A 57671-nucleotide genomic window follows, 5' to 3' on the forward strand; every position below is an offset into this window, starting at 1 on the left:
CTCCCGTTGCTCCCGTTACTCCGGACGTCCCGGTTGTTCCGGTTACGCCTGTTGCACCTGTAACCCCTGTGACTCCGGTCGCTCCCGTTACTCCGGACGTCCCGGTTGTTCCGGTTACGCCTGTTGCACCTGTAACCCCTGTGACTCCGGTCGCTCCCGTTGCTCCCGTTACTCCGGACGTCCCGGTTGTTCCGGTTACGCCTGTTGCACCTGTAACCCCTGTGACTCCGGTCGCTCCCGTTGCTCCCGTTACTCCGGACGTCCCGGTTGTTCCGGTTACGCCTGTTGCACCTGTAGCCCCAGTGACTCCGGTCGTTCCCGTTGCTCCCGTTACTCCGGCTGTCCCGGTTGTTCCGGTTACGCCTGTCGCACCTGTAATACCAGTGACTCCGGTCGTCCCCGTTACGCCTGTCGCACCTGTAATACCAGTGACTCCGGTCGTCCCTGTTACTCCCGTTGCGCCTGTATCTCCAGTGACTCCTGTTGCTCCCGTCAATCCGGTTGCACCTGTAACACCAGTATCTCCAGTCGCCCCTGTTACGCCTGTCGCACCTGTAATACCAGTGACTCCGGTCGTCCCTGTTACTCCCGTTGCGCCTGTATCTCCAGTGACTCCTGTTGCTCCCGTCAATCCGGTTGCACCTGTAACACCAGTATCTCCAGTCGCCCCTGTTACGCCTGTTGCACCTGTAGCCCCAGTAACTCCGGTCGTCCCCGTTACGCCTGTTGCGCCTGTAACACCAGTGACTCCGGTCGTCCCCGTCAGTCCTGTCGCTCCCGTATCTCCAGTAACTCCGGTCGTCCCCGTTACGCCTGTTGCGCCTGTAACACCAGTAACTCCGGTTGTCCCCGTTACGCCTGTCGCACCTGTAGCCCCAGTGACCCCAGTCGTTCCTGTTATTCCCGTACTACCGGTGACACCTGTGGCTCCAGTAGACCCTGTCTCTCCTGTGGTCCCCGTACTTCCAGTAGCGCCCGTGCCTCCTGTCACTCCGGTAGATCCTGTCTCCCCCGTGGTCCCAGTGACACCGGTCTCTCCCGTCGATCCCGTAGTTCCTCCAGGAGGACCAGTAACTCCTGTCAGTCCTGTAACACCTGTAGCCCCTGTAGGACCAGTTGTTCCCGCAACCCCTGCTGTCCCTGTAGCTCCAGTCGCACCCGTTACCCCGACTAGACCGGGGTTCGCTCCTAACAATTCCTCAGACACCAAACGATGTGCCGTTACCAGTTGACCGTTCTCGTTTTTCCCCCATACGGAAATCTGAACTTCATCCTCCGTATCATCACCTGTGATAAATATAAACTCAAATGCATCCAAATCTGCATAAAAGTCTTTTGTTATAACCTGGTTAGGCAAAACATTAAACAATTCCTCAACGTATAGTGTGCGAACACCATTCAAATAATAGCCTTGAACCAGAACGGTAGAGAAACTAGTGAGACTCCAATTGTCTAATTTCACTGTAATTCTCTGTGTAGGACGCTCACCGCTTCCCACCACTATATTATTTTCAATTGGCCCTGTTGATAAAACAGCCATCCAGCGATGCCCCCTTCTCCTGCCTCCATCACCAATCAAGATTGTCTTCTATAGTTATGCATATTGAACTGTAAACGTGAAGTTGCCCTCTTGCCTTTTTGGAATGGACTGAAAGGAGATCGAATAGATATCCACCACACCAAAAGGAGAATATACAAAAAAAGCTGCCGCTTCGTTTCTGCGGCAACCTTATTATTATTCTTTAGCTCATCTAGATGGATTGGGAAGGGTCAGTTCTTCCGCCCAAGCTTGCAGCTTTGCCTTTGTCCATCCTTCGTTTTCACCCATGATGGAGTACCGCAAGCCATTCTCACTCCATGATATGTTCCGAATGCTCTTCATATATGAACCCTCGGTGTTACGAACCTTAATCTTGGCTTCATCCGGCATTAGTGTATCGTCCACATTTTCTTCCGGCATCTTGAATACCGTCAGGCTGACTTCTACCTTGTCGTTACTTACATAATACAAGGTTACTTCATCTCTGCTCAGCTCACCGCGCGATGTAGACATTTCGATCCGTGATAGTTCGAATTCTCCACTCATGTCCTGTAGGAACGGCTGTTCCAACGCTTTTTCCGCTTCATCTAGGGTCACTTCGGAATTCTGCATCATATCGTTCAAGTCCTTCACATCGACCTCCTTAGGGATGTCAATTACGAAAGTATCCTTTGTGAATTCAGGGTCATACTGAATCGGATCATAGACCATTTCTGATTTTCCATCCCCATACGCGCTGTTTACTTTGACAATCATCCACGTTTTGGGATCTACCCAATACTCTGAAGATATGGAGAATGCGCCTTCTTCTTTTGGTGTCAATTCAATATGAATGACGTCCTGTCCATGAAGTTTCTCCTGTCCCATCATATTCACATCATGCGTAGTACGTAACCGCTCTAGTTGATCGAGCAATATTTGCTTCTGGGTTTGATTAGGTTGTTGTGACACGGATGATGCATCCATGGAATATGCTGCCCCTGTTTCTTTTTCATATATGATGATCTTCTTTCCATCATTAACTGCGTAACTGACATTGCCATTCTCTGATGTTTCCGTGCGCTTTCGTCCGGTTTCACCATCTACCCATTCCTTAATTTGCATCGTGTTAGTCAGCTTGTCATCCGCCCATATCTTCATCACACCTTCCGCATAATACGAGGCGGGTTCTGTTTCTGCTGAGACAACCTTCTCAATCATCTCATCTCCTGACATAGACAGCATATCCTTCTCCGCGCAACCTCCAAGCAGGGCGCCTGCCAACACAGCAGTACCCAGCATCATCCATCCTTTTTTCATCATCTTATCCACCCTCTCTGCGTTTACATTCTCCATGTTCAGGCAATCGGCATACTGCCAGCGTTCCATATCCTTCGTATGACCACATGCGCATATCCCCTCCGTGCTTTATTGCAACCCGTTTGGCTATACTCAATCCCAATCCCGAACCACCTGCATATGTCTTCTCCTCCTGATTCTGGTGTTGAACATAGGGTTCGAAGATACGAATGAGCTGTTCTTCAGGAATAGCAGGACCTTCGTTTTGTACTATGATCAATGTTGCTCCCGCCCTGTAGTTATCCAATTCAGCTCCAAGCGAAGGAATAATCCATTCAGGAAGCTCCCAATCTGAAGCAATAACCCCTAGTCCCATTACACCGTTCGTCCTTGTGTGGCGTAGTGCATTATTTATCAGATTATCTGTCAGGCGCATCAGTTGTTCGGGATGAACCCGGTACAGTTGATCTGTGCGGACATCCATCTTCACGTCAATCTGACCACGCTCGGCAAGTCCCTCATAGCTCCCAAGCAGCATATCAAAAAACTCTTCACCTTCCACCTTAACCATGGCCATCTCCGATTCACTGGAACCCAACGCCGTATACATCTCAAGTTCACTAATCATCTGTTTCATCCGCTCCACATTTCCGAGCAGCACATCCTGATATTCCTGCCTTTCAAGGCGTTTCAGTTGACGATCACCGTTAAGTACTTCCGTATAGGCACTAATGGACATCAACGGTGTTTTCAGATCATGGGATAACGAGGCGATCATGAGCTCTTTTTCTTTTTGCTCCCTCTCCACATCGGCCTGAGTATGTCTGATCTTGTCTTGCATTGCATCAAACTGTTGGAGCAAGATGCCCATTTCATCATGACGAACAGGTACCACATCCGTAGCAGCCTCTCCCCGTGCAAAAGCATCCATTCGTTCTATGAGATATTTCATCGGCCGAAAGAGCTTTCGGGATAGCAACCACAGCACTGTTCCGTATAACAGGATAAAGAAAGTAGCAGCGAGACCCATGACCCAGGTAGTCCGCAAGGATATGCCTTCCAGCCAATCTCCACGCAGCATGACGATTTCGTAAATGCCGACCAACTCACCCTTTTCCCATACGGGTTTCTTCAACGAGAATGTACGATGACGAATCTGTAAGTTGTACAAATTACGATACAGCTCCGCCCCCCCAACGGTGTAAGCTCCAGCAGACCATGTACTCCCCTCTGATGTGTACACCCGAATCCCTGTTGGTAAATACAGAGCAAAGTTCACCCGACCATTCTCCAATTCAGAGAGTGCAGCGAAAGCATCAGGCGAGTGCAGCTGGTACAGTCCCGGGTCAGATAAAGCCAGTTCAATAGGAGCCAATTGTCCGGACAACTCCACATATTCCGTTACGGCACGCTGATCATTGTAATAGTTATACAGGGAGTACAGCGCCCAGGCAGCAGCATTACAATGAGGAAGGCAAGCATTAACCAGTACTTCAACTTCATTCCTCAGGCTCCCCCACGAACCGGTAACCACTGCCCCACACCGTCTGAATCCAGCGTGGATGATGGGGCTCGTCACCAAGCTTGGCCCGAAGGCTCTTCACATGAACTGTGACTGTACTCGAGTTCCCCGCCTCTGGCTGACTCCAGACATGTTCATACAGTTCCGCCTTGGTAAACACCCGGCCAGGATGAGAAGCAAGCAGTATGAGCAAAGCCCATTCCTTGTTGGTTAGTGCCACATGTTCTCCATGAACCTGTGCGCGCTGATTCAAATAATCAATCGATAACCCATCGTTATACTGTCTATCTGTCGAATCCGGCTCTACGCCCTGATATCTGCGGTACCTATTCAGATGAGATTTAATGCGAGCTGTAAGTTCCGTTAGACTGAAGGGCTTCGTAATATAATCGTCAGCTCCCAGCCCAAGCCCCCTGACTTTGCTCTCTTCCTCGATTCGAGCACTCATCATGAGCAGCGGAACATCGCTGATCAGTCTAATGTTTTTGCATACCGTGAACCCATCCATTTCCGGTAGCATCAGATCCAACAAGACTAATTGATAGGTTCCCTCCCTAAAGTCTTCCCAGCTCTCCAAACCGCTTGATGCCCAAGTTACACCATAACCCTCATGACGTAGATGGTCTCTCAAAATACGGGCAATCTCCGGATCATCCTCCACCAGCAATATATTCTCGCTGTCTCTCATCGCTGCTTCATCCTCCCATGACTATATTGTAGCTAAGAAAAGTTGACTCTCCTCAGAGTTTATACTTTCTTCATAAATGTCCATTACGATCGCTATCTAATGCATGCAAAAAGAGCACCCCGATTGTTCAGGACGCCCAGGTAATATTCACAATCTTAATCCTAAGTTATAGCTCCTAGAAAAGGAAACACCTCATAACTCATAGAAAATACGCTCATTTTGCACATAAGGTCGGCAATACTTGCTGCATAGCTTCGGCATGCGATCTTTCATCCATTCGTGCCTCGACTCATTCGCCATCTGAAAGGCATAATAACCCAGTGTAAAGATCAACATAAACCCTTCCATTAATCGGATATCACGATCCGTCAGTGGTGCGATCTGTTGGGTATAACCGGATAAGAATATGTCACGTTCCTCCCGATTGAACATAAGCGCTGCCCCTCCGGCATCAAAAAGATAATAACCATAACCGTGTAGACAAAAATCAATCATGGAAATTCCCTGCTCCGTTATCAGCAGATTGTTACGAGTAATATCCCCATGAATGATCCCCCATGTCCCTGCGTGCTGCGGGTATGTTTCTAACTGCTCATTAATGTTCTCAAACGTCTCACGAAGCAGATCGAAGTCTTCCGTTGTAAAAATCCCCAGTCGGACACCTTCCTCTAGCTGCCCTAGCATGACCAAGTTCTCATGGCTATTGCCATATGCCGGCCGTACCTTTGTTCGATCTGTCTGATTCTGCTCACGCCCATATTGATGAAGCATCTGCAGTTGTGCCCCAAGATCATAGATCTGCTCTGTTGTCAGGCGTTCTCCCTGCTGGATGTCCCTGCCCTCAATCCACTCCAGTACTGTACAGCAGATTTCTTTACCCGCTTCACTTTTCCATACCGTGACCCAGTCTCCCGATACATTCCGTACCGGATGCTGCACGCGCAATGCTGTCGTTGCGTTTAACTCATGAAGCAGGTTCATCTCTGCCTCCAGCGCAGGAAGCGTATGCTGAATGCCGGTCATACTTGCATAGGCGGCTTGATGGATACGTAGCAGATACTTCTGCCCGCTTGCTTCATCAACGACATGATATGTCAGATTCTCATTATGACGAATATATGAAACGACAGGTTTCTCAATAGTGTAGTTCTGTATAATCTGAGCTGCCATATGGTCGTAAGACATCTGATCCGTAGTGATTATTAACATCTCCTTCGAAGTCATGTAAACGTTCTCTTCACACTAAATATCGTAGCATAATGTTTATCACGCATACAGAAAATCCCACTAAAATATAAATTAAAAAAGCACAACCCCCGAACAACCGTCCAGGCATTGTGCTTTCTTTTGTCTCTATTTATGATCCAATTAACCGAAACGACCCATAATGTATTCTTGCGTCAGACGATTGTCCGGGTTCGTGAAAATATGCTCTGTATCCCCGTGTTCAATCATGTTCCCCAGGTAGAAATAAGCCGTATAATCCGAGATGCGTGCCGCCTGCTGCATATTATGGGTAACAATGACGATCCGCAGCTCCTTCTTGAGTTCGGTGATCAATTCCTCAACCTTACCCGAAGATACCGGGTCAAGTGCAGATGCCGGCTCATCGAGCAGCAGAATCTGTGGTTCAACAGACAAAGCGCGAGCGATACATAGACGCTGCTGTTGTCCGCCAGAGAGAGACAGAGCTGACTCATGCAGTCTGTCTTTCACTTCGTCCCAGAGCGCAGCACGGCGCAAGCTTTTTTCCACAATTTCATCCAGTGCCTTCTTACTCTTCGTACCGCGGTAGCGGGGGCCAAACGCGATATTGTTGTAGATGGACTTATGAAAAGGATTTGGCTTCTGCCACACCATGCCAATCTTCTGGCGAAGCTTGATTACATCGGTTCCAGGCTCATTCAGGTCGTTACCGTCCATCCAGATATGTCCCTCTGTACGGGAACCGGCAATCTCGTCGTTCATCCGGTTCAGCGACCGGAGGAACGTGGATTTACCGCAACCAGACGGCCCAATAAGAGCCGTTACGCTTGCTTCAGGAAACGTCAGGCTAATCTGCTTGACCGCCTGGAAATGTCCATAATATATGCTTAACTGTTCCGTACCAAAAGGTATGGCCATGTTGGTTCCTCCTTATTTCGAAGCTGTCATGCGGCGGAATACAACCCGACCGATCCAGCGTGCACTTAGATTGAACGCCAGCACGAGAATGACAAGCACGGCGGATGCCCCTGCTGCCACTTCTTTGGAATCTGGCCCAATACCTTCACTATTCACTTTCCAGATATGGACAGCAAGTGTCTCTGCCGGACGGAAAGGATTAAGCGGTGATCTTGGACTCGTCGGATTCCAATCGGTAAAGTCCAATGGTGGACTACTCATACCTGCAGTGAACATCAGCGCGGCTGCTTCACCGAAGATCCGGCCCGATGCCAGGATCGTACCCGTAATCAAACTCGGCAATGCCACAGGCAGTAGAATGGAAGTGATAATCTTCCACTTGGACAGTCCAAGCGCCAGACCTGCTTCCTTCTGTTCCTTCGGAACAGCCCGGAAGGCCTGCTCCGTAGTACGCACCATCAATGGCAAGTTAAAGATCGCCAGAGCCAAGGCACCCGAGATCAGGGAGAAACCAAGACCAAATTGATTTACTAGCAGCAAGAGACCAAACAAACCGATAACGATGGATGGGAATGATGACAATACTTCAACGACCAGACGAATGAAGCTGGTAATCTTGCCTGGTTTGGCATACTCCGCCATGTAAATTCCGCCGCCCCACCCGAGTGGAATGGTAACAATCAAAGTCAGGACAAGCAAGAATACGGAGTTGAAGAGCTGTGGACCAATTCCGCCCCCACCCTTAAGCAACTGTGGTGCGCTCGTCAGGAAGTTCCAGCTAATATGCCCAATGCCTCTATACATGATGAAGCCAAGTAGACCGAGCAATAGAATAACAATGAACAGGGCCAGTACAACGATAACGGATGTTGCAATTTTATCTACCGTCTTTGCCTTCATTTTCATACCCGGTTTCTCCTTTCAAGCAGGCGAACCAGAATGACGAAGACAAAGGTCATCACCAACAGGACAAGCGCCATACTCCACAGTGCATTGTTATGAACAGAACCCATCGTGGTGTTACCCATGCTGAGTGTAATTACACTTGTTAATGTTGAGGCCGATTCAAGCAAGGATGTTGGAACATGCGGTGCATTACCGATAACCATCTGCACAGCAAGTGCCTCACCAAAAGCACGGGCCATACCCAAAACGACACCTGTCAACAAAGCTGGCAAAGTTGTTGGGATAATGACACGGTAGATGGTTTGCCAGCGAGTGGCACCCAGTGCGTAGGAGGATTCACGCAATCCTTTTGGCAACGCGGACAATGCATCTGCCATAATACTTGTTACCGTAGGAAGAATCATTACCGCGAGAACAAGACATCCGGCTGCAATCCCGACGCCTGTTCCACCAAAGATACTGCGAAGCAAAGGTACGATGACACTCAGACCGATAAATCCGTATACAACGGATGGAATTCCGGACAAGAGCTCAATCGCAGGCTGCAAGATCTTTTTGCCTTTACCCGGGACAATCTCTGTCATGAAGAGCGCTGCACACAGGCCAAGCGGACTTGCGATCAATGCTGCAAGCAAGGTTGTAATGAAAGAACCTGTGATGAACGGTAATGCCCCGTAGAACGCAGGTTCTCCGGTCGGATTCCACGTCTTTCCACCAAGGAATTCGCTGATGCTTATTCCATTTTGGAAAAATGTGGATAGTCCCTTAGACGCTACAAAATAAACAATGGAAAACATGACAACGATCAGGAAAACGACACAAATCGACGTATAGATCCGTCCCGTCCACTCTTCCCAATAATGTTTCTCTTTTAAGGGCCGGCGCGGTTTCAACTTGTTATTCATTACCGTTCCCCCTTCGGTCTGTTCCATAACAACCATCCTTCTATAGTAGAATTAATGCAAAATATGGGATTATTTTAGAGCAAACCGCGTAAAGAGGCGGGACCTTAGTCCGCCTCTTTCGCTGTATGCGCAAGTTCAAAGATTACTCAACCACATTACCTGCTGCATCGCGTTTTACTTTCATACCTGACATTGGAATGTATCCAAGTTCTGTCACGTCGTTTTGTTGAATTTCGTCACTCAAGATGTAATCCAAGAATGCTTTTGTTGCTGCATCAGGCTCACCTTTTGTGTACATGTGCTCGTAAGCCCACACTGGATAAGTTCCTGCTTCTACGTTCTCAACTGTTGCTTCTACACCTTCGTATTTCAACACTTGCAAGCTGTCATCCAAGTAAGACAAGGCGAGGTAACCAATAGCACCTGGCGTTTCAGATACCAATTTTTTTACGTTACCAGAAGAATCTTCTTGAATCGAACCTTGGATATCACCCATTTTTGCACCCAATGCATACTTCTCAAAAGTTGCACGAGTACCGGAACTGCTCGGACGGTTTACAATAACAATTGCTTTATCCGCGCCGCCAACGTCTTTCCAGTTTGTTACTTTACCGGAGAAGATGTCGATCAGTTGTTGCTTCGTCAAATCTTCTACACCTGCATCTTTGTTGCTAACTGGTGCCATAGCTACTACTGCTACTTGATGGTCAACCAGTTCTTTTACTTTGGCTTCGTCCTCCAGTTTCTCTTCTGCAAATACATCAGAGTTACCGATTGTAGCTTGTCCGTCAGATACTTGTGTCAAACCAGTACCACTACCGCCACCTTGAACTTGAACCGTTACGTTCTTATATTCATCAACTGCCATAAATTTCTGTCCAGCTTGTTCTACCAGAGGTAGCAATGCTGTCGATCCGACTGCCAGAATGTTACCGCTAAGCTCAGTAGCAGCTTCTCCTGATCCATTGCTTGCGGCACCCTCTGTACCAGCGTCATTTTTCGATCCGCATGCTGCGAGTACCAGTACGAACGTTAAGGTCATCAAAATAAACGGCAACTTTTTAAACATGTTTTGTTTTCCTCCCCCAATGTAGTGATGGCGTTTTGTGAATTTGTTTGTTCACCATCAACTCTTTACTCATTGTAGTTTCGGTATGTCATCTTAAAATCAGTGTTTTGTAAACGCAATGTTAAAAATATCGGCTGTATATTGAAAATCATCTGAGACAAGTTGCGCTGAAGTGGCCGCTTCGGGAACGGACGTTGTTTCAATCGCTGTTATCCCCGGATTTATATGATTTACTTTTTTCAAGGAATACATCCGGGGATAAAGGCGAACGCTTCGCTTTTCCACAATCGTTCCGTTCCCTGCGCTGTGTCAGCGCTCGTTGGATCTCAGGCATTTCAATCTTCTGCCTGGAAGTATGCAAAGAAGGCCAGCCCTATAAAAGGCTGGCCTTGTGTAAATACTTAATGTAGATATTGAATCAATCCGTTATATAGAACAATCAACTGCCTCACAGCCAGTGCATGGCACCAGGTGGTTAGAGAATTTATGCAGATTTCATAGTTGTTAAGGCTTTTTTATCTGACGGGTCGCTTGAATTACTTTTTGGTTGATATACAGGTTTCTTTAACAATCCAATCATACAAGCTGTAATGATGGAACCAACTAAAATACAGACAATATACAATAATGGATTACTTGCCGCAATGGGAATAACAAAGATTCCACCGTGAGGAGCTTGTAACGAAATACCTAGAGCCATGCTCATTCCTCCACCAATCGCTGCACCTACAATATTGGATGGAATAACTCTCAAGGGATCATTTGCGGCAAACGGAATCGCGGCTTCTGTAATAAACGACGCACCCATAATATAAGCGGCTTTACCTGCATTACGTTCTTCGATTGAAAATTTATTCTTAAATAATGTTGTAGCTAATGCAATACCCAGTGGCGGAACCATACCTCCAACCATCAGAGCAGCAGAAGGTTCAAAGATTTGATTGGCGAACATCGCCAGTCCAAATGCAGATGCTGTTTTGTTAATCGGCCCTCCCATATCAGATGCCATCATTCCTGCCAGAAGTGCTCCTAATAAAATAGCATTAGAACCTGTTAAACCATTTAGCCAACCTTGTAACGACTCATTGATCCAAGCCATCGGACTGTTGATGACAAAATACATAATCAAGGCGGTTATAAATGAACCTACTAATGGCAAGATCAGCACAGGTGACAGGCTTTGCAGTGAGTCAGGAATGCCTTTGACTAATTTTTTCAGAGCTATGATCGTATAACCGGCGATAAATCCAGCCAGCATACCTCCCAAAAAGCCGGAACCTCCAATAGTCGCCAGCATACCTCCAATCATACCAGGTGCCAATCCTGGACGGTCAGCAATACTATATGCAATATACCCTGCTAATACAGGAACCATCAATGCAAAAGCAGCACTACCCCCTGCTGTACTTAAAAAAGCGGCGAAAGCATTATAGTCCGGGCTATTTGGGTCAGCCGCATGAATACCAAACATAAACGAAAGCGCAATCAATATACCGCCTGCCACTACAAAAGGAATCATAAAGGATACACCATTCATAATATGGCTGTATATTTTAGGCTGCTTTAAACGTGTTTTTTCTTTTGCTTCTTTAAGATTACTGTTGCCTTGATTCAAAACGACACCTTTTCCAGCAATCGCATCTTCAATTAACTCTTGTGCATGATGGACTCCATTTTTGACAGAGGTTTTGATCACTGGACGATCGCCAAACACATCCATATCGACTTTGACATCTGCCGCCACAATAATACCATCAGCTTCAGCAATATCTTCAGGAGTCAATTGATTTCCAACACCTGTTGATCCATTGGTTTGCACTTTAATGTGTACACCGAGTTCCTTGGCCGCATTTTTCAATGCTTCTGCGGCCATAAACGTATGGGCAATTCCTGTAGGACAGCCTGTAACTCCAACCACTTTTTTGCCAGCATACTTTTTAGGACGTTGAAGTGCCTGCGCATCTTGCTCTTCTGCCTGTTCAAATAAACGGACAATCTCTTCTTGATCTCGAGCAAGGATAAGTTTCGCTCTAAATAGTTCATCCATCAAAAAGGTCGAAATTTTGGATAATGTTTGCAAATGCTCTGATGAAGAGCTTTGATCGACTGCAATCATAAAAAATAAATTACATGATTCGGTACTATATTCAATACCGCTTAATGATCTGCCCATAATAATGGCAGGGGACTGTACTCCAGTAGACTTGGCATGTGGAATGGCGATTCCGAATCCCACTTCTGTAGGAACCTGTTCTTCACGTGCCCAGATATCTTTTTTAAATTGCTCAATATCGCTTAAATAGCCGTTATCGTTTAACTTTTGCGACAATTCATCTATTAATTCGGCTTTGGTCGTAGCGGTGACATCTAATATGATATTTTCTGGTTTTAAGACATTAGAAATCTTCATGATGGATCTCTCCTCTTAAATTTCTCCCAGTTTATAAAGGGATGCTTTACCTGTAGAACCGAACAGATCCATTTTTTTCTTCACCAGTTCTGTTGCCGCTTTGGTCGCCTCAGGCATCAGTTGATCCGGTTCATATGCATTCGGATTTGCATCGAGTGTCGCTCTTAATTGGTTGTAGAATGCTCGCTTCATATCGGTTGATAAATTGATCTTCGCTATCCCATGCTTTACTGCTTCTCTAATCTCTTCATCAGGATTATCTGATCCACCATGCAGCACTAACGGAATTTTTACTTTTTCATGAATTTGTTTCAAACGATCGATTTTGATCGAATGATCTTTGGATTGAGGATAAATACCATGTGAAGTACCTACAGCGACAGCAAGTGTATCGATACCTGTTTGTTCTACAAAAATCGCCGCTTCTTCTGGATTCGTATACAAAATCTCGTCAGCCCCACCTTCCGAGCTGCCTTCATTACTCCCAATCGTGCCTAGTTCACCTTCTACAGATACATCGACCAGATGAGCCAGTTCAACCGCTTCCTTGGTTGCCGCAATATTCTCCTCAAAAGGTAAATGAGATGCATCCATCATGACTGATGTATACCCATTGCGAATCGAACGCGTAATATCTTTGATCGTCGCTCCATGATCCAGATGAATAACAAACGGTACTTTGGACTTGGATGCCGCTTCTCGCACATAAGCTATAAACCCATCAGTGACTAGATCAATTTCATTCGGGTGAATCTGCATAATTGCAGGCGAATTCTGCTCCTCTGCGGCTGTAATGACCACTTTGACGAACTCGCTATTGGCTACATTAAATGATCCGACTGCAAATTTATTTTCATACGCTACTTTAAGTAAATCTTTCATATTAATTAACATTTGAATTCCTCCTAGATTTATTTGGAAGACCAGACTTCCAAAAATTCATCGTAATTGGTGATATGGAGTAGTTTTTCTGTCATATTGGTCTGTTTAAACACATCGTAAATTTCTTCAAAAAATTTGGTGTTATTCACCTTCTGATTTTTCGGCGGAATAAACAGAAAAATAATCTGCGCCATCTGATCACCCCATAGCATTTTCTGCTTATTAATCGCTACCAGTACACGTAGTTTTTTGTTATCTCCACAATCAAATGGATGAGGCATCGCGACCAAATTCCCAATATTGGTACTCGACATTTTTTCTCTTTCCACAATACTGGTATATAAATGCTGAATATCGCCTAGTTCTGTAAGTTTTTTTAACAAATCAATTGGATTGTCTTCATTTAGGAAAAAAACATCATCTGGTGATAAATAATATTTGAGTAGTCCACGATTTAACTGAATCGAAATATTCTTCATATCATCACTTGTAATCATTTCACTTACCAGAATGATATTTTGTACATTTAACTGCTGTTGTTCCGCAATCTCGCTCGTTGTGATAATCGTTTCAATTCCTTCGGGAAGAAGATGTATTTCATGATTAGCTAATAGACTATCGATTCTAATATTCGGAAAATAGAGATTAATCTTACGCTCCAATAACTTGCCGACTAATAGATTTTTGCCATAAATAATTGCAATCCGTTTTCTGTTATCTTGAGAGTTCTCAATAATGCCCATAATGTGTAACGTCAAGTAACCGATTTCATTTTCGGGTATTTTGATATTTAAGCAAAATTGCAATTCTTTTGCCAACACAACTGCGACATTATAAGCATTGGTATATTCTGATTTTATTTGAGCAATAAAAGGATTTTCGACAGGGAAATAATACTTTAATGGGTATAATGATTTGGTAATATGAGCTAATAATCGATCAAGTAACTCTTGGTTTTTGTAGCTGATGAATCCATATTGCTCTCCAACTTTTTGGATCACTGATTTGATTTTTTGTTCCATTTCATTCACGTGTTCATGCCCGATTTCTTCATTTTTTTTAGGTAAGATCTGCAATGCGATCAGCAGGTAACCTAAATACTGATACTCATATTCATCAAAAGGGATATCCATTTCTGGAGCCAGACGGATCAGAATAGATTGGGCTATTTTTAATTCTTCAAAGCTTGTATGATCCAACCTCATATCCTGTTCAGTTATTTTTTGTGCAAGACTTACTCGTTTAAGACTGATCAAAACATTCACACAGATCGAGAATAATTCTTGAAAACTTAGCAATAAATGATACTTGGCAACCTCTTCTTCAATACAAGCGTAGATAAAATGAATAGAAGATTCGTTGAACCAATCGCCAAAATAGTATTGCAGTGCTTCGTCTATCGGCATGTGTTTGAGACAATCGGTAGTGACTAGTTTTTTGAGCAAAATCCGTTTCTCAACTTCGCTTCCTTTAAGCCGGATACCTTGGAAAATAATCGCTTCAATTTCGATGTTCTGCTTTTCTGCTTGAATCGTTTGCACTAATTTTTGCACGTCTTTACGGATCGTTTGAGTCGAAAAATAAAGCGTTCTAGCCAGATCCTCATACGTAATAAAATCAGTCTGCGATAACAGTGCTTTGATAATATGAAACGCTCTTTCTTCGTCATCATCTTCATTTTTATACAGGCTGGATAAATCCCCGACTAACTTGTATCCTTTGCGAGTATTGCCAATAATCATTGCTTTATCTAAATAATTTTCATTCATTTCTTTGATGTCATTGCGAATCGTTCTAGTCGTTACATCAAATAGATTAGCTAATTCGCTTCCACTCACAAAATCATGCTCAGATTGTTTTAAATGCTCTAATAGCTTAATGTAACGTTTTCTCATTTGGCTTTCCTCCTTACACACATACTAATGCAAGCGCTTTATATCCACCAAGCCTATACTCTTTCCTAATAGTTAGGAAGTGATCGTGTATTCGTTTATGATACCCACTTTTTTAAAATTCTAAGTTAGTATTCTATTTAAGAATCGTTTGGGAAGGAAAACAGAACACAAAAAAACCAACCTTCTAAAAAGGTTGGTTTGTGTGTATAGTACCACTACATCCATGACAATAAACGCGATCCCTACAAACACTACCTACACTAGGCCCTTAACGGTTTGTTCTGGTTCCAAATGTAATTACGATTGTACTAACCTAAAATCCAGAGCCACAGCGCCAATCCGGCCAACGTAATTAACAATGTCGGGATCGTCAGGATGATGCCTGCTTTGAAATAATACCCCCATGTGATCTTCACACCTTTGCGGGACAACACATGCAGCCACAGCAATGTGGCAAGTGATCCAATCGGGGTCATTTTGGGACCCAGGTCGGAACCAATGACATTGGCATAGATCAATGCTTCCTGAATAATACCTTCAGTATGTGCACCCTGGATGGCTAGCAGGTTAATCAACACGGTCGGCAGGTTGTTCATCACCGATGATAATACAGCAGCGATGATGCCCATCCCGAGCGAAGCAGCCAGCAGACCATGCTCTGCTATGGCATCCAGCCAGCGGCTCAGATGATCCGTTAACCCCGCATTACGCAGTCCATATACGACGATATACATGCCCACCGAGAACACCACAATCGACCATGGCGCTTCCTTGATTACCCGTTTCAGATCAACAGCCTCGCTCTTGCGTGCCAACAAAGCGAACAGCAACGCAACAGAGCCAACGATAACCGACACGGGAATCGGCAGAAACTCACTGGATGCATAGGCAACCAATAACAGCCCAAGCATGAACCAAGCGATTCGGAACATCCGTGGATCACGTATTGCTTCCTTCGGGTCACGTGCCGCGGAGATGTCGTAGCGAAGGGGTATGCTTTTGCGATAAAACAAAAACAACATCCCCGTACTCGCTACGATTGAGAACAGATTGGGCACAACCATTCGTACCGCATACTCCACAAATGTAATGCCAAAGAAATCGGCCGAAACAATGTTAACCAGATTGCTGACGACCAGCGGTAACGACGTGGTATCGGCGATAAACCCACTCGCCATCACAAAAGCCAACACCATGCGCTCATCAAACTTCAATGCACGCACCATTGCCAGCACAATTGGCGTCAGAATGAGCGCGGCACCGTCATTCGCGAACAAGGCAGACACCGCGGCTCCCAGCAGAATGGAGTAGAAGAACAGTCTGCGACCGTCTCCTCCAGCCAGCCTTGCCATATGAAGGGCAGCCCATTCGAAGAAACCCGTCTCGTCGAGAATGAGAGAAATCATAATAATGCCAACAAAGGCCAGCGTTGCATTCCATACAATGGATGCTACATCCGAGGCATCGTTTAAGCTGACAACTCCACATAGCAGAGCAAGCAATGCCCCACCAGAGGCAGTCCAACCGATACCCAATCCACGAGGTTGCCAGATCACCAAGGTGATCGTTACTACAAAAATCAGTATTGCTACGTATACCATAGAGCCTCCTGCTGTACCCTGTATCAATATATTATTTCGTTAATTCGATCTTATACTGTAAGATTACACCGCTCTATGCGCGGAATGACCAGACGATATATTTATACAGGGCAACAAGAATATTGTCTATCTTTATTTTCTTTTAATATAAAATGTGTGGTAAGTTATGGTGTTCCAATGTTAGGATTTATCGTTACCCTTATCCTTCGGTGTATCCTCCACCATCTTGAACATGCCAAGCAGTCCTTGTAATTGTTCCGCCATGCTATTCAGATGTGCCGAGGAGGATGCAATCTCTTCTACCGATGCCAGTTGTTCTTGCGAAGATGCCGACACGGATTCTGTATTCGCAGCCGATTCCTGGGTCACATTCGAAATATCACTCATCGCCTTGGCAACGTGGGATGCACCGCTCTCCAGTTGCTTCGTTGTTGCGGACAAGTCATCCAATGTATGAACAGCATCTTCCACCGCCTCCCGAATCTGAGCAAAGGATTGTCCTGACGTATTCACGGCCTGAATTCCTTCTCCTACCCGAGTCTGAGCCGCATTCATAGCGATTAGAGCGGCATCCATGTCCTGACGGATATTATGAACCACCTCACCAATCTGCGCTGCCGAACTTCCGGATTCTTCTGCCAGTTTACGAACCTCACCAGCTACAACTGCAAACCCACGACCCGCATCCCCCGCTCTTGCCGCTTCAATAGAAGCATTTAATGCGAGCAAGTTTGTTTGTTTGGAGATGGATGCAATGACATCAACCATGCTACCAATCTCAACGGAACGTGCATTCAGAGATTGAACCACCGTCCCAAGCTGCTCCACCGTTTCCTGGATACTGTTCATCTGCTCCACAGCCTGTCCTGCTGCCTCATTCCCAGACGAAGCCGCTCCGGACGTATGCCGCATATTCGCCGTAATCGACTGTACACGCTCCGACATCATTCGAACATCTTCTGCCATTCGGCTCATCTGTCCCGATCCGTCTTTCACGCTGTTTACCTGCTGTTCTGCACCTTCAGCCAGTTCCTGAATGGCCAGTGTTGAATGTTCAATCGCTTTGGTAGTTTGTTCTGCACTGGCAGACAACTCTTGAGAAGAAGCAGATACCTGCTCTGTCGTTTCCTGTACGCCCAGAATCATCATCCGCAGGTTATCGACCATACGTTCAAAATACTTCGCCAGTTCTCCGACTTCATCTTTACGCCCTGTTTCCATTTTCACGGTCAAGTCACCTTTACTCACGGCTCTGGCAGATTCCTGCAGTCGTTTAATTGGACGCAGCATGGAGCGTGTAAACCAGATAATAAAGAGGAGTGTAAGGAACGTAGCCGCCAGAATAACAATAAATGTGGCCATGCGAATATCCTTACTTGCATTAGTTACTTCACTCTTGAGCATCGTGCCTGCAATTTTCCAGCCTGTTGCTTCATTTGTTGAAAAAATCATCATCTTCGGCTGATCGTTGAACACGTAATCGAATTGACCTTCTGGACCTTCATACATCTCATCCAGCAAGCCACTCGTTTCCGGCGTACCTGCATCTGCTACAGGGGATACAACATAGTTTTTGTTTGCATCCATAATAATGACGTAGCCTTCTTTACCCACCTTAATGGATGCCTGCTCTTGCAGGTCTGTCAGGTCCAGAGATAACCCGATGACACCGGATTGATCCTTTAATGTTTTGGAGATAAACACAACGGCAACACCATCGGTATTAACAGACACCGCTGATACAACAGCTGTACCTGGTTTTTCCATCGCTAGTTTGTACCATTCCCGCTCCCTAGGATCATAAGCATCTCCCCGTGTGCTGCTCGCTGTTGGTTTACCTCGAACCATAACTCCGTCTGTTGTTCCTACAAAAATATTCATGGCATCGGGATGCAAGCCCAGATATTGCTCCAGCTTCAACTGAAGCTCGGGACTATCGTTCTCCCCTTTGATCAGGCTCGGATCAAGAGCATCCGCGAAATAGTTAATGTCATGAATCTTGTAATTCACTTGGCTTTCTACAATGGTATTGGCAGTGCTCACACTTTGCATGGCACTATCCACTAATTGTCCTTGTACGCCATCTTCAGCCATCGTTAGTGTGATTAAGCCGACTGCCAAGCTTGGCAGGAGTAGAACGGCCAGGAAGGAGACCAATAGTTTGTTCCTTATATTCCAGACGAAACCTTTCTTTTTCTTCTTTTTATTTTGACTATGTTTTGGTTTGGCAGTTTTCGCTGCTTTCATTGGTTTATTATCCTGAGTTTCACTCATGTATTTCTCCCCCTCAAAATGTAAAAATGCCCTCTTTCTTTGTATGTATGGATCAATCTAAAGGCTTATCTTATATATCGGCTAAATGAGGGTATTTATTTGAGAGAAAAATGTGCAGGCACGCCAAACAAGCCACCTCTGATCAGAAGCGACTTGTACAAGGTACAGGTTACTAATTATTCCATGAAATAGATGAAGTATTAGAGTACGGACCGCCTGGGGGTTGTGCCGAGGGTTTACCAAAATAGTAGCCCTGTGCAAGCTCAATACCTATGGAACGACAGAATTCAAACTCTTCCATCCGTTCGATCCCCTCGGCAAGGACTTGCCCTCCAAATCGACTCGACATCTCAACAATGTGAAGAATTTTCTCTTGTTTGGTCGAATCCTGATCACAACGGTCAATAAGACTTCGATCTATTTTGACAAAATCCGGTTCTAACCGATTCATCAGCTCTATTGTCGAATATCCGGCACCCACATCATCCAGCGCAACCGACATTCCACGGGAACGATATACCTCAAATATTTGCTGCAAGATGGGCATATGATGAATCTGCTCTGTTTCCACGACTTCAAACACAAAATCTTTGGGGTCCAGCGAAAGGCGTTCAATCGCTTCAAACGTATGTGTCAGACAATATTCGGGATTGTATATGGAGGAAGGCAGGAAATTTACGAAGCGTTTGACACCATGCGGTAGAAAAAGAGCACTGGTCTCAATAGCAGTAATACGCGCCAATCGATCCAGAAAAGAATGTAGTCCGGTCTCACGCGCAACTTCAAATAATTCATAGGAACTGAAAGATTTTCCATTCTCAGCAGGACGAAGCAAAAACTCATATCCGATAATCTGCTCCGATGCATCAACGATGGGTTGCATATGACTGCTGAATTGATGCTCCAGAATAATGGAAACAAGCTCCGCATGTTTGAAACGGGACTCCTGCATCGTTAGACTAATCCAGCTTTCTTCATTAACCTGTTCGTAAATAGGCATAATCTGCACGGTTAGGGAATCACGTAATGTCGGATCAATTTCGCCGATCTCTTTTATTAAATTCTGAACCGTCTCAAGATTCGAAAAATCCATCCACATCATGTCATCCGACGTCTCGATAAGTCTTCCCGGCGTTTGTAGCGCTTCCAGCAAAGCGGGGGAAATGGGACGCAAGTACAAGGTACCTTGGCCCTCTATAGCATAGATTGGACTGCAGCCACTGCAATTCATGTAGGACCCCCCTTGCCAATTTAGATTCCATGTCCATTAATGTTCACTTGTATATACCCAAAGTTTGTAAATATTATATCATGGGTCTTAAAATTAATCTCTACTGTTTTGATGACTTCCTGTATGACGGTTCTTGGAACAAATATATTCAAATTTGCAGAAAAAAAGACCGACAGTCTGATGACTGTCGGTCTCCTCCTCAGCTTATTAAACTTTAAGAAGCGGGAATCACAATTTTCTGTCCAACTTTCAAGTTATGCACATTTGAGATTTGGTTAGCTGTCGCAAGCTTGCGCCAGTCCACACCATATTTTAAGCCGATACGGTACAAGTTATCGCCTTTTTTCACTACATATACCACTTTGCCGCCCGCTGGTTTCTCAGGCTGTGGTTTGGTTGGAGTAGTCGGCTCCGTAGGTTTAGTTGGCTTTGTAGGCGTAGGAGCAGGCTCCGTACCTGGTTTCGGAGTTGTTGTTGCTTCTCCAGTTAATTTCATACCGTATTCAGCAAAACCATCATCATTTGTACCAATGAAAGACATCGCCGGGTTTGCTTCAACCAGATCTTTTGCATCCGGGGAAGAAGCAAACACAACTTCAAGATCGTTCAGCGCTGCTGCGGTTAACCCAGCAGATGGCTTAATTGGTGCCAGGGACCAGTTGCCGTCCGCTGCCGGATTAATCGTTTTATTCTCACGGATGTAGTCGATGATCACTTGACGGTTCTCATCCGGTGCAGCCAGAACGATACGTTTACCGTCCGGGTTAGCCAGCTTGGATGAAGAAGCACGGTAGTTATTCGTCGCTACGATGAATTTTTGCGCTGGGTCAATCGGTTTACCGTTAAAACTCAGATCCTTGATCCGGCTTGCCGATGCATTTACAACGGTTGCTTTGCCGTCATACTTGGCTGGTTGTGTCACATCAATCTGATACGTTACACCATCGATAACATCGAAGTTGTACGTTGGGAAGTCATTGTTGATCAGTTGTTGCTGTCCACCTTTAGCCGGGTCGATCTGGTTGAACTGGCCTGCAGACCATTCCAGCCATTCTTTCAGTTCTGCGCCGTTAACCATTACAGCATGTACCGTATTTGGATACACGTACAGGTCAGCAACGTTTTTGATGGCAATGGTGCCTTTAGGAATATTCGTGTAATACGAAGCGCCTGAACGTCCACCGGCTTTGAACGGTGCACCTGCGGACAATACAGGGATTTTCTCATATTCCGTACCTTGCATATGTTTTTCGACATACCATTTCTGTGCATTCGTTACGATCTGAATGGATGGATCATCCTGAACCAGAGCGAAGAAGCTGTTGATGGGTGCAGTCGTTTCGCCCACCGGACCACGAACATACTCCAATGTACCTTCATGCTCTTCATGAACCGCATCAATGATGTCCTGATCAGCCTCTACCAGTGGTTTTTTGTTGGCTGTGTCATAGATTGGGCGTGCTTCCGTTTTGGAATCGACCACTTTCCATTTGCCATCCACTTGTTCTAGATCCAGATCAATAATCCCCAGGTGATCCCCCCAGAATCCTGGCTCTACAGCAGGAACGCCGTTAATGGTGCCCTTCTCCAGGTCTACCCCTTTTTTGCCGGCAAAATCAGCACTTGGGAACACTTTGTGGGCATGTCCAAACAGAATGGCATTAATGCCTTCTACCTGGCTCAGGTACAGTACGGAGTTCTCCATCAGATCTGTTTGAGGAATTTCCTCAAATCCGGAGTGAGGGATAGCTACAATAATGTCGGCACCTTTGGCTTTCATTTCAGGAATGAATTTTTTCGCGGTAGCAATAATATCCTTGGCGATTACTTTGCCTTCAAGGTTAGCGCTATCCCATTGCATGATTTGTGGCGGTACAAATCCGATCACACCTACTTTGATCGTATGTTCTTTGCCAGTCTCATCCGTTACTTTTTTATCCAAAATCTCATATGGTGTGAAATAGTTCTTGTCATTTGTCTCATCATCATCACCATCGTCTACATAGACATTGGCATTAATGTAAGGGAAGTTTGCTCCCTCCAGCGTCATGTCCAAGAAGTCCAGACCATAGTTGAATTCATGGTTACCGATGTTACCTGCATCATAATCGAGCAGATTCATCGCTTTATATACAGGGTGAGTCTCACCCTTTTTCAGTGGATCAATTTTCGCAGAGTAGTCTCCCAGCGGATTCCCCTGAATCAGATCCCCATTATCAAACAGCAGGCTGTTCTTCGCCTCGTCACGGGCTTTCTTAATCAGTGTAGCTGTTTTGGCGAGTCCATACTGGTCTGTCTCTTTGTCGGAATAGTAGTCATAGTTAACCAGGTTGGTATGAATGTCTGTGGTTTCCATGATCCGCAGTTTAACTTTGGCAGCATCTGCAGCCGATACAGGTACCGGAAACACCGCAAGCACGTTTAATGCAACCAAAGCGGCAGTCAGGCTTGATAATACTTTTTTACTCGTTTTCAAAATAACCCCTCCCGGTTATGTACATTGAATCATGCATTAATGGGCAAACGAAGAGCGCAGAAAAAAGATAGATTTCATGGGTTGTGCGTACTGACGCTCTGATGACATGCATCGGAATTTCAGGTAAGTTTATCTCACATGAACATCTATTTATGTCTGTGCTTGTCGTTTACATTCCAAATCATAACGCAATGTTCAGTCATTGAAAAGCATTATTTTTTACATTACCCGCACATACCTAGGTAAGTTTACATTATCATGCGTGATTTCGACAATTTTTTCAACATTTTAGTAGGTATTTAGTGCTTATTATCTTTAAAATACGTATATTACATGTGTCTTACATGTATATCCAATTCAGCGTTATTCATCCATACCAAAAACCGTGAAACCTTAATGGCTTTCACGGTTGGATTAAACTCTGCGCGTATTTTCGCATAAGGACGCTACTTTGCAGAGGTTATGTTCATATTCGGATTATTGTTCCCACACATGATGTTCATGATCTTTCCCCGTGTATTCAATACGAGTCGGGGTAATGTCCAGAATGACGTAGTTAGGATCATTAGGTCCATCGAACCACGCCTTCAGTTCGTCGTTCCACACTTGCTCACGCAAGCCTTCGTTCTTCGTTACTTCACAGGTTCCTTCGATCTCAACTACTTCCTTGGAACCACCAGCTTCATAACCAAGTAGCAGGCTAACATTCGGATTATTCTCCAGTTCCTCTACTTTGTGTGTACGGCGGTTCGTTGCCAGATGAATGTTCAGTCCATCGTTGAAAAGCGCCATATAGCGGGATTTTGGTTTACCATTCTCCACAGTGGAGAAGCTGCAAAAAGGGTTGTTTTCCAATGCTTTTACAATGTTTTGTTCCAATTCAGTCTGGTTCATGGGAAGTGCTCCTTTCGGTTTTGGGGGTATTTGAAGAACGTTGTAGGCGGCCGTTGCGGGTACGGATCGTTCTTTGGATCGCTGTTATCCCCGGATTTTTTTGATTCCCTTTTCTCAAAGGGAAAATCCGTTGATAAAGGCGAACGCTTTGCTTCCTCAGAATCGATTCCGTCCCCTACACTACGTCTACCGTTCTTCCAATTAAGGGTGAATAATAAAAAGTACAAGAGAAGTGTAGTTGTTACTATCTCTTTGTGTTTAATGACAGTTCATTAATCCCTTATTACTAGAGACAGCTTAATGCAAATGCTTTTGTAATAAGCCTGTACTTATAGTGTACCCACCTCACCTATGGTGAATCCATGAACCGATACGCTAACGTGACAAAATTGGAAAAGTTCTTTATAAAAATGTTTACATAAAGGGGTTAGCACGATATTTCTTCATGGCTAATTTAATTCAGATCTCCAAGATAGATTGAAGAAGAGCCTGATTTAAGAAGCAATTCGCCAATTGTTTTTGGATATAAACGAATGTTGGACAGGTCTTCAAGTGCAATCCATTCCACAGCGACTTGGTGGTCGTCTGGATTGGAGCCTTCAAAAATAGTTGCAGCGGGATCTATCAGGCTGCACGCAAAATAAAATTCAACCTGGTGGATGTCTGCATCCCACTCGGCGAATTCATGATTTTTTCCGATATACTCCCGGATATGTAACAGCTCTCCCACGTTCACGGCCTGACCAATCTCCTCCAAACATTCACGCGCGACCGCATCCTTGAGTTCTTCACCTTTCTCCTGTCCTCCACCTGGGAACACATAAGCGGTACCATATTGGTCTTCCAGCCGGATGACCAGCAATCGTCCATCCTGCACAATGACAGCTTTTGCCGAGTTGCGTATGGGTTTCATTCTGTTGATCCACTCCTTGTCATTCTAAAATTTCAAAGTTCAATCCGAACAACCTGATACTACTATTGTTCTGCTGAACATTCGTATCATCCCGTGGTATGAGCGGATAACTTAATGCCTTCCGATTCCAACACACGACGAATCTCTTGAGCAAATGCGAGAGCATATGCTCCGTCACCATGGATACAGACCGTCTCTGCCTTAATGGGAACCAACGTACCATCCGTGGATACAACCACGCCGTCTTTCACCATCCGAAGCACTTGAGCAATCGCTTGTCCCGATTCTTCAATGAGGGCTCCAGCTTGGCTGCGAGGAGTTAACTTTCCGTCCGTCCCATAGGTTCGATCCGCAAACACTTCGCTCACACTACGCAGACCGATGCGATCCGCGGCATGAATCAGCTCACTGCCCGCCAGACCATACAGATACAGTTCAGGCTGTACTTGATAGATCGCCTTGGTGATGGCTTCAGCAAGCTTCGCATCTTCTGCGGCCATATTGTATAAGGCACCATGTGGTTTTACGTGATGCATTCGCCCTCCGCTTGCCCGGACAAAGGCATCCAGCGCACCAATCTGATACACCACCATGTCATATGCTTCCCGTAGCGTAATGTCCATACGTCTTCTGCCAAACCCTTGCAAATCCGGCAACCCGGGGTGGGCTCCAATTGCCACCTGATGCTCCAATGCCCTCTCTACCGTCAGCCGCATTGTAGCCGGGTCTCCTGCATGAAACCCGCAGGCAATATTGGCTGATGTAATCAAGGGTAGAATGGACTCATCGGATAGCGTGCGATATATACCATAACTTTCGCCCAAATCACAATTGATATCCAAGGTTTTCGAGGTATTCATTAAGTGCCCCCCATTCCTGCCATTCTTCTGCGTATCAACTTATCCATGAACTGCATACTGATTTCCTGTTCCATATACAACTGTCCGGCTTGATCATGCGTAATCTTTTTAAAAGAAATTCGGGTTCCTGGCCTAGCCTGAGCCAGGATTGGCATATCCACCCGAGCTACCTGTGCAATGACAGGATAACCTCCAATCGTCTGATGATCTGCCATCAAGATGATGGGCTGACCATCCGGTGGCACCTGCACCGTGCCATAGGTAACGGCTTCAGACAGCCGATCCAGAGGCTGATCCAGCTCCAGTCTGGAGCCTTGCAAGCGATAGCCCATCCGATCGGATTGCGAAGAAATCACGTATTTTTCGGCATAGAATTGTCCCAGACTCCTCTCGCTGAACAGCGAACTATCTTTGCTCTCCATCACACGAATAACAGGTTGCCCATAATAGTCAGGTCTTTCACGTTCAGATAAAAGCCACGCAGGCGCCAATATTCGGTGGTCCCGCTCACTCTCCTTTACCTGCTGCTCCATACGCTGCATCCAACCTTGCGCTTCGACAGAAAGTTCACCATTGGACAACAGATCCCCCACGCGCAAGGCTCGCCCATCCATACCGCCAAGACCTGTCTTGAGGTCTGTACTTCGACTGCCCATCACTTCAGGCACAGCTATTCCACCCGCAATCGCCAGATATCCACGCAAACCATGACGACATGGGCCAAATTTCAGTACACTTCCAGCCCGCACCAGCACAGGACGCCACAAAGGTACAGGCAGATGATCCACCGTTGCCGTCAGATCGGCTCCACATAATGAGACTAGCTGGCTCTCCTGAAATCGAAGCTCCGGCCCCGTCATCGTCATCTCCAGCACTGCCGCATGACGGGAGTTGCCCACAAGCATATTGGCTGCTCTGGCTGCAAAGGTGTCCATGACCCCGCCAGGATGAATACCATACCGGCGATAACTGGTTCTGCCTTCATCCTGAACGGTAGATAACAGGCCAGGGCGAATCACTTCAATACTCATCGTTCGCCCTCCTTCTGCTTCAACGCCAGATACTCCTGCATCGTAATCTGTTCAAATCGAACCCGATCACCTGCTGCCAGCAAACTTGGTACGTTCTCTTCCGGCCGAAACAACCGGAGTGGCGTTTGTCCAATACATTGCCATCCCCCGGGTGTGTCCACTGGATAGATTCCTGTCTGTTTGCCACCGATACCTACTGTGCCCGCCTCAACCCGAAGCCTTGGCGTCACCCGTCTGGGGGTAGCAATCTGTTCAGACAACCCGCCGAGATACGGAAAACCCGGTGCAAATCCAATCATATGTACGAGATAATCCCCGGATGTATGAATCGCGATAACGTCCTCTGCGGTCAGTCCATGTTCACTGGCAACGTAGTCCAGATCAGGGCCCCACTCGCCACCATAACATACGGGAATCGTGACCGTTCTGGGTTTGTATTGTACGGATTCCTTCATTTGATTCAACTGCTGAAGCAGAATCCGGCATAACTCTGGGTAAGAGGAGATGAACGGATTATAAAATACTGTAACGGACGTATATGTAGGCACCCATTCGATCATGGCTGGCAAAGTGCTTTTTTCCAGCAAAGCACATACAGACATCACTCTGCGCTGCACAGCGTCAGACAATTGATCCCCGCACTGGATGATAACCGCTGTCTCACCCAGCGGAGATAAAATCTCCTCCGTCCATGAATACGTCAATTCGGTCATGCGCCATTTCCCCTTTTGTCCACAAAATTTGCTAGCGTTTTAACGTCAGAGCATCCATCTATTAAGACTCCCTGGACGAATCCAAATGTACGCTGCAATTGTACAGTTCGCATTGCCACACATTCTCATTCTTGGCGATCCGGGTAATGGATGTGTTGGACAGCTTCACACTGATATCCAGTTCAGGCACCAGACCTCGCAGTGTATTCCGCAGAACGGCTCCGTGACTGACAACGATCACTCTTCCATCGGGGTGCTGCTGTACAATATCTTCAAGCACCGCACTGCCTCGAACAGTCCCTGCATCTGCAAGCTCCCGTCCAAGATCCAGGGTACTCCAGTCCGCTCCCCACTTGGCTAACCGTTCCTCTTCCGTTGTTCCTTCGACCTGTCCTCCGCCCATCTCGCGAAGTCTATGGTCCAGATGAATCTCCTGAATACCCAAGCGATCACCAATGATGCGAGCCGTCTCACTTGCACGTTCCAAGTCACTTGCATAGATGGCATCCCAGGATTCTTCGGCCAGTCTCGCGGCAAGTAATACCGCCTGTTCCCTTCCTTCCTGATCCAGCGGATTATCCGTCTGTCCCTGTGAACGTTTTTCCTTATTCCACGCTGTGCTTCCATGGCGAATCAATGCAATTTGAGTCATTGTTGCTTTCACCTTTTTCTATATGAAGTTCATCTTCTGTAAAATGTTTGCGTGCCTTCGGCTTGGCAAATTTGCCGCCGTTATATTGATCTGACCCGTTTCTCGGAATCGAGAGACTGTCCCAAGCTGTTTCTTTGAGCATTTTTGCGGCAAATACAATCTGCCCGACATGATACGGATAATGTGCTAATTGCCGAATAATGGCCTCCATCACGGTATGACCTTCATTCCGAATATATATGATATGAGACAATTGTTCCGGGGTAAACGAACGAATGGCTTCGAGTAGACAATTCCAGCCTTCCTCCCATTTGGCGAGCAACTCTTCCCGGGACGAAATATCATTCACGAACTCGGCGTCCCGTTCACGCCACGGTTTCTCACCATCTGTTGTCAGTACATCCGTCCAGCGGGACAGCATATTGCCCCATAGATGTTTTACGATTACCGCAATGCTGTTCGCGTCTTCATTCCAGGATTGAAACAATTGCTCGGAATCCAGTTGTGCCATGGCTTTTTCCCCGAGCTGCTTGTAATACAAGAATTGCTTCTCGGCTGTCTCCAGAAAAACCTGATTCATATCCATCCGTTAACCACCCTTCGAAAAAGTATAATGCCCCAGATCACGTCCAAATAGAAGCGTCACATGTTATTTATTCAGGAAATGAAAACGTACCGTCTGCATTCGGTTCAAATGGAATGACTTTGCGAACCGCATCCAAATTGAGCTCTCCATAGATATGTGGATATAGTTCATTTAATTCGTAGAGATCCTCATACACCAGTTCTGGCTCTAACGCCTTCTCATCAATACTAAGTAATAATAGATCCGTGCGGCCTGCATAATATTGCCCGGCTACCCATGGAATCTGTTCCTTGGTGGAACAATGAATGAATCCGTCCGTCTCCAGGCTATCTGGTGCATACACACTCCCCTTTGACACTTGCTCCCACAACGAACGGGAAATAATACTATAGATCATGGTTCTGCCTCCTTCAATTTCTGCGATGTACCCTATGAGTCATTGGAAGTATTATAGATCATCCCGGATACGGGAGTACAATTTTTGATCCGTAAATACACCTTTGATCTTCAACTGTTTGCGTAACAAACCTTCGTACGACATGCCCAGCTTCTCCATTACACGTGCAGAGCCTATGTTGCCTGCATTACATTTCCCATCCAACCGATTGCAGTTCAATTCCTGAAAGCAATAATCCACGATGGGTTGCATCGCTTCTGCTGCGAGACCCTTACCCCATTGACTGCTGGCTATCGCATACCCTAGTTCAGCACTCTGCATGGGTTCGTTGAGATGAAAAATGCCACCCCTCCCGATCAAGATCCCTGTTTCCTTCAAAATAAAAGCCCAGATATGTATCGTTTTCCGTTCATAATTATCCAGCACCCGCTGAATATATTGAATTGAATCCTCCACCGTCTCATGGCAGTTCCACAAGCTTTGCTGACTCACTCGCGGATCAGAGGCAAACGCATAATATTCATCGAGATCATCCATCGCAAGCCGCCTCAGCTTTAACCGCTGTGTTTCGAATTCGGGCGATTCGGCAAAAAGTTTTTCTACATTCATACAGCACCCCTCCATGATTCACTTGAGTTCATGATCCAGCCATCTTATTTCTCAGGAAATAACGATCTATCATAACCATGCACAGAATACCGACCGTATATCGAATCAGATCAATCACCAGAAAACCATGTCCCAAAATAAGAGCACCTAATACGGTAGAGCGTATCTCAATCAGCCAAGGCGTCTGGATCAACTGCGAGAACTCAATCATCCAGCTGAATACGCAGCTCAAACACATCGCCCATACCAAGCTGCGATGAGGCCACACCATGCGTACTCCGAAATAAATCATGCCCGCCCAACATGCATCTCCGAAATGTTCATGCACCCAATCAGGCAATCGATCACCAAAGTGTCTGGATGCGAGTCCTGCCGCCATGGTCATCATGACTGCGAAGAAATAGATCAGCCTGTCTTTGATAAGTACGCTTTTCAATCAATCACACGCCTTCATCAAGCACTTGTAAAATAAATTGCGTTTTGGCAGCGGTATACGATTCCCTATCTTCCTTGTTCTCATCAGCAAGCTTTGTCTTCAGGACGGCGTAAGCTTCCACCAGATCTGGGCGTTTTCTCAGCACATCCCGAAACCGAATTTGACGATCCCAGCGTTCTTCTCCCGGGCGCATCAGATGAAGGTGTACAGCTCTCTTGCCATCCTTAACCCTGACCCAGAATCGTCTGTACTCCCGTCCATCCAGTTCAGGCGGAACGTAGTTCCAGCCCAACGGATTCAGCTGATCCGCAATCAGATCCATGTCATCCCATGACTGTACCTCTGCCATCAGATCAATAATGGGCTTGGCGGGTAACCCTGGAATGGACGTGCTTCCGATATGTTCGAATTGATGAATATTAAACTGCTGTAGACAACGTTTGAGTTGCCGGATTTCATCCTGAGCCTGCGCATCCCAATTGGGGTTGGCCGAAGCAATCTCTACCGACTCTGTCGCCCAGGCAGGCCAGTTTTCCGGTTGCAATGGATCTGTCATTAACATGCTCACTCCTTAATCTCGCGATATAAATTGAACTAAAGATATTTACACTGCATACTCCGATGACAGAACAACCTTCCGATCGCTGTTATCCCCAGATTTTTTTGATTCCTTTTATAAAGGGGAAATCCGGTGATAAAGGCGAACGCTCCGCTTCTTCAGGTCCTTTCTGTCCTCTACGTTTTTTGTAAATGTTTAGTTCAATTTATATTGATTTCTATATATCCAAAAAAGGAGCGTATATCTACGCCCCTTGGTTGTCTGTTACCTTGATGCTATTGATGATTTTAACGTGTCATGTACTGATTTTATCTTTGAATTGATGCAAAGTACTTCATTATATGAAGATTTATTTTACCGTAACAGGGATCGTCACTTTTTTGTTGCCCCACTTGGCCGTTATGGACGTTTTACCTTTGCCTACAGCCACGATCTTGCCATTTGTTACTGTCGCTACGCCCGGCTTTGTGCTGCTCCACACCGCACTGTTGGTCACAACAGTGGTCTTGCCCGTATCATACTGGGCCATCACACTCAGCGTTGTGCTTCCCTGTGGGGACAAAACCAGTTTTTTCTGGCCTGTAATCAACTTTTTAAGCAAAGGTACAACGGTAACCTCTGCCTTTATTGTCTGATTTTGATAAGTTCCTGTCAAGGTGGCTTGTCCTTCTGTCAGCGTCTTGACTGCTCCATTTTTCACGATAGCTACATTTGTATTGGAAGAGGTCCATATGACCTGTTTCGAAAGGTTAATGGTTTTGCCGTTCGCGTAGGTCCCGATAACCTTCAACGCTTTGGACTTCTTGATGTTCAGCTGCATTGTGGCAGGGGTAACCTCGACTTTGGTAATTTCGTCCGTCACAGCAACAGGGACTTTCACAATCGTTGTTCCGTATTTGCCTTGCAGCAATACTCTGCCGGGTGTAACCCCTTTGATTTTACCGTTTTCCAGCACAGCCGAAGAAGTGGATACGGACCACACAATCTCAGACGTCACATCCTCTTCCTTACCATTCGCACGGGTAATACTTACTTTCGGAAGGGTGCTTTCACTGCCTTTAACAAAACTGTAGGATTTCGGTGAAGCTTTAATGCTTTTGATCTTCTCCTGCACTTGGACAATCAACTGGGCTTTAGACCCGTCTACTTCTGCAAAAATCGTTGCTTCGCCCGCGGCTACAGCCTTGACTTTGCCTTTCACCATCGTCGCGACTGCTGCATTACTGGTGGACCAAGTCACGCCTTGGGTAACATCCTGCTTGTTATCAAAACCTTCTACCGTTGCCATCACCTGAAGCGCAGCTGTTTCGGAGACACTCATTTTCTGCGGGTTGCTATTGGTTATTTCAATCGATTTCACGTCACCAGTAGCCGCCAAGGCCAACGAAGGGACCAGTACGGTTAATGCAATAATTAGAGCAAATGTGCCTCGAAGCGCCAGTTTAATTCTATTCATTTTTAATTCCCAACTCCCATAATCCAATATTTTACTTCTATTATATTATATCGGATACGAATTGCATAAAGTTGAATAACGTGAGTGAGAGTCTTGGAACAATTCATGAGATCAGCGTGTAATCGTTATAAAAACTTTTGAATTTAGCCCGACATAGTAGGAGCTTGGTTTATGTAAATACTATTTCAGTTTAAAAGGGGATGTCCATCGTCACATACAACATGACGTGTGGAACATCCCCTTTTTGAATTACTAAAGCGTTACCTAACCTCTCTACTTCACTTCGTCCTGCTCTGGCAAAATCAAGCTCTCGGCCCCGCCCATATAGGGCCGCAGGGCTGCCGGAATGCGAATGCTTCCATCCTCCTGCTGATGATTCTCAAGCAAAGGAATCAGGATACGCGGCGATGCCACCGCCGTATTATTCAAGGTGTGACAGTAGACCAACTTGCCTTCGGCATCGAGGCAACGAATATTCGAACGGCGCGCCTGAAAATCATGCAGATTCGACGACGAATGCGTTTCTCCATATGCACCGCGGCTTGGCATCCAGGTCTCGATGTCATACTGTTTGTACGTTTTCTGCGACATATCTCCGGTACATACAGCGACAACACGATACGGCAGTTCCAGTAATTGCAGCAATTCTTCGGCGTGTCCCGTAATCTCTTGCAACATGCGCTCCGATTCTTCTGCATCAGGGGCACAGAGAATGACCTGCTCAACTTTGGCAAATTGGTGCACACGATACAATCCGCGTACATCCCGTCCGCCGGAGCCAACTTCACTGCGGAAACACGTCGATACCGCAGCCAGCTTCACAGGCTCTTGAACATCAACAATCTCATCCGCATAATACGAGACCAGCGGCACTTCAGAAGTTCCCACCAGCCACTTGTTCTCCCCTTCGAGTTCATAGACCTGATCTCGACCGGTTGGGAAGAATCCGGTGTTCACCAGCGCATCCTCCCTGACCATCAGCGGAACCTCCATCGGTGTGAAGCCGTGCTTCAGCAGCAAATCAAGCGCAAGTTGCTGTACTGCTCGATGTAATAACAGGCCAGCGCCTTTTAATACATAGCTTCGCGTACCGCCAATCTTAACTCCACGGGGAATATCGATGAGATCATGCAACTCCCCAAGTTCCACGTGATCTTTGATGTTATACTCGAACGTTGGCACCTCTCCCAAACGTCGCAGCTCTACATTGTCTGCGTCCGACGAGCCATTGGGGGTATCCGGGGATACGATATTGGGTACCAGCCATTGCAGCTTGGTTACTTCCTCCTGCACAGGGGCGAGCCTCGCTTCCACCTGTTCCAACTGTTCATTGATCTGTTTCACCTTAGCCCGCAAACCCTCGGCCTGTTCCCGATTCCCGGCTTGCATGAGTCTGCCAATATCAGCAGATAACGTATTGCGCAACCTGCGACCTTCTTCCGATTCCTGCAAAAGTGTCCTGCGTTCCTCATCCCGCTCTAACAATGTGCGAATGTTGATCTTGATTTTTTTCCCGTCTGCTGCGGCCTGAACCTCTTCTGCATGTGCACGAATCCACTTCATTTCTAACATGGTCACCGTCTCCTTTGGCTGTAAAAATACAAAGAGCGCCCTCATCCCTTGGGACGAGGAGCGCTCTGCTCGCGGTGCCACCCAACTTGCTGAATCAGGATATCCTGCTTCCAGCCTCTTGGTCCGCGATAACGGGCGGTTCCGGTTAACTTGGGGAAATATCGCTCCCCTGGCGAAAACGCCTCCGAGTTGGATGCTCTTCAACGGCATGGTCCGATCTGTAATTGTTGGTCTCAGTATATACGAACGCCGGACCAGATTGCAACCTTCTGTATCGATCAGGAATTCATGGCACAACTTAACATGTCCTGTTATGATAGACTTTGTCTTCAAGATTGCGCTTTATTGTGATCCTCAATTTATGTATATAAATAGAAGGAGTTCTTTATGAAAAAATTACTTTGGATCGGATGTCTGTCCTATTTCCTGATTGGACTTGCCCACGTTGTGCTCGGTTCCATTCTACCGGTTGCACTTGAACATTACGGCAAAGATTATAGCCAAGGCGGAACGCTGATCTTTGCTCAATTTGCCGGATTCCTAGGTGGTGTATTGTTATCTCCATGGCTGAACAGACGCTTTGGTAAACGGGGAGGCCTGTTAATCGCCACAGCGTTGCTCTGTATTGCAGAATTATCCTACATGCTACTGCCACCATGGGGCTGGATGTTCGTCATTGCACCCGCTGCCGGCTTTGGATTCGGAATGGTTGAAGCTGTTATTGGCACCATTATCATCGCTGCAATCAAAGACAATACAGCCGTTGCTATGAGTCGACTGGAAGTGTTATTCGGGATTGGGGCGATGGTCATGCCGCTCATTGCCAGCGGTCTGATTGCTGCCGGATACTGGCGTCTCTCCTTTCTCGTTGTTGCGATCTGCGCAGCGCTGACCTTTGTTTTCTGGGCGAAAGGATCATTCGGTGAACTCGATAAGTTTCTGGAGCGACAGAGTTCAAATCATGCTTCCGTAAATACGCACTCTGCTGGGACATCGGGTGAGATGCATCCCGCATCTGCAAGTACATCCAGTCCAACCTATCGTGGCCGTAACAGGACTCTTCTGGTATTATTCGTCCTGTTCTTCTTCCTATATGTTGGCACAGAGATGAGTCTTGCGAACTTCATGCCAGCAATTCTGATTGAGAAAATGAACATGAAGGAAGCCGGAGCAGCGCTTAGCGTCACCTGTTTCTGGATTGCCATGTCCGTGGGACGACTCTTCGCCGGATATATCGCAGAGAAATTCCAATACCGCGTCTATGTCCTGTACAGTTGTCTTGCGTCTGTTCTTTTGTTAATGGTATTTCCATTTACAAACCAAATCTGGTCTGCATTTCTCATCATCTTGCTGCTTGGACTTGCGATGTCAGGGATATTTTCCATTGCCCTTGTCTTCGCCAGTAAACTGCTGCCCGGAACAGAAGAATCCACACCCAGCATTTTGATTGCCTCAGGTGGGGTTGGCGGTGCCATTCTGCCTTTGACTACGGGATGGAGTCTTGATCATCTGGCGGTTAATCAGTCTGCATGGATGCTTGCGATCTTTGCAGTTGGCCTGCTTGTCATTAGCGTAATCACGTATCAATGGCAGAACAAACATATAGCCAATTCTGCGACTTAACAGTTCTGTGTTGATCCAGTCCTGAGGATTAGAAATACCTATTAAAGAAATTGAAATGTCCACCGCCATGACCTGACGGTGGACATTTTTTTGTAGCGTTACTCTGTTCTAACGAACCTAGCACACGCTATCCCCCTCCATTTCCGCATGTTTGAAATCTAACGAATCCTAGAGACGTTATTATAGATAATTAGCTTCAATTAAATGTCTCGTTGGAGGTTTTTTGCATAATAACACCGCTGAGATTCGTTAGGTTTTCATTCCCTTAGAAACTGGCCTAATAAGGTGTCCTCGATTCGTTAGCGCTGTAATATGGCGGCAGTGCCCTATCTTTGCCTCTCTCATCACCTTTCATTAAAGGTGAGAATAATATCTATTCATTTGCACAAGATTGCCCAGGAAATACTTAGGGCCAGCCGAATCACACACTTTTGTTAACGACAGGCATTACGGGCCCGTTATCCTTGATGAATTTACCGACTACATATCGCACGAGTGGTCCCAGAATGATTAACTGATATGGAAGCGCCAGGCTGAAGTTGCGAGCGATCGTCTGAAGATAGGTACGGAATATGGAACCCCCACTTAATTGGTCTGCAAGATACGCTGAAATCATTCCATACATGGACATGATCAGAACCATGCCAATCACCATGAAAAATGACATGACGAGCACACCCAAAATCTTGTTGGACTTGTCAAAGGGCAAGGAGAATGCAATCTTTCTCGCCACAGGGCCAACAATGAAAGACTCCACCAGAAACGCGATGACAAAACATAATATGAATTGAAGCAGTATCTCAAGCGGGGACATCTTGCCGAGTAACCCACTGTGCCATAGATTGAAGAACATCATGACCAAGACCATTCCTGTACACATCATTAATCCGAAAATAATTTGTTCCTTCTTGCTGGTTGGCAATTCTCTCATCCTCTCTGTTTACCTTCGTAATTATAGAGATGACCAAACCCTCCGCATAAGTGAACATTCTGTGAACAATTATGATTTTTCCAATTTAAAATTGGATTTGACAACCATGTAGTACAGCTCTATGATATCCCTTAAAATGGTAGAAACATTCACTACATAAGGAGGTTTTTGATTGTGAGTTTTCAAAAGCGCATTGACCACGTCGGCATTGCCGTTCGTGATCTGGAGACCACGCTGCGTTTCTACACGGAGATCGTTGGTCTTGAATTGAAAGACCGGGTGACCCATACCAACGGTATCATTCAGCTCGCCTTCCTTGGCTTCAATGGAAGTAATGAGACTGAGATTGAGTTAATTCAAGGATACAGCGACAAGCTGCCTTCCGAAGGTACGGTGCACCATTTTGCCATCCACGTGGATGACCTCGATTCTGAGTACAAACGCATCCAAGCCACCGAAGCCGAATTTATCGATGGAGAGATTATTACATTGCCTAACGGTTACCGCTATTTCTTCATCTATGGACCTGAAAAGGAATGGATTGAGTTCTTCCAGCGCTAAGAATTGGAGCTGATTTCATGAACATTTTAATTACCGGCGCAGCCGGAAAAATTGGACGTGACTTGTCCCAACACTTGTCAGAGACATTTCACCTGCGACTTACGGATTTGAATATCGACAGACTGCATACGTATCAAGGGACAAGCCATGAGATCATGACACTGGATGTGACAGACCCCGAAGCCTGTCAGCGTGCTTGCGAAGGCATGGATGTGGTTGTACATCTGGCGGGAGATCCTTCCCCGAATGCCGGATTTTATGAATCGTTGTTGGACATCAATATCAAAGGTACATTTAATGTATTCCGTGCAGCTAAAGACCAAGGTGTACGAAGAGTCATTCTTGCAAGCAGTGCACAGACGATTGAGGGGTATCCCATAGATGCTCAAGTCTATCCGGACATGCCCACACGCCCACGGAATTTGTACGGGGTTAGCAAATGTTTTGGAGAATCGCTCGCTTCCTATTTTGCGTATACCGAAGGTTTACAAAGTGTAGCAATACGTATAGGTGCATATGATGATTTTCAACCGGACGGACCCGTGCTGGAGGCAAGGGATATGAGCGCGTATATTAGTCCGGCTGACTTGTGTGATTTGATGTTCAAAGCAATTACAACTACCGATCTGGAACCCTTCACCATACTGCATGGGATCTCGAATAATCGGTTTAAACGATTGAATCTGGAAACCACTCAGAAACAGGTAGGTTATGACCCAAAATCCGATGCTTTTGCACTCAGTCAGATTGCCTTATATGATTCGCCACGATAATTATTGAAAATAACACATCCAAGCAGGCTGTTATACATATGTATAACGGCCTGTTTGATAACTTATACGTGTCCCTATCCAGTTCATGACTGGACACGTTCCACCCGCTGGCCTATAATTACACCTAGTAATGCCCGTAACTTCATAGTTTCCCAGGGGAGTCGGAATTGGCCGGCTGAGAGTGTATCCCACCAAGATACTAACCCTTAGACCTGATCTGGATCATGCCAGCGTAGGAATCGGAGTATATCGAAATGGCACAGCCCTATGGCTGAACGCCACCTCTCTAACGCCTGCACGCGTCCCGGAATACGGGGCGCTTTTTTTGTTACTATCAGAAAGTATAAGACTGGAAGCATCACCTTCCTGATATTGCAAGAAAAACTGCCGCTAAACGCGGTCTGGCTTCCTTGAATGACATCGATGGACGTTTTACTTGTTCAAAAATAACGTCATCCGGATCTCAACTGGTATAAATCTGTCGATTTATGCAAGATGATTGGATATGAAGCCAAGGAGTACCCCGTGCCAATCGGCCGGACATACCGAAGGAGAGAACCACAGATGAAATGGCGTAAAACGATGGGATTGTTGCTCTTATGCGTGCTTATGGTAACTGTAGCCGCATGTGGTGGCAAAGAAGCTGCCCCAGCTGGGCAGAACGGCGGCACAAATACGGAAAGCAGCAACGAAGGTGACACTGCCGCCCTGAAAGATATTAAAGTGGTGCTCGACTGGACACCAAATACGAATCATACAGGCCTTTATGCAGCTGTAGATCAAGGTTTTTACAAGGCCGAAGGCTTGAACGTGGAGATTGTACAACCAGGTGCCGGTGGCGCAGATACGATGGTTGCATCGAATGAAGTGCCTTTTGGCGTAAGTTATCAGGAGAGTGTAACTCAAGCCCGCACACAGGGTGTTCCACTCGTCTCCATTGCAGCAGTTATTCAGCATAATACATCCGGGTTCGCCGCTCCGGCGGATCGGAATATCAAGTCACCGAAAGATTTTGAAGGCAAAACCTATGGCGGTTGGGGTTCCCCAGTCGAAGAAGCCGTGATGCAATCCATTATGGAAGGCGACGGCGCCGATGTATCCAAAGTGAAAAACATTAACATGGGTGATGCTGACTTTTTCACCGCAGTGAAACGGGACATTGATTTCGCGTGGATTTTCTACGCCTGGACAGGTATTGAAGCCGAACTGCGCGGGGAACCGATCGACATGTTATATGTGAAGGATTATTCAGATGCACTGGATTATTACACACCTGTCCTCGTAACAAACGAGCAGACGATCCAAAACGACCCTGAGTTGGTGAAAGCATTCCTGAAAGCCACTTCCGAGGGGTATCAATATGCGATTGATCATCCCGAAGACGCAGCGAACATTCTGATCAAGGCCGTACCGGATCTGGATAAGGAATTGGTGCTGGCAAGCCAGAAATGGCTTAGTCCCAAGTACACAGATGACGCCCCGCGCTGGGGTGAGCAAAAGCAGAAAGTATGGCAAAACTACACTGACTGGATGTTTAGCAAAAAACTGCTGGATGAACAGATCGATGTGAGCAAGGCATATACAAACGAGTTTTTACCCCAATAAAATTTCTCATATAAAACGAACTTAAATTTTACACGAGGACGGAGAGGACAGAAATAACGTGAAAAAGCGAAGCGGTCGCCTAAAAGCTTTCTGAAAGAAAGCTGCATCGGAAGCATACGCTATCACCGGATTTTCCCTTTAGAGAAAGGGAATCAAAAAAATCTGGGGATAACAGCGATTGGAAGGTTATTCTGTCATCGAAGTGGCAAGTGTAACAGTCATTAGTTCATTTTATATATCACGAAAGGAGCCGTGATCTCTCATGGCAAGCACACTACTTAGCATTCAGGTTATCCCGAAAACGCCAAATGGCGAGAACTCTTATCCTTACGTTGATCGCGCCATTGAAGTTATTCAGCAATCCGGCCTGAAATATCAGGTGAACGCGCTCGACACCACGATGGAGGGGGAACTAGAGGAACTGCTGGAAGTTGTCCGTAAAATGCACGAGGTACTCGTGGAGGCTGGCAGCCCAAGCATCATCTCCCAGATCAAAATCGCCCATAGCCCTACCGGCTTCAGCATGGATACCCTGACGGAGAAGTATCGCTAATGCCTGCCTATTTCAAAAGTGTATGGCCGCCCATTGTGGCGGTTATTCTCTTTATAGCGATATGGCAGGGAGCCGTCTCCCTCTTCCATATTGAGAAATGGATGCTGCCTGCACCGTCCGACATCGCCCGCGAAGCGGCAACCCAGGCCGAACGGCTTGGCATGCACGCTTCCGCAACCATTCAGTTAACGCTGATTGGATTCGCCGCTGGAACAGCGGTTGGATTACTGATTGCGATGGTGCTACATTTGGTCCCTTTTCTCAAGTCAGCCCTGTATCCTTTACTTATTCTTAGTCAAAATATCCCAACCATCGCGCTCGCGCCGCTCCTGTTAATCTGGTTCGGATTCGGGCTGTTGCCCAAGCTGATTACCATCATCCTCGTCTGCTTCTTCCCCGTTGCAGTGGCGGCCATGGACGGCTTGACCCGTACTGACGCGGCGATGATGAACTATATGCGCATGGCTGGTGCAAAGCGTCATCAGATCTTCTGGAAGCTGGAGCTCCCCCATGCGCTGCCATCCGTGTTCTCCGGTGTCAAAATCGCCGCTACCTATAGCGTGATGGGCGCCATCATCGCCGAATGGATTGGTGCAGACAAGGGTATTGGTTATTATATGATGTTGCAAAAGTCGGCTTATCGTACGGATCGCCTATTCGTAGCGATCATGATTATTGTCGCGCTCAGCTTGCTGCTCTTCCTGTTCATTGCCCTGCTGGAGAAGCTGCTCGTGCGCTGGCGGCCACAGAAGCGGTAGTAAAGAAGTAATCTGTATATTAGGAAGTGATGACCATATGAATCTGCAACAGGATGAACAAGTCCAGCCTGGACGAGGAGCAAGTGTAATGGAGCCAACGCACGGTGAAAAGTTTAACTCGGCTACGCCTGATCGACCTGCCAACACGACTCCTGCTCCGGTTCCACCTGCACTGGACGTTGTTAATGTTCATGCATCATTCCGTGAACGGCGTAGCAAGCTACCGGTTCTGAACGGCCTGTCCCTGACTGTGGAGCAAGGCGAGTTTGTTGCTATCGTTGGACCTTCTGGCTGTGGCAAGAGCACCCTGTTCCATATCATCGGCGGTCTGCTGAAGCCACAGGAAGGCCAAGTGCTTATGAACGGTCAGAATGTAACGGGACAGCGTGGCAAGATCAGTTATATGCCCCAACAGCCTGCTCTTTTCCCGTGGCGCACCATTGAAGATAATGTACTGCTTGCTGGTGAAGTAGCCTCAAGTGCACCCCCTCGGGCCGAAGCACTTGAGGAAGCTCGTAAGTGGTTAAGTAGCGTGGGTCTTGCCGGGTTCGAGCAGGCCTATCCTCATATGCTGTCGGGCGGAATGCAGCAGCGTGTTGCATTTCTGCGTGCCCTGCTCAGTCCGCAGGAACTCATGCTGCTGGACGAACCTTTCAGCGCGCTGGATGCACTGACACGTAGCGACATGCAGCGCTGGCTGCTCGATATCTGGGAACAGAACCGCCGCTCGGTGCTGTTCATCACCCACAATATCGAAGAAGCATTGCTACTTGCAGATCGGGTCTATGTATTATCCAACCGACCTGCAACGGTGTTGCACGAGGTACATGTTCCTTTTGATCGCCCAAGACGAGAAGAAATTACGGAGGAATCCGCATTCCTTGAGCGTAAACGGCAGATTGCACAGTGGATGCGAGAAGAACAGCAGAAAGCCCGCCTATCATAATAGCGCGGGTTTTTAAGTTATTTTTTCCCTTTAATGGGTGATCCACCACAAGAAATTCTGCGTAACATAGTTAGAATATAAATGAACACAAGGAGGAATTCCCTCGTGCATTCTCAAGCTTTTGCACCATTAATTGATGCTCATATTCACTTCGATCAGTATAACTCTGACAAACAACGCGAGATGCTGTTATCTTTCCCGTCTCAGCAAGTCGAGGCAGTCATTGCCGTGTCCATGAATCTCGCTTCTGCCCGGGTCAATCTGGAGCTTGCCAAACAACATCCACGTAACATCTATCCGGCCTTCGGTTTCCATCCGGAACAGGAGCTGCCGTCCGTTGCAGAAATGGACCTGTTCTTCCAATGGATCGAGAAGCATATTGGACAAGCTACAGCCATAGGAGAAGTTGGCCTCCCCTATTACAACCGTCAGGAAGCGGAGCAAGCAGGGCAGCCCTTCAATCAGAGCGGGTATATCGAGTTGCTTGAACGTTTCATCCAGCTCGCCAAAAAGCACAACAAACCACTTGTCCTTCATGCGGTATACGAAGATGCGGATATCGTCTGTGATTTGCTGGAGCAATATCAGTTCCGACGTGCTCATTTCCATTGGTTCAAAGGTTCTCGCCAAACCGTAAGGCGAATGGCGGACAACGGTTATTTCATCTCTTTCACGCCGGATATTCGGTATGAAGAAGAGATTCGTGAACTCGCCCGGCAATATCCATCAGAACAAGTGATGGCCGAGACCGACGGACCTTGGCCCTTCGAAGGGCCATTTCAGGGACGAATGACACACCCGGCCATGACCAGACAAGTCATTCAGGCATGGAGTGAGATCACCGGCATGGGAACCGAGCGGGCCGCCCGTCTCTTTTATCAGAACACAAAGCGTTTCTATGGCTTAACTTGAGTACAATCAGGTAACTGCAAGTACACTCGCATGCCCTGCCAGCACAGCACAAAGAAGCCAGTCGGCTTCGCCCCGACTGACTTCTAAACTACATATATAACTTAACGCTTCAAGAATCCTTTGCCTTCCAGGAACGGTCTCACTTGCAACCTTGTCGGCTCAGTCAAGCGCTTCGCCATCAGTTCGGACCATGGAGTTGTTCGTTCACCGTTAGTCCGTGCTTTCATGTACGCCGTCGTTGTCTCATCATACTGCTCAACACCTTTGATGCTCTGCTCGGCATTATAACGATTACGATGCAGAACTGCATTAAGTGGCAGACGCGGGCGAATTCCCGTTTCCTGATCTGCAACACCAATACACATGCCATACACCGGATATACCCCTTCCGGTAATCCCAATAACTCGGCTACTTCCTCAATCCGGGTACGAAGCCCGCCGATATATACAATTCCGAAACCAAGCGACTCTGCTGCAAGAGCGGCATTCTGGGAAGCCAGAGCAGCATCAATCGTGGCTACCATGAAATTCTCGGTTGAATCGGCATACGATTCCTTCTCAGGAAGATGACGTTTCGCGGCATCACTCAGCCGATACAGATCAGCACACCATACGAGAAACACCGGACATTCATTGACATAGGCCTGGTTGCCTGCCAATTCAGCCAGCTTGGCTTTTTGCTCTAAGTCAGTCACAGCAATTACGGTATATGCTTGCACACTACTTGAAGAGGAAGCCATCTGCCCTGCAGATACAATGGCTGCAAGCTGCTCATCACTTACCGGGTCTGGCTTGAATTTGCGTACAGAGCGGTGTTTCATCATCAAATCAATGGTTTCATTCATGGTGGTTCACTCCCAATCCTCGTAGTACGAACTCAATTGTCTGCTCAGCAAGCTCGTCTGTATTCATATCCTGATAATCAAAGCCAAATCGTGAATTCTTGGCCCGTTTGTGCGCCAAAGCCACACCCATAACCTGAAGCATCGCATAAGATACGGACTCGACCTGGAACAATCCCTGGTCTTTTCCTTCTTGCAGCAGTTCCCTCACTCGGGTCCATACAGGGTCTAGAAAACGAAATACGGTAGCTGTACGATGTGTCCGCAGTGTAATTTCAAGCTGCACAATATCGCTCATCTCCCGATCCGTCATCGTGAACTTCACAACTTCACCAATAATTCGTCGGATACCTTCCACAGGCGAGGACATCGACTCTTCCGCCAGCGAGTTCATCATATGCCCAGGGAAAAAATGCTCAAATAACGCTTCGAACACCTTTTCTTTGCCGCCAAAATGATAAGACACCAGCGACACATTGGCACCTGCCTCATCACATATTTGACGAACACTCGTCCCGTCATACCCCTGCTGTGCAAAAAGCTTCTTGGCTGCAAGCAATATCCTCGTTTTGATATCCAACTCCGGTTCCGTCATTCCGTCCCGCTCCCTCTTGTCCGTTCATCTCATTCGCTCCAGCTCAAGGACTGCAGCCAGCGAATCATCTGTCTATTATATTACACCAAGCACCCCGATGAAAATCATCGGGGTGCTCCTATAAAGCAATGGTATACATCTGCTGTATTAGTTGTTTGCTTGAGCAGGGCTTGGAGCCATAGCTGGCATGCGTTGTTTTTTCAACAACGTCACGACCAGTGACAACGCAACGGCAACCAATAGCACAATCACGATAGAGCCCGCAGCAGACTGAACTCCTGGGCCTCCCAACTGCACGCTCAGAATACCCTGAACGGCGTATGTTGCAGGCAGGTACTGCCCAATGCCGCTATAGAAGCTGTTCAGCAATTCACGCGGTACCATTGCGCCGGAGGATACCAATTGCAAGGACAGTGAGATGATGTTGAACAGACTTCCCGCTGGTCCGAAGCAGATCAGGAAGAACTGGGAGAAGAACATGAACGTGCACAGGAAGAGCGCCTGGAACAACCAGAATGCAACGAATCCTTGTGCAATCTGTCCTCCCAGTGCCACGATCAATGATGATCCCAGCAAGGAAACAACCAATGCAGAACCCACGTTAATGACTACTCTCGCGCCAAACAAAGTCAACCGGGAATAGGTGGATGACAGCATACCCATGGCTGTCTGGAGGTTCATCCCCATGATCATGGCACCTACATAGGAAGCCAGTACCATCATCATTGGCACCATCTGATTATTCATCCCGTTAACCGGGTTGATGGACGTTGTCGTTCCTTCCACTCGGGTAGCCAGGTTTGTAGCGGCTTCAGCAGCCTGATCGGCAGGCGCACCTGAAGCGGTTAACACCGTCTGCACTCCTTGTGCTGTAGCTTGTTTGTTAATCGTGTTTGTCACACTTTGTGATACACCTTGCATCATGCTTTTAATCGTAACCGGGTTCGCTTCATTAATGGTGTATTTAATCTCGGCGGTTGAGCCAGCCGTCTGAAGCAATTCGTTAAACCCAGCCGGGATATCCAGCACCATGTGTACTTGGTGATGATTCAGCTGGTCCAACGCTTCAGCCGCACTTAGATTGGATACGGTATGGAAAGGCAGTGTTCCTGCGAGCGAATCTGCGATTCCTTTGGACATTTCGCCGTCCTCGTTCACAATCGCAACCGTCAATTCTTTCGCACGGTCATTTACTCCAGAATATGCGGTCATCCAGATCACGCTAAAGATCACTTGGAACATAAGTGCTGTTACGATCCCTACAATCACTGGCGGTTTTTTAAACAATGTACGTAAAGCCTGTAACATAAAAGGTGTCCTCCATTACTCAAATAGTTCTAATTTGATTTAAACATTTGTTTGAATCAAACGATCGTTTAAATTTTATGTGAATATGTCCATATTGTCAACTCATTTTTGAAATATTCAGAAAACTTAAGCTATATTCATGAATACAATTGATCCATTTTCACAAAAGTGCATTATGCTTTCCTTTCTCCGTAGAAAAGAATATCTAATACCACCGATTCAGGCTTACTTTCTGGCGACTCAACTGTATTTTTCTCAACAAAAAACACGGTCCGCCGCAGCGAACCGCACATTTATTCATCCTTACTTCATTTACAATGAGGTGTTGAATATATCTCCAAACAAAGTTCGGTCAGTCATTTCTCTTCAGCTTCATGCGTTGCAGACGTAGGGAATTCAGTACAACCGATACGGAGCTGAACGCCATTGCCGCCCCTGCCAGCCATGGAGCCAAGAAGCCAACTGCCGCAATAGGAATACCAATAACGTTGTAACCGAGCGCCCAGAACAAGTTTTGTTTGATGTTACCCATTGTGCGCCGGCTCATCTCAATCGCATCTGCAATGCTGTTCAGATCACCACGCATCAACGTAATATCTGCCGCTTCCATCGCTACATCCGTTCCTGTTCCGATGGCCATCCCAATATCAGCAGTAGCAAGTGCCGGAGCATCATTAATGCCATCACCTACCATGGCAACTTTCAGACCACTCTCCTGAAGTTTCTTCACTTCCGCAGCCTTGCCTTCCGGCAGAACCTCAGCCAGCACTTTACCGATCCCTGCCTGTTCAGCTACAGCGCGAGCTGTTCGCTCATTGTCTCCCGTGATCATGATGACATCAATCCCCATCGCCTGAAGACGACCAATGGCTTCACGGGAAGTATCCTTGATGGTGTCAGCCACAGCCACGATCCCTGCCCACTGACCATCCACCGCTACCAGCATCGCTGTACGCCCTTGTTCCTCCAGACTGTTCATCTGCTGAACGCTTTCCTCAGAGACATTCACCTGTGCATCTGCAAGCAAACGACGCGTGCCGACCAGAATTTCCTGCCCTTTTGCTGTAGCTCGCACGCCGTATCCCGGTATGTTCTCGAACTTCTCTGCTGGGGTTAACTCCAGACCCTTGGCACGGATACCAGCAACAATCGCCTCTGCCAGTGGATGCTCTGAACTCTGTTCGGCCGCTCCCACTCGCTCAAGCAGATCAGATTCCGTCCAATTCGGAGCAGTGACAACATCCGTAAGCACCGGTTTACCTTGGGTTACTGTACCTGTTTTGTCGAGCACCACGGTCTGAATCTGTTGTGCCGACTCCAGATGTTCGCCGCCCTTGAACAGAATGCCATATTCAGCGGCACGTCCTGATCCAGCCATGACAGAAGTCGGCGTTGCCAGCCCCAGTGCACATGGACAGGCAATAACGAGCACAGCAATCGCTTTTTCAAGGGAACCAGCGAAGTCGCCCGGACTTGCAAACAGATACCAGATCAGGAATGTCAGCGCGGCTATGCCGACAACAATCGGAACAAAAATGCCTGAAATGACATCTGCAATCCGCTGGATCGGTGCTTTGGAACCCTGAGCTTGCTCGACTACTTTGATGATTTGAGACAAAGCCGTGTCCGAGCCCACTCGGGTCGCACGCAGTCGTAATACCCCGTTTTTGTTCAGCGTAGCACCTGTAACGGGATCTCCTGGCTTTTTATCCACGGGAAGGCTCTCTCCACTAAGCATGGATTCATCTACTGAGGATTGCCCTTCTTCAACGATACCATCCACCGGGATGCTATCACCCGGCTTCACCAGAACCAAGTCGCCCACCGCAACATATGCGGCAGGAACCATCACTTCCTGTCCATCCCGGATGACACGGGCTTCACGTGGAGCCAGTTCAATCAGGCTTTTGATCGCCTGTGAAGAGCGACCTTTCGCCACAGCTTCGAACCATTTTCCAAGTAAAATTAACGTAATCAGAATTGCACTTGTCTCATAATAGAGTTCTACCGAAGGCATGGCGGCTGTGCTCGTTCCCATTGCCCCATGATCCATGGTTGTAGAAGGTAAGTACCCACTCGATAACGTCAGATAGAGACTGTAGAAAAACGCTGCACTGGTACCCAATGCGACGAGAACGTCCATATTGGCACTGCGGTTACGTAAGGCTTTGTACGCCCCCACATAGAATTGCCATCCAATCACGAACTGTACCGGCGTTGCCAGCAGTAGCTGGAACCAAGGGTTCATGAATAGTTCGGGGACATAGATTCCGGATGTGAACGAGAAATGCCCGACCATTGCCCACAGCAACGGAATCGATAACAAAGCAGATATCATCCATTTCCACTTTTTGCGTTGCAGCTCACGTTCACGAACCGATGTGGTCTCTTCTTGCGTCAATTGCAGTTCAGCACCGTAGCCCATCTGCTTAATCTTGGCGGTAATATCTGAAGGTTTCAATGCACCAGCGGCATATTCGATATGCCCTGTTTCCAGCGCCAGATTCACATTCGCCTGAGATACCCCCGGTAGGCGGGAAAGTCCTTTTTCAATCCGGGCAGAACAGGCAGCACGCGTCATACCCGTAATGTTCAGATCAACCGATTCTGACACCGTACCGTAGCCCAATGCTTCCACCTTATCTCGCAACGCATTCACGTTGGTTGTCTTTGGATCATAAGATACGGTTGCCTGTTCGATGGCCAGATTCACATTGGCCTGCTGCACCCCTTCCATGCGGGACAATCCCTTCTCCACTCGTGTTGAACATGCAGCACAGGTCATCCCCGTGATGTGCAGTGTTGTCTTTAGTCCTGGTGCGTCTGCCATAGGTGGCATCGGTGTGGGTTCGGATGATCTATCCATTGGTTTATTCGTTGAGTTATCCATCATGTCAGCTCCTTTCATGTCGATTCAATTTTTGTATGTTGCACCCATTATACCCCTAAGGGGTATATATCAGACAGAAAATTAGGCTTAAACCTGACTCATGGGAAAAGGTACTCTGACCTCTTTTTCGCCCATGAGCATGTTCGGTTTAAGCCTGTGATCCCTTTAGACTACATCGTACCCCTGATCTTCAATCGCAGCTTTGATCTGATCCACGTTCACCGTCTGCTCATCATATTCCACCGCTACTGTTCCCGCTGCCAGATCAACCTTACCACTCGCACCGGTATTCTTCACAGCTTCTTCAACCGATTTCACGCAGTGATTGCAAGACATTCCCGTAACGTTCAATGTAACATTAGACATTCTAAATTCCTCCTTGGGGTATATTAAAATGATAAATTAAATAGGTGAATTGATATAACTTACTTCATTAACTTCCGCATCGTAACCAGCAGTTCATCCACAACCTCATGTTCACCAGCCTGAATACGCTCAACGATACAGCTCTTCATATGGCCTTCAAGCAAAAGTTTGCCTACTGAATTAAGTGCAGACTGAGCCGCCGCAATCTGTGTCAGCACATCATCACAGTACGTATCCTTCTCGATCAATCCCTTGATCCCGCGAATCTGACCTTCCACACGGTTCAAACGAGAAACCAGGTTACTCTTCATCTCCTGCGAATGGTGACTCTTGCGCACATGCTTCCCATCACTGCCCTCGGCATGACAAGATACTGCTTCTTGGACTGTAGCCAAAGCTTCCGTTGAATCTGACTTGGAGGATTGCAAAGGTTCCTCGGGATGGCTCTGATGATCCATCATGAACACCCCTTTTCTTTCGTTCTTTTCTAAGAGTAACATACCCCATGGGGGTATTCAAGAGTATTCTGATATTTTGATAAAAATGGATGATTGCTCCCTAATTAAATAGAGCATGAGATAGTTCATCTGCCTCGAATGACATCTCTATCTGAAGAGTAATGATCTGACTACGGACACTCATTTTCCGATTAAACTCATCATTAATATCTGAAGCAGTCTGGGACTGTTCCACCCATTTCAACCACTCAGGGACTTCCCACATACTTCGAGCTGCAAAGGCGGCGCAGTAGCCATACCTTGCAAGTCTTTCATCGCCCATCCACCCCGCTGTCCGAAGTCCATGCATGTAGCGATCGAACATTTCTTCTTTAGCTGTCAATATGTCCTCTGCTGCAATATGACCCAAACTTGCGTTAACCCCAAATAGCTTTCCTAATTCTTCACCAACACCAGAAATACTCATGAATTGCCAATCAATAAGAGTAAGTACGCTATCTTCCAGACGTTCTGTTGGCATAAATATATTGCCTTGCCCCAAATCCTGATGTGACAATACTCGTGGTAATTGGTCCAGTGTATTTAAAACCTTGTCCATCTGCTCGCTATATTGGTTGAACCACTGCCAGATTGAATGGGCTTGCTTTTGGATTGCAGGAGCATACTGACGACAACCCCTAACCCATGATTTGAGCCAACTCGGACAGATCCATTCTTGTTGAGGTAATGGGGCTCCCGTCAGATAGGCTCCGTGAAACTCACCAAGGCGTTCCGCAATCCATCCCCAATCATCCAGAGGCCAGACATGATCACACTTTGAATGACGAGACACATCTTCCATCCACAACCCAATGGTGTGGTCCGATCTGTGCTGTACAGCGAAACAACGCGGAGCTATGATACGTCCCGGCAAATGATCAAGTATTCCTGATGAGAATATCTCAGCTTCTCTTTTCCAATAATTATGGTATGTAACATCTTCCTTCTCTGCTGAGTCCGGTTTAATACATTTCAATATAAGTGACCATGACAGTAATGCTCCAACTACGGTAGCCGTTCCCCGGATTAGGTAAATACCTGATGTGGTAAAATTAAGACGTCCCGGATTTATGGGTTCAACTTCCCAAGATTGTATTACTGCGTCTGGCTCTTCCAACAGTTTCTGCACACTGTGAACAAGATATTCCACATCCTCAGAAGATTGCAGAATACTATTCTCGCTAATTTGTTCTTTTTCATTAATACTTCCCATATCCTTCGCGCCCCTCCCCTCCATACCAATGCTCCTTTCACACCACTGGTTGTGCCTTACAAGGTATACTCCATCCTGCTGCTGCGGACGACCAGACCCATCTGTTCATAGAAAGCCTGTGCCCCAGAGTTAAACGTTGACACGGATAATTCCACGCTGTCTGCCTGAAGCTCTCTCCCTAACTCGATGAATGCTTGTAGTAACTGTTTACCTGTTCCTTGGCCCCGATGTTTGTTATCCACTACAAGTTCATGGATGTACAACATCTTGCGATCCACCATCAATGGGTTATCCTGAATTACACTTAACTGCGCGCTCCCGTAACCCAGAATCAAGCCCGTTTCGGAAGACTCGGCAACATATAGGTAACGCTTGTCCGTTTCCAGCAGTTCGATGAACTCCTTTTTCTCCATTCTAGTCTCCAACGCTCTGTATAGATCCGGCCGCGCCTCGACATGCATCTGGTGCAGCTCATCCATCAACAATGACACGCCAGAGTAGTCCCTCATTTCTGCCTTTCGGATGTTAATCGTACCTGTACTCATCCCAATCACTCTTTCGTCTACTGAATTTTACATTATTATACAACCAAAAAGCAGATACCATAAGGGTACCTGCTTCGCTAAATTTATCTTCATTCCATCTAGCCCATATGATGCTCATGTTGTTTATTTTTTCGAAGAAGTATTTCCTTCATTAAAAGCAACAGGTGATGGCTTCGCTGCCCATTCGTCCGCCTGCGGCTCAATGTCTACTCCGCTCAAAATCTTCTTTTTCTCCATCAAGGAATCCCCGTCTTCATCCAGCTTGTTGCGAATTTCCGCCTCGTCCTGAGGTTGATTGTTCTGTGTCATCATAGAGTCCTCCCTTTTTTCGTATTAATGTTGATGTTCCTTTATATAACGTGCCCACTTTCTGCATTATCATTCTCTTCGAGGATCAGGCCTTCCCCAAGTTAAGCTAAATCTATCTCTAAACCCTTTCGTTAATCGAAATCAACCTGTTTATCCAAAATGATTTCCTCTACTTTGTATTCCATCTCTGGTATTGAGGGAATCAAGGAGAATCGAACGTTTTCCAGAGAAGAAGGAAGAGCAGGAATCACTCGGAAACTAATTTGCGTCTCCCCACCTCCTCCACGACTGCCATGTCTCATGGTGATATGTCTCTGTTCGCTGAATATTTCCAGAGCCAAATGTGGAACCATTTGTATACGCTCAGCTTCATTCCCCTTATATTGAATCTCCACATAAACGAGGCTTTCACCTTCATATTGCATCGAATGCGTGATCATATACTCACACGAATCTTTGATCATTTTTTTCATAATCGGCACCACACTCGTCAATTGAAGAGGTTCACTTGGAAAGTAATGTCTTTGCGGCATCGGTTGCACGCTACGGAGAACATATCGGATATCTTCCTCCTTCATATCCAGTAAGCTCACCCATTCATCGATGATATTTTGAGGAGGTTGGTATTGGACTGCTCCGGTTATGTCCTTTCTGGCTGCAACCAGTTTCAGAAGTTGTTCATCAATCCGCTGTACCTCATCGCTGTATTCATTAGGAATTTCACGCAATTCACTCCAGCCCATATTTAATCACTCTCCTAATTTAATGACATGCCATGCAAATACAATTCGCTACTGTACCTGCATCCCCCTCTTAAAAAGGAAAGGACGCCCCTTGGGTCATATTCATGACCTTACGGGACGCCCTTTTTATATTGTCCACCTCAAATGGACATCATCTACTGTTTTGCTTGTAACAATGAGCAAAAATGCATACTTGCCTTAACCAACCTATACCTGATCTTGGCGAGCAAGCGCGGCTAGTGCGCGTAGCGCTGCATTAATCTCGCGCTCCACCGCTTGTCCAACTGCATCCGTATGCGGATCATACTCGGCTGCCAGATCACTGTCCGCGAATCCATCGATCGCGACAATGGCTCCGGCGCGAGCGCCACGCAAGGTGCTGACGATGTAGAGCGCAGCAATTTCCATCTCGGCTGCAAGTGCTCCAGCCTGCTTGTATTTGCGATGTGGGATCTCTTCCACGCCTGCAAAGAACGCATCCAGTGTTACGGTAATACCAACGCCCACTTTGCCTGCAAAGGTTGCAGCATCCGTGCTTTCTTGCCCACGAGCAGCCTCGATCAACGCTTGTGTCACCCCAATGTCCGCTACCGCTGGAAAACCATCCGGTACCAGTTGGCGAGTCAACCCATCCGTACGAACAGCGGCTGTACTCACAATCACACTGCCTGCAGGATAATCGGCTGTATACGATCCCGCTGTACCTACACGAATCAGAGTTGTTACACCCGCGCGAATCAATTCCTCGAAGCAGACAGCTGCTCCAGGTGAACCTACACCATGGCTGACCACAGCGATCTGTACCCCTTCATACAATCCAACAAATGTACGATACTCCCGACTGAACGCCAGTTCTCTCGCCTGCTCCAGTTTACGGGAAATCTTCTCCGCACGTGCCGGATCACCACAGACGATGGCATATGCCGGCATGTCTTCCGAATGAATCTGCAAAATAGGCATCAACATATTAATCAAACTCCTTCTTCGTCCACTCGTCTTCCGGAATCGGCAGATCTTCACCCGAGAAGCGTTGTTCCTTGAACGGATCGGCAAAATGGTGGAAGCCATTCACTTCCCAGAATCCGTTCCGGTCTTCTGTCATAAACTCCAGACCACGTATCCACTTGGCACTCTTCCAGAAGTAAAGTTGTGGCACAACCATACGCAGTGGAAAACCATGCTTGGGTGTTAGTGGCTCACCGTTATATTTGAATGCAAGCAATACATCATCATGCATCAACTCTTCGAGCGGTACATTTGTCTCATAATCATGATCTGCATGGATCATGACGTATTTTGCCTCTGGCTTAACCCCCAGAAGTTTTACAAAATCGGAGAAGCGTATACCTTCCCACGGCGTATCGAATTTCGACCAACGGGTAACACAGTGAATATCACTCACCGTGTTCACCTGTGGCATCGCCTGCAACTCAGCTAAGGAGAACACCTTCTCCTCTTCTACTTCACCGAATACCTTCAAGTCCCAGGTGGACAGGTCATATTCCGGCACTTCCCCTTCATGCAGAATCGGGAATTTCTCCGTCAGCATCTGTCCTGGCGGCAGTCGATCTCCGTGATTGTTACCTGTTTTGGGTGCCGGGGTTTTACTTTTTTTCAAACGTTCAGCCTTGTTATGCAAGTGGAATTCCTCCTTCTTTTACTGTCTCTAACATAGACATTCAGAATTAACGCGAGCTTCCGCCCGCTTTCAGTGCATCCTGTGCATAGGTACGGTCTTTGAAAAAGAACATTGCGACCAGCGTCACAATATACGGCAGCATCAATGTGAAATGCGTTGGCAGGGAGAAACCTTGCAGACGAATACTCAATGCTTCCATGAAGCCAAACAGCACACTGGAGCCCATGACGCCAAGCGGATTCGCTTGCCCTAACATCGTTGCCACCAGCGCGATAAAACCACGACCAGCAGTCATGCCTTCGGTAAACATCGTTACCTGACCGAGCGACAACTGTGCTCCAGCCAGAGCGCACAACACACCGCACATCAGAACGGCACCATACTGGATGCCACGTACCTTGATCCCGATGCTCTGTGCTGCAATCGGGTTCTCACCTACGGAGCGCAGGCGGAAGCCGGATACACTTTTGAACAGATAAAATTGTAGTGCAATCACGAGCACAATACCGAGGTAAACCAGCGGACTATGTCCCGATATTACATCACCCACCCACGGGATGTCCTTAATCAGCGGAATATCCCACTTGGGAAGTCCCACCATGTCTTTATCGTAGTATGCACCTTTTACATCAAAAATCGCACGCAGTGCAAAGGTCGTCACCCCCGCAGCCAGGAAGTTAAGCGAGATCCCGACCACGATGGCGTTAGCTTTCAGATTAATGCTTATAAAGGCAAAGAGCGCCGAGAATAACATCACAATTATAATGGAAAAGAGTACCGCCAGCAGCACATTACCAAACAGATAATTACCGACAATAGCGGAGAACGCACCGATCAGAACCAGTCCTTCAAGACCCACGTTAAACAGACCTACACGAGAACATAAAGCCCCACCGAGCGCTGCAAGCAGGATTGGAGTCATAATCCGCAAGGTTGAGCCAAACATGGCTGCATCAAACAGTTGTTGCATTGGACTTTTTCTCCTTTCTCCGCTTCAGGAATGAATAACCGATCTGAGCTGATACAAATAACGTCAATACAGCTTGGATGACACTGCCAACTTCCAGCGGTACATCCGTGTTCCGTTCCATCCCCATGGCACCCGTCTGTAGCGCAGCCAGCAAAATAGCTGCTACAGCTGTACCGAGTGGATGCGAGCGGGCAAGCAACGTGGCCATAATACCGCTCCATGCATAACTTGCGGATGACAGCGAGCCATCAAGGAAACGGTACTGTGTACCGAGCACTTCCCCCGCACCCGCGAGTCCAGCAAGTCCGCCACTGATGACCATGGACAGCATCATCATGCGAATGCGGCGAACACCACCGTAGGTTGCAAAGGACGGGTTGCTGCCGAGCATGCGGATCTCGTAACCGGTCACCGTTTTATGCGTGAACCAGTAGATCAGAATGGCCGCTACAATGGCAATAATGAAGCCAGCATGCAGTCCCATGCCCTGGAACAACTTCGGCAACCAGATACTCTGGTCAATCATCGGAGTCTGTGCCATCGCTGCAGATCCTGTGCGGTCCTTAAATGGATAGGAGACCATGTAACCCCCGAAATAAATGGCAATATAGTTAAGTAGTAGAGTTGTGATCAACAAGTTCATACCGAAACGTGCATCCAGCCAGCCTGCAAACAGGGACCAGATTCCCCCGGCAAGAATACCTGCCACAATCGCAGCAATACACACAAACCAGCCTGGTCCTGGCAGATAGAGCGCCGTGAGCGCGGCACTAAGCCCGCCAAGAATCATCTGGCCTTCGGCTCCCATATTGAAGAATCCAGCACGGAATGCCAATGCTACGCCAAGCCCCGCCAAGATGATTGGTGTGGAACGAGCCAACGTATTCGTGAAGAAGTAGAAGTTGCCGAAGGCCCCTTTCCACATCTCCGCATACGTATCCACCACATTACCGCCAACGATCAGAATCGCCACAGCCCCTGCAATCAGACCGATGAATACGGCAAGCAGCGGCTGCACGAGTCCGCGAAGTGTTTCTTTTACCCGATTCATATCCGCTCTTTCCCTCCTGCCATTAACAAGCTGATCTGTTCCTCAGTTGCTTCCTCTGCTCTCAGTTCTCCGGCAATTTCGCCTTCATACATGACAATAATCCGATCAGATAATTGCAATATCTCCGACAACTCCGATGAAATGAGCAGAATGCCAGCGCCCTCACTGCGTTTGCGCAGCAATTCGGCATGAATCGTCTCCATAGCACCGATATCCACACCCCGTGTTGGTTCGGCTGCAATCAGAAATGGTGTATCCTGTGCAAATTCACGGGCAGCAATCAGCTTCTGCAAGTTTCCTCCAGACAGAAACTGTGCCTTGGTCTCCGCAGAACCTGTCTTGATGCTGAACTGTTGGATCCAGCTCTCTACCATCGTTTTTGCTGCTTTGGCTTTGATGATGCCACGTGACTGCAAGCGATGATGGTGTCCCATTAGTCCATTCTCACGAACACTCGCATCCTTGGCCGCTCCCCACATGTAACGATCTTCCGGGATATGAGCAAGTCCATGTTCCCGAATGCGCCGTACAGGCCAGTTCGTTGTATCCTGCCCGGAAAGCACAACGCGACCACTATCCGCCTTACGCAGTCCAGCAATGACCTGAATCAGTTCCGACTGGCCGTTACCTGAGATGCCTGCTATGCCAACGACCTCACCTTTACGAACTTCCATATGGATGTCCTTGAGCGCCGAACGATCCTTCGCTCCGGACAGATTAACCCCTTCCACCTGAAGCACCGCTTCCGCTGGTACCGATGGCTGCTTGTCCATACGCACAAGTTCACGACCAACCATCAAACGGGACAATTCCTCCACATGTGTATCTTTGGCTTCCAACGTACCTGTCACCTGACCATCCCGAAGCACCGTGATCCGGTCTGCTACATCCATGACTTCTTGCAGCTTGTGCGTGATCAGTACAAAGGTTTTGCCCAGCTTGGCGAGAGATTTCATGTTCGCCAGCAGTTCCTTCACTTCAAGCGGTGTCAGTACCGCCGAAGGTTCATCCAATATAATGATGTCTGCGCCCTGATGCAGCACCTTGAGAATTTCAACACGCTGCTGCATGCCAAGTGGGCACTCGGACACTTTTTTCCATGGGTCAACCGGCATGCCATATTGTCTGCCAAGCTCATTTACCTGGGCTGCTGCCTTTTTGCGGTCAAATGCGCCTGCCTTAGCCGGTTCGCGTCCAATCACGATGTTCTCCGCCACCGTAAAAGAAGGGAACAGCATGAAATGCTGGTGCACCATGCCGATGCCACTTGCCATCGCCTGGGACGGCGTGGCAAAGCTCACCTCACGTCCACGGACTTTGATTGTGCCTGACGTGGGCTGTTCCATACCGTACAGCATACGCATCAGGGTTGTTTTACCGGCCCCGTTCTCACCAACAAGGGCATGAATCTCTCCCTCACGCAAATTAAAACGGATGTCCCGGTTAGCGGTGAAGCCGCCGTATTTCTTCGTAATCTGCTCCATCTCCAACAGCATATCTCGCGTTCGCTCCCCTCAGTTCAATTTAAAAAGGTTACACTCGCCACTACGATGACAGAATAACCTTCCGATCGCCGTTATCGTGTAAACGATAAGTTGAACATATACTGGTCATTTAATAGCAGCAAAACCGGCTGCCTGATCGGGCAGCCGGCTGATCATTTCCATCACTCATTCATTGAAAAGAACATTCAAAACTATTGTTGCAATGGATCTTTGACTACGATTTTGCCGGATACGATATCATCCTTGATTGCTTTAACCTTGTCGATCACTTCTTGTCCGACAAAAGCATTCAATGGAGATTCGCTGTCACGTGTAACGTACGTCAGGCCTACACCGTCTTCTTTCAAACCGTAGTTAACTGCGCCTGCTTTGAAGTTGCCTTCTACAAAATCTTTCACAGTCTCATAAGCAACGGTATCCGTTGATTTCAATTGAGACAATACGATATGTTCCGGGTCTTCAACAGTACGGTCCGTATCCTGACCGGAAGTGTAGAAGCCTTTTTCCTTGGCTGCTTCGAACACGCCGAGATCCCCTACAGCGGATGCGCCAGCGATGAAGTCAGCGCCTTTGCCGAATTGTACCAGCGCCAATTCTTTTGCTTTGGCCGGGTCATTAAATCCACCTACATAGTTCACGAGGAATTCTGCACCCGGGTTCACGGATTCCAATCCAGCTTTGAAACCTTCCGTATATTTCTTGATCAATGGTACATCCATTGCTGCGATCATGCCGACTTTGTCTGTTTTGGTGGACAATCCAGCAGCTGCGCCGAGCAGATACGCCCCTTCATATTCACGGAAACCAACGCTACGAACGTTTGGAAGATCAACGGTTGTATCTACAATCGCAAAGGACTTGTCCGGATTCTCTGCTGCAACTTTCTTCAATGCATCTTCTGCCTGGAAAGTTGCTGTAATAATCAGATCATAATTCTCGGCAACCGCAGCACGCAGATTTTGTTCAAATGCTGCCGGGTCTGTCGATTCAATCGTCTTGGTATCTACTTTGAATTCTTCGCCTGCTTTTTTGAAACCTTCATCCATCTGTACAAAGA

The 57671-nt window shown here is 47.0% G+C and carries 53 protein-coding genes, 1 pseudogene and 1 riboswitch (1 of these 55 running past the window's edge); of the genes and pseudogenes, 8 read left to right on the forward strand and 46 right to left on the reverse strand.

The genetic code is table 11. The annotated features are described in order from the left end of the window. The 29 genes and pseudogenes from PAEAM_RS15365 to serS form a co-directional block, all read right to left on the reverse strand. A pseudogene (locus PAEAM_RS15365) lies at positions 1 to 1540 on the reverse strand (collagen-like triple helix repeat-containing protein); the annotation flags it as partial. Positions 1541 to 1747: 207 nt separating this feature from the next. Continuing rightward, the gene (locus PAEAM_RS15370) at positions 1748 to 2875 is read right to left on the reverse strand and encodes a LolA family protein (RefSeq protein WP_165789936.1); all 1128 of its coding nucleotides are present in this window, start codon (positions 2873 to 2875) and stop codon (positions 1748 to 1750) included. Then, a complete protein-coding gene (locus PAEAM_RS15375) occupies positions 2844 to 4352 on the reverse strand; it encodes a sensor histidine kinase (RefSeq protein WP_100528143.1) in 1509 nt (502 codons plus the stop codon). The genes PAEAM_RS15370 and PAEAM_RS15375 overlap by 32 nt, the downstream gene beginning before the upstream one ends. Further along, on the reverse strand, positions 4318 to 5028 hold the full coding sequence (locus PAEAM_RS15380; protein ID WP_047840351.1) for a response regulator transcription factor: 711 nt from the start codon (positions 5026 to 5028) through the stop codon (positions 4318 to 4320). The genes PAEAM_RS15375 and PAEAM_RS15380 overlap by 35 nt, the downstream gene beginning before the upstream one ends. Positions 5029 to 5220: 192 nt before the next feature. Continuing rightward, complete coding sequence (locus PAEAM_RS15385; protein WP_165789937.1) at positions 5221 to 6237, reverse strand: phosphotransferase enzyme family protein; 1017 nt, start codon at positions 6235 to 6237, stop codon at positions 5221 to 5223. Positions 6238 to 6396: 159 nt separating this feature from the next. Next, a complete protein-coding gene (pstB, locus tag PAEAM_RS15390; protein ID WP_100528145.1) occupies positions 6397 to 7152 on the reverse strand; it encodes a phosphate ABC transporter ATP-binding protein PstB in 756 nt (251 codons plus the stop codon). 12 nt (positions 7153 to 7164) lie between these two features. Then, positions 7165 to 8052: a phosphate ABC transporter permease PstA gene (gene pstA, locus PAEAM_RS15395; protein ID WP_026081329.1), complete on the reverse strand. Its 888-nt coding sequence runs from the start codon at positions 8050 to 8052 to the stop codon at positions 7165 to 7167. Positions 8053 to 8054: 2 nt separating this feature from the next. After that, the gene (gene pstC, locus PAEAM_RS15400) at positions 8055 to 8990 is read right to left on the reverse strand and encodes a phosphate ABC transporter permease subunit PstC (protein WP_017690972.1); all 936 of its coding nucleotides are present in this window, start codon (positions 8988 to 8990) and stop codon (positions 8055 to 8057) included. 115 nt (positions 8991 to 9105) lie between these two features. Continuing rightward, positions 9106 to 10032, reverse strand: coding sequence for a phosphate ABC transporter substrate-binding protein (locus PAEAM_RS15405; RefSeq protein ID WP_074093252.1), 927 nt, complete (start codon positions 10030 to 10032; stop codon positions 9106 to 9108). Between the two features lie 484 nt (positions 10033 to 10516). Continuing rightward, the gene (locus PAEAM_RS15410; protein WP_100528146.1) at positions 10517 to 12442 is read right to left on the reverse strand and encodes a PTS fructose transporter subunit IIABC; all 1926 of its coding nucleotides are present in this window, start codon (positions 12440 to 12442) and stop codon (positions 10517 to 10519) included. Positions 12443 to 12457: 15 nt separating this feature from the next. Next, entirely contained in the window at positions 12458 to 13336 is an 879-nt protein-coding gene (locus PAEAM_RS15415) for a ketose-bisphosphate aldolase (protein WP_036673204.1), read from the reverse strand. Between the two features lie 17 nt (positions 13337 to 13353). Further along, complete coding sequence (locus PAEAM_RS15420) at positions 13354 to 15219, reverse strand: BglG family transcription antiterminator (protein ID WP_100528147.1); 1866 nt, start codon at positions 15217 to 15219, stop codon at positions 13354 to 13356. 308 nt (positions 15220 to 15527) lie between these two features. Next, entirely contained in the window at positions 15528 to 16820 is a 1293-nt protein-coding gene (locus PAEAM_RS15425; protein WP_047840355.1) for an arsenic transporter, read from the reverse strand. A 180-nt stretch (positions 16821 to 17000) separates the two neighbouring features. Beyond that, positions 17001 to 19094, reverse strand: a complete 2094-nt coding sequence (locus tag PAEAM_RS15430; protein WP_100528148.1) for a methyl-accepting chemotaxis protein — start codon at positions 19092 to 19094, stop codon at positions 17001 to 17003. A gap of 172 nt (positions 19095 to 19266) precedes the next feature. After that, positions 19267 to 20325 (reverse strand): EAL domain-containing protein, encoded by a 1059-nt coding sequence (locus PAEAM_RS15435; protein ID WP_100528149.1) that lies wholly within the window; start codon positions 20323 to 20325, stop codon positions 19267 to 19269. A 214-nt stretch (positions 20326 to 20539) separates the two neighbouring features. Further along, the gene (locus PAEAM_RS15440; RefSeq protein WP_100528150.1) at positions 20540 to 22801 is read right to left on the reverse strand and encodes a bifunctional 2',3'-cyclic-nucleotide 2'-phosphodiesterase/3'-nucleotidase; all 2262 of its coding nucleotides are present in this window, start codon (positions 22799 to 22801) and stop codon (positions 20540 to 20542) included. A 477-nt stretch (positions 22802 to 23278) separates the two neighbouring features. Then, the gene (locus PAEAM_RS15445; protein WP_074093246.1) at positions 23279 to 23695 is read right to left on the reverse strand and encodes a pyridoxamine 5'-phosphate oxidase family protein; all 417 of its coding nucleotides are present in this window, start codon (positions 23693 to 23695) and stop codon (positions 23279 to 23281) included. A gap of 454 nt (positions 23696 to 24149) precedes the next feature. Further along, a complete protein-coding gene (locus PAEAM_RS15450) occupies positions 24150 to 24608 on the reverse strand; it encodes an NUDIX domain-containing protein (RefSeq protein WP_100528151.1) in 459 nt (152 codons plus the stop codon). Positions 24609 to 24694: 86 nt separating this feature from the next. After that, positions 24695 to 25468, reverse strand: a complete 774-nt coding sequence (locus PAEAM_RS15455; protein ID WP_100528152.1) for a LamB/YcsF family protein — start codon at positions 25466 to 25468, stop codon at positions 24695 to 24697. Beyond that, positions 25468 to 26499 (reverse strand): 5-oxoprolinase subunit C family protein, encoded by a 1032-nt coding sequence (locus PAEAM_RS15460; protein ID WP_100528153.1) that lies wholly within the window; start codon positions 26497 to 26499, stop codon positions 25468 to 25470. Before PAEAM_RS15460 ends, PAEAM_RS15455 begins: the two co-directional genes overlap by 1 nt. Next, positions 26496 to 27212, reverse strand: coding sequence for a 5-oxoprolinase subunit PxpB (pxpB, locus tag PAEAM_RS15465; RefSeq protein WP_100528154.1), 717 nt, complete (start codon positions 27210 to 27212; stop codon positions 26496 to 26498). Before pxpB ends, PAEAM_RS15460 begins: the two co-directional genes overlap by 4 nt. A 61-nt stretch (positions 27213 to 27273) precedes the next feature. Then, positions 27274 to 27864 (reverse strand): histidine phosphatase family protein, encoded by a 591-nt coding sequence (locus PAEAM_RS15470; protein ID WP_100528155.1) that lies wholly within the window; start codon positions 27862 to 27864, stop codon positions 27274 to 27276. Beyond that, entirely contained in the window at positions 27818 to 28450 is a 633-nt protein-coding gene (locus PAEAM_RS15475) for a DUF1572 family protein (protein WP_100528156.1), read from the reverse strand. Before PAEAM_RS15475 ends, PAEAM_RS15470 begins: the two co-directional genes overlap by 47 nt. 67 nt (positions 28451 to 28517) lie before the next feature. After that, on the reverse strand, positions 28518 to 28847 hold the full coding sequence (locus PAEAM_RS15480) for a DUF952 domain-containing protein (RefSeq protein ID WP_036616752.1): 330 nt from the start codon (positions 28845 to 28847) through the stop codon (positions 28518 to 28520). A 51-nt stretch (positions 28848 to 28898) separates the two neighbouring features. Then, positions 28899 to 29456 carry a GNAT family N-acetyltransferase gene (locus PAEAM_RS15485; protein ID WP_165789938.1) on the reverse strand — a complete coding sequence of 186 codons (558 nt, stop codon included), beginning with the start codon at positions 29454 to 29456 and terminating at the stop codon, positions 28899 to 28901. Between the two features lie 28 nt (positions 29457 to 29484). Then, entirely contained in the window at positions 29485 to 29892 is a 408-nt protein-coding gene (locus PAEAM_RS15490) for a ribosomal maturation YjgA family protein (RefSeq protein WP_100528158.1), read from the reverse strand. Between the two features lie 4 nt (positions 29893 to 29896). After that, positions 29897 to 30448 carry a GrpB family protein gene (locus PAEAM_RS15495; protein WP_100528159.1) on the reverse strand — a complete coding sequence of 184 codons (552 nt, stop codon included), beginning with the start codon at positions 30446 to 30448 and terminating at the stop codon, positions 29897 to 29899. 352 nt (positions 30449 to 30800) lie between these two features. Then, entirely contained in the window at positions 30801 to 31907 is a 1107-nt protein-coding gene (locus PAEAM_RS15500) for an Ig-like domain-containing protein (protein WP_100528160.1), read from the reverse strand. Positions 31908 to 32180: 273 nt separating this feature from the next. Next, positions 32181 to 33479 carry a serine--tRNA ligase gene (gene serS, locus PAEAM_RS15505; protein WP_100528161.1) on the reverse strand — a complete coding sequence of 433 codons (1299 nt, stop codon included), beginning with the start codon at positions 33477 to 33479 and terminating at the stop codon, positions 32181 to 32183. Positions 33480 to 33866: 387 nt separating this feature from the next. Between serS and PAEAM_RS15510 the strand changes: the two genes are divergently transcribed. Then, positions 33867 to 35102, forward strand: coding sequence for an MFS transporter (locus tag PAEAM_RS15510; protein ID WP_100528162.1), 1236 nt, complete (start codon positions 33867 to 33869; stop codon positions 35100 to 35102). Between the two features lie 421 nt (positions 35103 to 35523). Here the strand turns inward: PAEAM_RS15510 and PAEAM_RS15515 are convergent, their stop codons facing one another. Then, positions 35524 to 36033, reverse strand: a complete 510-nt coding sequence (locus PAEAM_RS15515; RefSeq protein WP_347707875.1) for a DUF2798 domain-containing protein — start codon at positions 36031 to 36033, stop codon at positions 35524 to 35526. 174 nt (positions 36034 to 36207) lie between these two features. On the opposite strand from PAEAM_RS15515, the gene PAEAM_RS15520 reads away from it, so the two are divergent. The 7 genes from PAEAM_RS15520 to PAEAM_RS15550 all read left to right on the forward strand — a co-directional run bounded on the left by PAEAM_RS15520 (position 36208) and on the right by PAEAM_RS15550 (position 42141). Beyond that, complete coding sequence (locus tag PAEAM_RS15520) at positions 36208 to 36594, forward strand: VOC family protein (protein WP_076329743.1); 387 nt, start codon at positions 36208 to 36210, stop codon at positions 36592 to 36594. 17 nt (positions 36595 to 36611) lie between these two features. Beyond that, entirely contained in the window at positions 36612 to 37367 is a 756-nt protein-coding gene (locus PAEAM_RS15525; RefSeq protein ID WP_100528164.1) for an NAD-dependent epimerase/dehydratase family protein, read from the forward strand. Positions 37368 to 37511: 144 nt separating this feature from the next. Next, positions 37512 to 37624, forward strand: a riboswitch (TPP riboswitch). 307 nt (positions 37625 to 37931) lie between these two features. Beyond that, entirely contained in the window at positions 37932 to 38972 is a 1041-nt protein-coding gene (locus PAEAM_RS15530) for an ABC transporter substrate-binding protein (protein ID WP_100528165.1), read from the forward strand. Positions 38973 to 39234: 262 nt separating this feature from the next. Further along, on the forward strand, positions 39235 to 39525 hold the full coding sequence (locus tag PAEAM_RS15535) for a thiamine-binding protein (protein ID WP_017690996.1): 291 nt from the start codon (positions 39235 to 39237) through the stop codon (positions 39523 to 39525). Further along, complete coding sequence (locus tag PAEAM_RS15540; RefSeq protein WP_036616724.1) at positions 39525 to 40283, forward strand: ABC transporter permease; 759 nt, start codon at positions 39525 to 39527, stop codon at positions 40281 to 40283. Before PAEAM_RS15535 ends, PAEAM_RS15540 begins: the two co-directional genes overlap by 1 nt. Positions 40284 to 40320: 37 nt before the next feature. Then, entirely contained in the window at positions 40321 to 41229 is a 909-nt protein-coding gene (locus tag PAEAM_RS15545) for an ABC transporter ATP-binding protein (protein WP_100528166.1), read from the forward strand. 81 nt (positions 41230 to 41310) lie between these two features. Beyond that, positions 41311 to 42141, forward strand: coding sequence for a TatD family hydrolase (locus PAEAM_RS15550; RefSeq protein ID WP_100528167.1), 831 nt, complete (start codon positions 41311 to 41313; stop codon positions 42139 to 42141). A gap of 101 nt (positions 42142 to 42242) precedes the next feature. Here the strand turns inward: PAEAM_RS15550 and nfsA are convergent, their stop codons facing one another. The 16 genes from nfsA to PAEAM_RS15630 form a co-directional block, all read right to left on the reverse strand. Continuing rightward, positions 42243 to 42986 carry an oxygen-insensitive NADPH nitroreductase gene (gene nfsA / locus PAEAM_RS15555; RefSeq protein WP_100528168.1) on the reverse strand — a complete coding sequence of 248 codons (744 nt, stop codon included), beginning with the start codon at positions 42984 to 42986 and terminating at the stop codon, positions 42243 to 42245. After that, the gene (locus PAEAM_RS15560) at positions 42979 to 43578 is read right to left on the reverse strand and encodes a TetR family transcriptional regulator (protein ID WP_091038144.1); all 600 of its coding nucleotides are present in this window, start codon (positions 43576 to 43578) and stop codon (positions 42979 to 42981) included. The genes nfsA and PAEAM_RS15560 overlap by 8 nt, the downstream gene beginning before the upstream one ends. Positions 43579 to 43725: 147 nt before the next feature. After that, complete coding sequence (locus PAEAM_RS15565; protein WP_100528169.1) at positions 43726 to 44886, reverse strand: YhgE/Pip domain-containing protein; 1161 nt, start codon at positions 44884 to 44886, stop codon at positions 43726 to 43728. A gap of 352 nt (positions 44887 to 45238) precedes the next feature. Further along, the gene (locus PAEAM_RS15570) at positions 45239 to 47752 is read right to left on the reverse strand and encodes a heavy metal translocating P-type ATPase (RefSeq protein WP_481856112.1); all 2514 of its coding nucleotides are present in this window, start codon (positions 47750 to 47752) and stop codon (positions 45239 to 45241) included. Between the two features lie 189 nt (positions 47753 to 47941). Continuing rightward, on the reverse strand, positions 47942 to 48142 hold the full coding sequence (locus tag PAEAM_RS15575) for a copper ion binding protein (RefSeq protein WP_017691004.1): 201 nt from the start codon (positions 48140 to 48142) through the stop codon (positions 47942 to 47944). 59 nt (positions 48143 to 48201) lie between these two features. Beyond that, entirely contained in the window at positions 48202 to 48600 is a 399-nt protein-coding gene (locus PAEAM_RS32495; RefSeq protein WP_017691005.1) for a metal-sensitive transcriptional regulator, read from the reverse strand. Positions 48601 to 48700: 100 nt separating this feature from the next. Next, positions 48701 to 49852, reverse strand: coding sequence for a phosphotransferase (locus tag PAEAM_RS15585; protein WP_164783444.1), 1152 nt, complete (start codon positions 49850 to 49852; stop codon positions 48701 to 48703). Between the two features lie 56 nt (positions 49853 to 49908). Beyond that, positions 49909 to 50397 carry a GNAT family N-acetyltransferase gene (locus tag PAEAM_RS15590; RefSeq protein ID WP_100528171.1) on the reverse strand — a complete coding sequence of 163 codons (489 nt, stop codon included), beginning with the start codon at positions 50395 to 50397 and terminating at the stop codon, positions 49909 to 49911. A 123-nt stretch (positions 50398 to 50520) separates the two neighbouring features. Next, positions 50521 to 50706 carry a hypothetical protein gene (locus PAEAM_RS15595; protein ID WP_036616704.1) on the reverse strand — a complete coding sequence of 62 codons (186 nt, stop codon included), beginning with the start codon at positions 50704 to 50706 and terminating at the stop codon, positions 50521 to 50523. Between the two features lie 131 nt (positions 50707 to 50837). Next, positions 50838 to 51449 carry a hypothetical protein gene (locus PAEAM_RS15600; RefSeq protein WP_100528172.1) on the reverse strand — a complete coding sequence of 204 codons (612 nt, stop codon included), beginning with the start codon at positions 51447 to 51449 and terminating at the stop codon, positions 50838 to 50840. A 207-nt stretch (positions 51450 to 51656) separates the two neighbouring features. Beyond that, on the reverse strand, positions 51657 to 52415 hold the full coding sequence (locus PAEAM_RS15605) for a nucleoside phosphorylase (protein WP_100528173.1): 759 nt from the start codon (positions 52413 to 52415) through the stop codon (positions 51657 to 51659). Position 52416: 1 nt separating this feature from the next. Then, entirely contained in the window at positions 52417 to 53088 is a 672-nt protein-coding gene (locus PAEAM_RS15610; RefSeq protein WP_074093221.1) for a sulfite oxidase-like oxidoreductase, read from the reverse strand. Between the two features lie 46 nt (positions 53089 to 53134). Next, the gene (locus PAEAM_RS15615) at positions 53135 to 54058 is read right to left on the reverse strand and encodes an ABC transporter permease (protein ID WP_017691011.1); all 924 of its coding nucleotides are present in this window, start codon (positions 54056 to 54058) and stop codon (positions 53135 to 53137) included. After that, positions 54042 to 55109, reverse strand: a complete 1068-nt coding sequence (locus tag PAEAM_RS15620; RefSeq protein ID WP_100528174.1) for an ABC transporter permease — start codon at positions 55107 to 55109, stop codon at positions 54042 to 54044. Before PAEAM_RS15620 ends, PAEAM_RS15615 begins: the two co-directional genes overlap by 17 nt. Beyond that, on the reverse strand, positions 55106 to 56605 hold the full coding sequence (locus PAEAM_RS15625; RefSeq protein ID WP_100528175.1) for an ABC transporter ATP-binding protein: 1500 nt from the start codon (positions 56603 to 56605) through the stop codon (positions 55106 to 55108). Before PAEAM_RS15625 ends, PAEAM_RS15620 begins: the two co-directional genes overlap by 4 nt. A 200-nt stretch (positions 56606 to 56805) precedes the next feature. After that, positions 56806 to 57671: the 3' portion of a BMP family lipoprotein gene (locus PAEAM_RS15630; protein WP_036616691.1), read on the reverse strand. Its footprint extends 166 nt past the window's final position; 866 of the gene's 1032 nt are visible here — the last part of the coding sequence; the start codon falls outside the window, past its right edge — the gene reads right to left on this strand; the stop codon is at positions 56806 to 56808.

Origin of the sequence: Paenibacillus sp. GM1FR, assembly GCF_002803315.1 — a bacterium.
GTDB classification, from domain to species: Bacteria; Bacillota; Bacilli; order Paenibacillales; family Paenibacillaceae; genus Paenibacillus; species Paenibacillus amylolyticus.

What these genes read in the sequence shown, in the direction of transcription:
- PAEAM_RS15370 (WP_165789936.1), bottom strand. Translation starts at nt 2,875, where the DNA reads ATGGAGAATGTAAACGCAGAGAGGGTGGATAAGATGATGAAAAAAGGA.
- PAEAM_RS15380 (WP_047840351.1), bottom strand. Translation starts at nt 5,028, where the DNA reads ATGAGAGACAGCGAGAATATATTGCTGGTGGAGGATGATCCGGAGATT.
- PAEAM_RS15385 (WP_165789937.1), bottom strand. Translation starts at nt 6,237, where the DNA reads ATGTTAATAATCACTACGGATCAGATGTCTTACGACCATATGGCAGCT.
- pstB (WP_100528145.1), bottom strand. Translation starts at nt 7,152, where the DNA reads ATGGCCATACCTTTTGGTACGGAACAGTTAAGCATATATTATGGACAT.
- pstA (WP_026081329.1), bottom strand. Translation starts at nt 8,052, where the DNA reads ATGAAGGCAAAGACGGTAGATAAAATTGCAACATCCGTTATCGTTGTA.
- pstC (WP_017690972.1), bottom strand. Translation starts at nt 8,990, where the DNA reads ATGGAACAGACCGAAGGGGGAACGGTAATGAATAACAAGTTGAAACCG.
- PAEAM_RS15405 (WP_074093252.1), bottom strand. Translation starts at nt 10,032, where the DNA reads ATGTTTAAAAAGTTGCCGTTTATTTTGATGACCTTAACGTTCGTACTG.
- PAEAM_RS15410 (WP_100528146.1), bottom strand. Translation starts at nt 12,442, where the DNA reads ATGAAGATTTCTAATGTCTTAAAACCAGAAAATATCATATTAGATGTC.
- PAEAM_RS15415 (WP_036673204.1), bottom strand. Translation starts at nt 13,336, where the DNA reads ATGTTAATTAATATGAAAGATTTACTTAAAGTAGCGTATGAAAATAAA.
- PAEAM_RS15420 (WP_100528147.1), bottom strand. Translation starts at nt 15,219, where the DNA reads ATGAGAAAACGTTACATTAAGCTATTAGAGCATTTAAAACAATCTGAG.
- PAEAM_RS15425 (WP_047840355.1), bottom strand. Translation starts at nt 16,820, where the DNA reads ATGGTATACGTAGCAATACTGATTTTTGTAGTAACGATCACCTTGGTG.
- PAEAM_RS15430 (WP_100528148.1), bottom strand. Translation starts at nt 19,094, where the DNA reads ATGAGTGAAACTCAGGATAATAAACCAATGAAAGCAGCGAAAACTGCC.
- PAEAM_RS15435 (WP_100528149.1), bottom strand. Translation starts at nt 20,325, where the DNA reads ATGAATTGCAGTGGCTGCAGTCCAATCTATGCTATAGAGGGCCAAGGT.
- PAEAM_RS15445 (WP_074093246.1), bottom strand. Translation starts at nt 23,695, where the DNA reads ATGAACCAGACTGAATTGGAACAAAACATTGTAAAAGCATTGGAAAAC.
- PAEAM_RS15450 (WP_100528151.1), bottom strand. Translation starts at nt 24,608, where the DNA reads ATGAAACCCATACGCAACTCGGCAAAAGCTGTCATTGTGCAGGATGGA.
- PAEAM_RS15455 (WP_100528152.1), bottom strand. Translation starts at nt 25,468, where the DNA reads ATGAATACCTCGAAAACCTTGGATATCAATTGTGATTTGGGCGAAAGT.
- PAEAM_RS15460 (WP_100528153.1), bottom strand. Translation starts at nt 26,499, where the DNA reads ATGAGTATTGAAGTGATTCGCCCTGGCCTGTTATCTACCGTTCAGGAT.
- pxpB (WP_100528154.1), bottom strand. Translation starts at nt 27,212, where the DNA reads ATGACCGAATTGACGTATTCATGGACGGAGGAGATTTTATCTCCGCTG.
- PAEAM_RS15470 (WP_100528155.1), bottom strand. Translation starts at nt 27,864, where the DNA reads ATGACTCAAATTGCATTGATTCGCCATGGAAGCACAGCGTGGAATAAG.
- PAEAM_RS15475 (WP_100528156.1), bottom strand. Translation starts at nt 28,450, where the DNA reads ATGGATATGAATCAGGTTTTTCTGGAGACAGCCGAGAAGCAATTCTTG.
- PAEAM_RS15480 (WP_036616752.1), bottom strand. Translation starts at nt 28,847, where the DNA reads ATGATCTATAGTATTATTTCCCGTTCGTTGTGGGAGCAAGTGTCAAAG.
- PAEAM_RS15485 (WP_165789938.1), bottom strand. Translation starts at nt 29,456, where the DNA reads ATGAATGTAGAAAAACTTTTTGCCGAATCGCCCGAATTCGAAACACAG.
- PAEAM_RS15495 (WP_100528159.1), bottom strand. Translation starts at nt 30,448, where the DNA reads ATGACAGATCCATTGCAACCGGAAAACTGGCCTGCCTGGGCGACAGAG.
- PAEAM_RS15500 (WP_100528160.1), bottom strand. Translation starts at nt 31,907, where the DNA reads ATGAATAGAATTAAACTGGCGCTTCGAGGCACATTTGCTCTAATTATT.
- serS (WP_100528161.1), bottom strand. Translation starts at nt 33,479, where the DNA reads ATGTTAGAAATGAAGTGGATTCGTGCACATGCAGAAGAGGTTCAGGCC.
- PAEAM_RS15510 (WP_100528162.1), top strand. Translation starts at nt 33,867, where the DNA reads ATGAAAAAATTACTTTGGATCGGATGTCTGTCCTATTTCCTGATTGGA.
- PAEAM_RS15515 (WP_347707875.1), bottom strand. Translation starts at nt 36,033, where the DNA reads ATGAGAGAATTGCCAACCAGCAAGAAGGAACAAATTATTTTCGGATTA.
- PAEAM_RS15525 (WP_100528164.1), top strand. Translation starts at nt 36,612, where the DNA reads ATGAACATTTTAATTACCGGCGCAGCCGGAAAAATTGGACGTGACTTG.
- PAEAM_RS15530 (WP_100528165.1), top strand. Translation starts at nt 37,932, where the DNA reads ATGAAATGGCGTAAAACGATGGGATTGTTGCTCTTATGCGTGCTTATG.
- PAEAM_RS15535 (WP_017690996.1), top strand. Translation starts at nt 39,235, where the DNA reads ATGGCAAGCACACTACTTAGCATTCAGGTTATCCCGAAAACGCCAAAT.
- PAEAM_RS15540 (WP_036616724.1), top strand. Translation starts at nt 39,525, where the DNA reads ATGCCTGCCTATTTCAAAAGTGTATGGCCGCCCATTGTGGCGGTTATT.
- PAEAM_RS15545 (WP_100528166.1), top strand. Translation starts at nt 40,321, where the DNA reads ATGAATCTGCAACAGGATGAACAAGTCCAGCCTGGACGAGGAGCAAGT.
- PAEAM_RS15550 (WP_100528167.1), top strand. Translation starts at nt 41,311, where the DNA reads ATGAACACAAGGAGGAATTCCCTCGTGCATTCTCAAGCTTTTGCACCA.
- nfsA (WP_100528168.1), bottom strand. Translation starts at nt 42,986, where the DNA reads ATGAATGAAACCATTGATTTGATGATGAAACACCGCTCTGTACGCAAA.
- PAEAM_RS15560 (WP_091038144.1), bottom strand. Translation starts at nt 43,578, where the DNA reads ATGACGGAACCGGAGTTGGATATCAAAACGAGGATATTGCTTGCAGCC.
- PAEAM_RS15565 (WP_100528169.1), bottom strand. Translation starts at nt 44,886, where the DNA reads ATGTTACAGGCTTTACGTACATTGTTTAAAAAACCGCCAGTGATTGTA.
- PAEAM_RS15570 (WP_481856112.1), bottom strand. Translation starts at nt 47,752, where the DNA reads ATGGATAGATCATCCGAACCCACACCGATGCCACCTATGGCAGACGCA.
- PAEAM_RS15575 (WP_017691004.1), bottom strand. Translation starts at nt 48,142, where the DNA reads ATGTCTAATGTTACATTGAACGTTACGGGAATGTCTTGCAATCACTGC.
- PAEAM_RS32495 (WP_017691005.1), bottom strand. Translation starts at nt 48,600, where the DNA reads ATGGATCATCAGAGCCATCCCGAGGAACCTTTGCAATCCTCCAAGTCA.
- PAEAM_RS15585 (WP_164783444.1), bottom strand. Translation starts at nt 49,852, where the DNA reads ATGGGAAGTATTAATGAAAAAGAACAAATTAGCGAGAATAGTATTCTG.
- PAEAM_RS15590 (WP_100528171.1), bottom strand. Translation starts at nt 50,397, where the DNA reads ATGAGTACAGGTACGATTAACATCCGAAAGGCAGAAATGAGGGACTAC.
- PAEAM_RS15595 (WP_036616704.1), bottom strand. Translation starts at nt 50,706, where the DNA reads ATGACACAGAACAATCAACCTCAGGACGAGGCGGAAATTCGCAACAAG.
- PAEAM_RS15600 (WP_100528172.1), bottom strand. Translation starts at nt 51,449, where the DNA reads ATGGGCTGGAGTGAATTGCGTGAAATTCCTAATGAATACAGCGATGAG.
- PAEAM_RS15605 (WP_100528173.1), bottom strand. Translation starts at nt 52,415, where the DNA reads ATGTTGATGCCTATTTTGCAGATTCATTCGGAAGACATGCCGGCATAT.
- PAEAM_RS15615 (WP_017691011.1), bottom strand. Translation starts at nt 54,058, where the DNA reads ATGCAACAACTGTTTGATGCAGCCATGTTTGGCTCAACCTTGCGGATT.
- PAEAM_RS15620 (WP_100528174.1), bottom strand. Translation starts at nt 55,109, where the DNA reads ATGAATCGGGTAAAAGAAACACTTCGCGGACTCGTGCAGCCGCTGCTT.
- PAEAM_RS15625 (WP_100528175.1), bottom strand. Translation starts at nt 56,605, where the DNA reads ATGCTGTTGGAGATGGAGCAGATTACGAAGAAATACGGCGGCTTCACC.